The sequence below is a fragment of the uncultured Roseobacter sp. genome, assembly GCF_947496515.1.
Lineage (GTDB): Bacteria > Pseudomonadota > Alphaproteobacteria > Rhodobacterales > Rhodobacteraceae > Roseobacter.
On record NZ_CANMDB010000005.1, the window covers coordinates 92,501 to 147,942 of the forward strand.

54 protein-coding genes and 1 tRNA gene (1 of these 55 cut by a window edge) are annotated in these 55,442 nt (G+C 63.7%); 19 read left to right on the forward strand and 36 right to left on the reverse strand.

Features of this window, described 5'->3' with window-relative positions:
• Positions 1-378: 378 nt before the first annotated feature.
• Positions 379-1,041 (reverse strand): protein-methionine-sulfoxide reductase heme-binding subunit MsrQ, encoded by a 663-nt coding sequence (gene msrQ, locus Q1A53_RS10995; protein WP_299966295.1) that lies wholly within the window; start codon positions 1,039-1,041, stop codon positions 379-381.
• On the opposite strand from msrQ, the gene Q1A53_RS11000 reads away from it, so the two are divergent.
• Complete coding sequence (locus Q1A53_RS11000; protein WP_299966297.1) at positions 1,040-1,438, forward strand: DUF2306 domain-containing protein; 399 nt, start codon at positions 1,040-1,042, stop codon at positions 1,436-1,438. The genes msrQ and Q1A53_RS11000 overlap by 2 nt on opposite strands.
• Here Q1A53_RS11000 and msrP read toward each other — a convergent pair.
• Positions 1,432-2,331 carry a protein-methionine-sulfoxide reductase catalytic subunit MsrP gene (msrP, locus tag Q1A53_RS11005; protein WP_299966299.1) on the reverse strand — a complete coding sequence of 300 codons (900 nt, stop codon included), beginning with the start codon at positions 2,329-2,331 and terminating at the stop codon, positions 1,432-1,434. The two genes, Q1A53_RS11000 and msrP, sit on opposite strands and share 7 nt — an antisense overlap.
• Before the next feature lie 282 nt (positions 2,332-2,613).
• Between msrP and Q1A53_RS11010 the strand changes: the two genes are divergently transcribed.
• The gene (locus tag Q1A53_RS11010) at positions 2,614-3,102 is read left to right on the forward strand and encodes a fasciclin domain-containing protein (RefSeq protein ID WP_299966301.1); all 489 of its coding nucleotides are present in this window, start codon (positions 2,614-2,616) and stop codon (positions 3,100-3,102) included.
• A 177-nt stretch (positions 3,103-3,279) separates the two neighbouring features.
• Here the strand turns inward: Q1A53_RS11010 and clpB are convergent, their stop codons facing one another.
• On the reverse strand, positions 3,280-5,898 hold the full coding sequence (gene clpB, locus Q1A53_RS11015; RefSeq protein WP_299966303.1) for an ATP-dependent chaperone ClpB: 2,619 nt from the start codon (positions 5,896-5,898) through the stop codon (positions 3,280-3,282).
• 177 nt (positions 5,899-6,075) lie between these two features.
• Between clpB and pyrF the strand changes: the two genes are divergently transcribed.
• On the forward strand, positions 6,076-6,771 hold the full coding sequence (gene pyrF, locus Q1A53_RS11020; RefSeq protein ID WP_299966305.1) for an orotidine-5'-phosphate decarboxylase: 696 nt from the start codon (positions 6,076-6,078) through the stop codon (positions 6,769-6,771).
• 209 nt (positions 6,772-6,980) lie between these two features.
• Here the strand turns inward: pyrF and Q1A53_RS11025 are convergent, their stop codons facing one another.
• Positions 6,981-7,460 (reverse strand): NUDIX hydrolase, encoded by a 480-nt coding sequence (locus Q1A53_RS11025; RefSeq protein ID WP_299966307.1) that lies wholly within the window; start codon positions 7,458-7,460, stop codon positions 6,981-6,983.
• Positions 7,461-7,488: 28 nt separating this feature from the next.
• Here Q1A53_RS11025 and Q1A53_RS11030 point away from each other — a divergent pair, with 28 nt between their 5' ends.
• Positions 7,489-8,742 (forward strand): DNA polymerase IV, encoded by a 1,254-nt coding sequence (locus Q1A53_RS11030; RefSeq protein ID WP_299966787.1) that lies wholly within the window; start codon positions 7,489-7,491, stop codon positions 8,740-8,742.
• Positions 8,743-8,925: 183 nt separating this feature from the next.
• Here Q1A53_RS11030 and Q1A53_RS11035 read toward each other — a convergent pair whose 3' ends face one another.
• A complete protein-coding gene (locus tag Q1A53_RS11035; protein WP_299966310.1) occupies positions 8,926-9,786 on the reverse strand; it encodes an N-formylglutamate amidohydrolase in 861 nt (286 codons plus the stop codon).
• Positions 9,787-10,025: 239 nt separating this feature from the next.
• On the opposite strand from Q1A53_RS11035, the gene Q1A53_RS11040 reads away from it, so the two are divergent.
• Together Q1A53_RS11040 and ykgO are read left to right on the forward strand one after the other, a co-directional pair.
• A tRNA-Val gene (locus tag Q1A53_RS11040) sits at positions 10,026-10,100 on the forward strand.
• 95 nt (positions 10,101-10,195) lie between these two features.
• A complete protein-coding gene (gene ykgO / locus Q1A53_RS11045; protein ID WP_005850168.1) occupies positions 10,196-10,321 on the forward strand; it encodes a type B 50S ribosomal protein L36 in 126 nt (41 codons plus the stop codon).
• Between the two features lie 69 nt (positions 10,322-10,390).
• Here ykgO and Q1A53_RS11050 read toward each other — a convergent pair whose 3' ends face one another.
• Positions 10,391-11,269: a LysR family transcriptional regulator gene (locus Q1A53_RS11050; RefSeq protein ID WP_299966789.1), complete on the reverse strand. Its 879-nt coding sequence runs from the start codon at positions 11,267-11,269 to the stop codon at positions 10,391-10,393.
• A 163-nt stretch (positions 11,270-11,432) separates the two neighbouring features.
• On the opposite strand from Q1A53_RS11050, the gene yghU reads away from it, so the two are divergent.
• Positions 11,433-12,287 carry a glutathione-dependent disulfide-bond oxidoreductase gene (yghU, locus tag Q1A53_RS11055; RefSeq protein ID WP_299966313.1) on the forward strand — a complete coding sequence of 285 codons (855 nt, stop codon included), beginning with the start codon at positions 11,433-11,435 and terminating at the stop codon, positions 12,285-12,287.
• A gap of 200 nt (positions 12,288-12,487) precedes the next feature.
• Here yghU and Q1A53_RS11060 read toward each other — a convergent pair whose 3' ends face one another.
• Together Q1A53_RS11060 and Q1A53_RS11065 are read right to left on the reverse strand one after the other, a co-directional pair.
• Positions 12,488-14,158 carry an iron ABC transporter permease gene (locus tag Q1A53_RS11060; protein ID WP_299966315.1) on the reverse strand — a complete coding sequence of 557 codons (1,671 nt, stop codon included), beginning with the start codon at positions 14,156-14,158 and terminating at the stop codon, positions 12,488-12,490.
• Between the two features lie 67 nt (positions 14,159-14,225).
• The gene (locus tag Q1A53_RS11065) at positions 14,226-14,621 is read right to left on the reverse strand and encodes a RidA family protein (protein ID WP_299966318.1); all 396 of its coding nucleotides are present in this window, start codon (positions 14,619-14,621) and stop codon (positions 14,226-14,228) included.
• A gap of 87 nt (positions 14,622-14,708) precedes the next feature.
• Here Q1A53_RS11065 and Q1A53_RS11070 point away from each other — a divergent pair, with 87 nt between their 5' ends.
• Positions 14,709-15,449: a WYL domain-containing protein gene (locus Q1A53_RS11070; RefSeq protein WP_299966321.1), complete on the forward strand. Its 741-nt coding sequence runs from the start codon at positions 14,709-14,711 to the stop codon at positions 15,447-15,449.
• Here Q1A53_RS11070 and Q1A53_RS11075 read toward each other — a convergent pair.
• From Q1A53_RS11075 to Q1A53_RS11110, 8 genes are all read right to left on the reverse strand, one after another.
• Positions 15,425-16,261 (reverse strand): alpha/beta hydrolase, encoded by an 837-nt coding sequence (locus tag Q1A53_RS11075; protein WP_299966323.1) that lies wholly within the window; start codon positions 16,259-16,261, stop codon positions 15,425-15,427. The two genes, Q1A53_RS11070 and Q1A53_RS11075, sit on opposite strands and share 25 nt — an antisense overlap.
• Before the next feature lie 102 nt (positions 16,262-16,363).
• Positions 16,364-17,584 (reverse strand): AMP-binding protein, encoded by a 1,221-nt coding sequence (locus Q1A53_RS11080; RefSeq protein WP_299966325.1) that lies wholly within the window; start codon positions 17,582-17,584, stop codon positions 16,364-16,366.
• A gap of 1 nt (position 17,585) precedes the next feature.
• Positions 17,586-17,966, reverse strand: coding sequence for a cupin domain-containing protein (locus Q1A53_RS11085; protein WP_299966328.1), 381 nt, complete (start codon positions 17,964-17,966; stop codon positions 17,586-17,588).
• Between the two features lie 12 nt (positions 17,967-17,978).
• Positions 17,979-18,812 (reverse strand): ABC transporter ATP-binding protein, encoded by an 834-nt coding sequence (locus Q1A53_RS11090; RefSeq protein WP_299966331.1) that lies wholly within the window; start codon positions 18,810-18,812, stop codon positions 17,979-17,981.
• Positions 18,813-19,595, reverse strand: a complete 783-nt coding sequence (locus tag Q1A53_RS11095) for a VPLPA-CTERM sorting domain-containing protein (RefSeq protein ID WP_299966333.1) — start codon at positions 19,593-19,595, stop codon at positions 18,813-18,815. It lies immediately after the preceding gene.
• Between the two features lie 83 nt (positions 19,596-19,678).
• Positions 19,679-20,962 (reverse strand): ABC transporter substrate-binding protein, encoded by a 1,284-nt coding sequence (locus Q1A53_RS11100; RefSeq protein ID WP_299966335.1) that lies wholly within the window; start codon positions 20,960-20,962, stop codon positions 19,679-19,681.
• Positions 20,963-21,063: 101 nt separating this feature from the next.
• Positions 21,064-22,140: a branched-chain amino acid ABC transporter permease gene (locus tag Q1A53_RS11105; protein ID WP_299966338.1), complete on the reverse strand. Its 1,077-nt coding sequence runs from the start codon at positions 22,138-22,140 to the stop codon at positions 21,064-21,066.
• Complete coding sequence (locus Q1A53_RS11110; RefSeq protein ID WP_299966340.1) at positions 22,140-22,568, reverse strand: hypothetical protein; 429 nt, start codon at positions 22,566-22,568, stop codon at positions 22,140-22,142. The genes Q1A53_RS11105 and Q1A53_RS11110 overlap by 1 nt, the downstream gene beginning before the upstream one ends.
• A gap of 137 nt (positions 22,569-22,705) precedes the next feature.
• Here Q1A53_RS11110 and Q1A53_RS11115 point away from each other — a divergent pair, with 137 nt between their 5' ends.
• Complete coding sequence (locus Q1A53_RS11115; RefSeq protein ID WP_299966342.1) at positions 22,706-23,050, forward strand: SHOCT domain-containing protein; 345 nt, start codon at positions 22,706-22,708, stop codon at positions 23,048-23,050.
• Positions 23,051-23,164: 114 nt separating this feature from the next.
• Here the strand turns inward: Q1A53_RS11115 and Q1A53_RS11120 are convergent, their stop codons facing one another.
• The 4 genes from Q1A53_RS11120 to Q1A53_RS11135 form a co-directional block, all read right to left on the reverse strand.
• Positions 23,165-24,154, reverse strand: coding sequence for a branched-chain amino acid ABC transporter permease (locus Q1A53_RS11120; RefSeq protein ID WP_299966344.1), 990 nt, complete (start codon positions 24,152-24,154; stop codon positions 23,165-23,167).
• Position 24,155: 1 nt separating this feature from the next.
• A complete protein-coding gene (locus tag Q1A53_RS11125) occupies positions 24,156-24,758 on the reverse strand; it encodes a hypothetical protein (protein ID WP_299966346.1) in 603 nt (200 codons plus the stop codon).
• A 268-nt stretch (positions 24,759-25,026) separates the two neighbouring features.
• Positions 25,027-25,650, reverse strand: coding sequence for a hypothetical protein (locus tag Q1A53_RS11130; RefSeq protein ID WP_299966349.1), 624 nt, complete (start codon positions 25,648-25,650; stop codon positions 25,027-25,029).
• Positions 25,643-26,461 (reverse strand): ABC transporter ATP-binding protein, encoded by an 819-nt coding sequence (locus Q1A53_RS11135; RefSeq protein WP_299966352.1) that lies wholly within the window; start codon positions 26,459-26,461, stop codon positions 25,643-25,645. The genes Q1A53_RS11130 and Q1A53_RS11135 overlap by 8 nt, the downstream gene beginning before the upstream one ends.
• Positions 26,462-26,546: 85 nt before the next feature.
• On the opposite strand from Q1A53_RS11135, the gene Q1A53_RS11140 reads away from it, so the two are divergent.
• Positions 26,547-26,726: a hypothetical protein gene (locus Q1A53_RS11140; RefSeq protein WP_299966355.1), complete on the forward strand. Its 180-nt coding sequence runs from the start codon at positions 26,547-26,549 to the stop codon at positions 26,724-26,726.
• A gap of 112 nt (positions 26,727-26,838) precedes the next feature.
• Here the strand turns inward: Q1A53_RS11140 and Q1A53_RS11145 are convergent, their stop codons facing one another.
• The 3 genes from Q1A53_RS11145 to Q1A53_RS11155 all read right to left on the reverse strand — a co-directional run bounded on the left by Q1A53_RS11145 (position 26,839) and on the right by Q1A53_RS11155 (position 30,481).
• Positions 26,839-27,312: a hypothetical protein gene (locus Q1A53_RS11145; RefSeq protein WP_299966358.1), complete on the reverse strand. Its 474-nt coding sequence runs from the start codon at positions 27,310-27,312 to the stop codon at positions 26,839-26,841.
• A gap of 44 nt (positions 27,313-27,356) precedes the next feature.
• A complete protein-coding gene (locus Q1A53_RS11150; RefSeq protein ID WP_299966361.1) occupies positions 27,357-29,327 on the reverse strand; it encodes an AMP-binding protein in 1,971 nt (656 codons plus the stop codon).
• Positions 29,328-29,551: 224 nt separating this feature from the next.
• On the reverse strand, positions 29,552-30,481 hold the full coding sequence (locus Q1A53_RS11155) for a PHP domain-containing protein (RefSeq protein ID WP_299966362.1): 930 nt from the start codon (positions 30,479-30,481) through the stop codon (positions 29,552-29,554).
• A gap of 67 nt (positions 30,482-30,548) precedes the next feature.
• Here Q1A53_RS11155 and Q1A53_RS11160 point away from each other — a divergent pair, with 67 nt between their 5' ends.
• Entirely contained in the window at positions 30,549-31,130 is a 582-nt protein-coding gene (locus Q1A53_RS11160) for a tetratricopeptide repeat protein (protein WP_299966363.1), read from the forward strand.
• 101 nt (positions 31,131-31,231) lie between these two features.
• Here the strand turns inward: Q1A53_RS11160 and Q1A53_RS11165 are convergent, their stop codons facing one another.
• From Q1A53_RS11165 to Q1A53_RS11195, 7 genes are all read right to left on the reverse strand, one after another.
• On the reverse strand, positions 31,232-31,516 hold the full coding sequence (locus tag Q1A53_RS11165) for a hypothetical protein (RefSeq protein WP_299966364.1): 285 nt from the start codon (positions 31,514-31,516) through the stop codon (positions 31,232-31,234).
• 195 nt (positions 31,517-31,711) lie between these two features.
• On the reverse strand, positions 31,712-32,398 hold the full coding sequence (locus tag Q1A53_RS11170) for a hypothetical protein (RefSeq protein WP_299966365.1): 687 nt from the start codon (positions 32,396-32,398) through the stop codon (positions 31,712-31,714).
• 9 nt (positions 32,399-32,407) lie between these two features.
• A complete protein-coding gene (locus tag Q1A53_RS11175) occupies positions 32,408-33,244 on the reverse strand; it encodes an ABC transporter permease subunit (RefSeq protein ID WP_299966366.1) in 837 nt (278 codons plus the stop codon).
• Entirely contained in the window at positions 33,245-34,639 is a 1,395-nt protein-coding gene (locus Q1A53_RS11180; RefSeq protein ID WP_299966367.1) for an ABC transporter permease, read from the reverse strand.
• Positions 34,636-35,739, reverse strand: a complete 1,104-nt coding sequence (locus tag Q1A53_RS11185; RefSeq protein WP_299966368.1) for an ABC transporter ATP-binding protein — start codon at positions 35,737-35,739, stop codon at positions 34,636-34,638. The genes Q1A53_RS11180 and Q1A53_RS11185 overlap by 4 nt, the downstream gene beginning before the upstream one ends.
• Positions 35,740-35,817: 78 nt before the next feature.
• On the reverse strand, positions 35,818-36,936 hold the full coding sequence (locus tag Q1A53_RS11190; RefSeq protein WP_299966369.1) for an extracellular solute-binding protein: 1,119 nt from the start codon (positions 36,934-36,936) through the stop codon (positions 35,818-35,820).
• 238 nt (positions 36,937-37,174) lie between these two features.
• Positions 37,175-37,804 (reverse strand): TetR/AcrR family transcriptional regulator, encoded by a 630-nt coding sequence (locus Q1A53_RS11195; protein WP_299966370.1) that lies wholly within the window; start codon positions 37,802-37,804, stop codon positions 37,175-37,177.
• Between the two features lie 305 nt (positions 37,805-38,109).
• Here Q1A53_RS11195 and Q1A53_RS11200 point away from each other — a divergent pair, with 305 nt between their 5' ends.
• The 6 genes from Q1A53_RS11200 (at position 38,110) to Q1A53_RS11225 (ending at position 42,840) form a co-directional block, all read left to right on the forward strand.
• Entirely contained in the window at positions 38,110-39,039 is a 930-nt protein-coding gene (locus Q1A53_RS11200) for an AEC family transporter (RefSeq protein WP_299966403.1), read from the forward strand.
• 66 nt (positions 39,040-39,105) lie between these two features.
• Positions 39,106-39,936 carry an S-formylglutathione hydrolase gene (gene fghA / locus Q1A53_RS11205; RefSeq protein WP_299966406.1) on the forward strand — a complete coding sequence of 277 codons (831 nt, stop codon included), beginning with the start codon at positions 39,106-39,108 and terminating at the stop codon, positions 39,934-39,936.
• Positions 39,933-40,385 (forward strand): YaiI/YqxD family protein, encoded by a 453-nt coding sequence (locus tag Q1A53_RS11210; RefSeq protein ID WP_299966409.1) that lies wholly within the window; start codon positions 39,933-39,935, stop codon positions 40,383-40,385. The genes fghA and Q1A53_RS11210 overlap by 4 nt, the downstream gene beginning before the upstream one ends.
• 12 nt (positions 40,386-40,397) lie before the next feature.
• The gene (locus Q1A53_RS11215; protein ID WP_299966412.1) at positions 40,398-41,018 is read left to right on the forward strand and encodes an HAD family phosphatase; all 621 of its coding nucleotides are present in this window, start codon (positions 40,398-40,400) and stop codon (positions 41,016-41,018) included.
• On the forward strand, positions 41,015-41,926 hold the full coding sequence (locus Q1A53_RS11220; protein ID WP_299966415.1) for an ornithine cyclodeaminase: 912 nt from the start codon (positions 41,015-41,017) through the stop codon (positions 41,924-41,926). Before Q1A53_RS11215 ends, Q1A53_RS11220 begins: the two co-directional genes overlap by 4 nt.
• On the forward strand, positions 41,923-42,840 hold the full coding sequence (locus Q1A53_RS11225; protein WP_299966418.1) for an alpha/beta hydrolase: 918 nt from the start codon (positions 41,923-41,925) through the stop codon (positions 42,838-42,840). Before Q1A53_RS11220 ends, Q1A53_RS11225 begins: the two co-directional genes overlap by 4 nt.
• Positions 42,841-42,843: 3 nt before the next feature.
• Here Q1A53_RS11225 and Q1A53_RS11230 read toward each other — a convergent pair whose 3' ends face one another.
• The gene (locus Q1A53_RS11230; RefSeq protein ID WP_299966421.1) at positions 42,844-44,085 is read right to left on the reverse strand and encodes an MFS transporter; all 1,242 of its coding nucleotides are present in this window, start codon (positions 44,083-44,085) and stop codon (positions 42,844-42,846) included.
• 133 nt (positions 44,086-44,218) lie between these two features.
• On the opposite strand from Q1A53_RS11230, the gene zapE reads away from it, so the two are divergent.
• Entirely contained in the window at positions 44,219-45,277 is a 1,059-nt protein-coding gene (zapE, locus tag Q1A53_RS11235) for a cell division protein ZapE (protein ID WP_299966423.1), read from the forward strand.
• A 170-nt stretch (positions 45,278-45,447) separates the two neighbouring features.
• On the opposite strand, the gene Q1A53_RS11240 is transcribed toward zapE, so the two are convergent.
• From Q1A53_RS11240 to Q1A53_RS11255, 4 genes are read right to left on the reverse strand one after another with little or no spacing between them, the layout of a single operon-like run.
• Complete coding sequence (locus Q1A53_RS11240; RefSeq protein ID WP_299966425.1) at positions 45,448-46,722, reverse strand: folylpolyglutamate synthase/dihydrofolate synthase family protein; 1,275 nt, start codon at positions 46,720-46,722, stop codon at positions 45,448-45,450.
• Positions 46,719-47,672 carry an acetyl-CoA carboxylase, carboxyltransferase subunit beta gene (accD, locus tag Q1A53_RS11245; RefSeq protein ID WP_299966427.1) on the reverse strand — a complete coding sequence of 318 codons (954 nt, stop codon included), beginning with the start codon at positions 47,670-47,672 and terminating at the stop codon, positions 46,719-46,721. The genes Q1A53_RS11240 and accD overlap by 4 nt, the downstream gene beginning before the upstream one ends.
• A gap of 57 nt (positions 47,673-47,729) precedes the next feature.
• Positions 47,730-48,629: a CPBP family intramembrane glutamic endopeptidase gene (locus Q1A53_RS11250; RefSeq protein WP_299966430.1), complete on the reverse strand. Its 900-nt coding sequence runs from the start codon at positions 48,627-48,629 to the stop codon at positions 47,730-47,732.
• A gap of 2 nt (positions 48,630-48,631) precedes the next feature.
• Positions 48,632-51,742, reverse strand: a complete 3,111-nt coding sequence (locus Q1A53_RS11255) for an ABC transporter transmembrane domain-containing protein (RefSeq protein ID WP_299966432.1) — start codon at positions 51,740-51,742, stop codon at positions 48,632-48,634.
• A 208-nt stretch (positions 51,743-51,950) separates the two neighbouring features.
• On the opposite strand from Q1A53_RS11255, the gene ilvD reads away from it, so the two are divergent.
• On the forward strand, positions 51,951-53,714 hold the full coding sequence (gene ilvD / locus Q1A53_RS11260) for a dihydroxy-acid dehydratase (protein ID WP_299966434.1): 1,764 nt from the start codon (positions 51,951-51,953) through the stop codon (positions 53,712-53,714).
• Positions 53,715-54,151: 437 nt separating this feature from the next.
• Here ilvD and Q1A53_RS11265 read toward each other — a convergent pair whose 3' ends face one another.
• A protein-coding gene (locus tag Q1A53_RS11265) for a S41 family peptidase (protein WP_299966437.1) crosses the window boundary here: on the reverse strand, positions 54,152-55,442 show its 3' portion. The gene runs 47 nt beyond the window's last position; the window shows 1,291 of its 1,338 coding nt (coding positions 48-1,338); its start codon lies beyond the right edge, outside the window; it ends in the stop codon at positions 54,152-54,154.

Here is a 55,442-nt window from a genome sequence, read left to right on the forward strand (position 1 = left end):
TAGTGGGGGGGACCCGCAACCCCTTTTTTCGCTTTCCGTCACTTTTTTTATATATTTCCGATTAAGTCATAAAAAACAATGCACTAGGGACCAGATATCTTCTTGCGATGTACGTCCACAGGGGTTTTCGGCGCTGCGCTCGCCACGGAATCGCAGGTGAAATCTCTATATATTGCGTTATCCCCAGAGCTATCCCCAAGTGAGCGCGAGTCTTCCTCTGTCGCTGGTGCAAATCACCCCTCACAGAAGCAGTGAATCACCCGTGATTCATGCCAACGAGTCGCCAGCGCCCGGGAACACCGCTGCAAAACAGCTGATCAGACCAATCGCGGGCCCTGAGTCGCGTTCACGGACTGCCCGTTTTGCGTGCGTTCCCCGTCAGACCGCTGCTTTCTTGCGCGCCCCGACAAACCGAAGCCCCAGCAAGCCCAGGATCACGGCGAGATAGGCCGCAGGTTCCACAGCCCATGTCTTGGTGAGCATGACATAATGCACGCCCGCCAGTACCGCCGCCACATACGTAAGTTGGTGGAGCCGCCGCCATGCGAGCGGCCCCAGCCGTCGCACCGACCAGTTGTTTGAGGTCAGCGCCAGCGGCAGAAGCAACACGAACGATGCCATGCCTATGGTGATGTAGGGCCGCTTGAGAATATCGCTCCAGATCTGGCTGAGGATGCCCACGTCCAGCACCAGCCACACCAGTAGGTGCAGCGTGACGTATATAAAGGCGAGCAGCCCGAACATGCGGCGAAACTTGATCAGGTTGACCCCGGCAAACCGGCGCAGCGGCGTGATGCATAGGCCAAAGATCAGAAGCTGCAGCGCGATCTCCCCCAACTCATGCTCCAGCGCCTTGATCGGCTCGCGCCCCAGCCCTCCGGTTTGCGCCAGATACAGCAGCCAGGGTACCGGCAACAGATACAGTATATAGAGAGGCCAGGTCGGCACCTTCCGGACAAAGCCGTTGACACGGTCGGCCCAGGCGGGTTTCGCTTCGGCAGCTGTGCGCGTCTGCCGCCCGATTTGCCGGAAACTGCTCATGTCACTCGCCCCCCTCTTTCAGTCGGGCATCGTCATCATCGCACACGCCTTGGGCGCCTTCGTGGCGCTGGCGCTCGGGGTCCTCCAACTGTTGCTGCCCAAGGGCAGCCCGACGCACCGGGTCTGCGGCTATATCTGGGTCAGCCTGATGGCACTGGTCGCACTGTCCAGCTTCTGGATCAACGACATCCGCCATCTCGGTCCCTTCAGTGCCATCCATCTGCTATCGGTCTATACGCTGGCCGGTGTGGTCTCGGGTGTCCTTGCCGCCCGGCGCGGTGACATTATCGCACACCGCAAAACAATGCGTGAAATCTTCTGGATTGCTCTCATCGGTGCCGGAGCCTTCACCCTGCTGCCCGGACGTGTGATGCACCAGGTGATCTTCGGTCAGTAAAAGCGTGTGAGATCCATCCCTTCATAGAGGCTGGCAACCTCTTCTTCATATCCGTTGAACATCAGCGTCGGCTGGCGTGGTGAGAACAGCCCGCCGCCGATCTTGCGCTCCGTGGCCTGGGACCACCGAGGATGGTCTACCTCCGGGTTCACGTTGGCAAAAAACCCGTATTCGCTGGCCTGCAGCTGTTTCCAAGTGTTGACGGGCTGCTCGTCGGTCAGGGTGATCTTCACGATCGACTTGATCGACTTGAAGCCGTATTTCCACGGCACCACCAACCGCAAAGGCGCGCCGTTCTGGTTGGGAATGGGTCGGTCGTAAATGCCCGTCGCCATGATCGTCAGTGGATGCAGAGCCTCGTCCAGCCGCAAGCCCTCCACGTAAGGCCAGTCGATAAAGCTGGAGTTCTGGCCGCGCATCTCCTCGGGACGGTAGAGCGTCTCGAACCGGACATACCGTGCCTGGTTCTGCACACCTGCCATGGCCAGCAGGTCGGCCAGCTCGAACCCGTTCCAGGGGATCACCATCGACCAGGCCTCGACACAGCGGAAGCGGTAGATCCGCTCCTCCACCGTCATCTCCGCCATAATGTCCTTGAAGTCATAGTCGCCGGGCCGGTCCACGAGCCCGTCGATGGTCACGCTCCAGGGCTCCGTGGTCAGCGCGGAGGCATAGGTGGCAGGATCCTCCTTGCCGGTGCCAAACTCGTAGAAGTTGTTGTACTGTGTGATGTCTTCCCAGCTATTGGGCTCCAGCGCTTCCTCCGCCCGCGCGGATGTACCGGTCAGCGCGACCCCTGCCGCAGCGCCCATCATCACCTGACGCCTGTTGAAAAAGGCCGCCTCAGGCGTTGCATCGTTGCGGGTCAGATCGTTTGTCCAGCGATGGGCCATCGCGTGCTCCTCAGGTCAATGTCACTGCATGATGTAGGAAAGAGCTTTCCAAAGACCAAACCAATTTCCCTCACGTTGCAGCGACCTGGCTGAAACCTTTGCCATCCGCCCCGATTTCTCTGACATTATTGTGAGTGGAAAATTTGCACACGCGCCGCTTAGGGCAGCTTCCCCGCACGTCAAACGGATAAAACAGGATTCCGGCCTGATCCAAACAGGGCCCCGCCGCGTTCAATTTCCAATGTCACCAACGACATTCGCAGATAAACAAGGAGAGACTTTATGTTTCGTCGTACTTTTATCAGCCTGACCGCTGGCGCCGCCCTTCTGGGAACAACCGCCTTTGCCGGGGACAGCGCCAAGGACATCGTGGACACCGCGTCTGAAGCGGGCAGCTTCGCAACGCTCCTGACCGCTGCCGAAGCAGCCGGTCTGGTGGACACCCTCAAGAGCGATGGCCCCTTCACCGTCTTTGCCCCGACGGATGAGGCATTTGCCGCTCTGCCAGAAGGCACGGTGGAAAGCCTGCTGGAGCCCGAAAACAAGGAGCAGCTCGCCGCGATCCTGACCTACCACGTCGTACCGGGCAAAGTGATGTCCACGGACCTCAGCGATGGCATGACAGCCACGACAGTGCAGGGCGGGGATCTGACCGTGGACCTCGGTGACGGTGTCAAGATCAACGAGGCGTCGGTGACATCCGCCGATATCGAAGCATCCAACGGTGTGATCCACGTTATCGATCAGGTGATTCTCCCGCCGGAGAGCTGATAGCGATAGAAAAAAGGCCCGGTCATGGTGATGACCGGGCCTTGCCCTGTCTGCGCGAACCTGCGCGCGGGCAGCCTACCTTTCCTGACCGTGACAGCTGCGAAAAGGGGTTTCGAAACCCCTTTCCCGCGCGGAGCATTATCGTCCCGTGAAACGACGGGGCAGTGCTCAGCAGGATCAGTGCACAACCGCATCATCGGGCTTCGGCCGGTTCGTTGCCGCCACCCTGTCACCGATGATCAGCCCCTCGCTCCCCGCAGAGACAGAAAGTGTTTCGCCATCTTTCACATCGCCAGCCAACAGCATTTCGGCCAGAGGATCCTGCAACGCCCGCTGGATCACCCGCTTGAGAGGGCGCGCGCCGAACACAGGGTCATAGCCCTCGTCGGCGAGCCATGTCCGCGCATCCGCGTCCAGATCGAGCGTGATTTTCCGCCCCGCCAGCCGCTTGAGCAGCCGCGCCATCTGGATATCCACGATCCCGTCCATATCCTCGCGCGCCAGCCGGTCGAATATGATGGTCTCATCCAGACGGTTCAGGAACTCGGGGCGGAAATGCGCGCGCACCGCGTCCATGACATCGCGTTTGGCATCAGAGGCATCGGCGCCATCGGGCAGCTGGCTGAGCGCCTGCGCCCCGAGGTTCGACGTCAGGATGATCAGCGTCTGCTTGAAGTCCACGGTGCGGCCCTGACCGTCGGTCAGCATCCCGTCATCGAGCACCTGCAAGAGCACGTTGAACACATCCGGATGCGCTTTCTCCACCTCATCGAAAAGCACGACCTGATAGGGCCTGCGCCGCACGGCTTCGGTCAGCACACCGCCTTCATCATAGCCCACATAGCCGGGAGGCGCCCCGATCAGACGCGCGACAGCATGTTTTTCCATGAACTCCGACATATCAATGCGCACCATCGCGCTGTCATCGTCAAAGAGGAACTCCGCCACCGCCTTGGTCAGCTCGGTCTTACCCACACCGGTCGGCCCGAGAAAGAGGAACGAGCCAAGGGGCCGGTTCTCATCGTTCAGCCCCGCGCGCGCACGGCGCACCGCATTGGCCACCGCTCGCACCGCGGGTGCCTGCCCGATGACGCGCTTGTGCAGCTGATCTTCCATCCTCAGCAGCTTGTCGCGCTCCCCCTCCAGCATGCGGCCCGCGGGGATGCCCGTCCAACGCTCGACGACGCTCGCGATCTGCTCGGGCCGCACGGCTTCCTCGACCAGCACATCGCCTTCGTCGCGGCCCTCGGCCTCGCCCAGCTGTTTTTCCAGCTGCGGGATCACCCCGTAGGACAGCTCACCGGCCTTGGCCAGATTGCCCTCCCGCTTGGCGATCTCCAGATCGGCCCGCGCCCGGTCGAGCAGTTCCTTGATGTCCCGCGCGCTCGACAGCCTGTCGCGCTCCGCCTGCCATTGCGCCGTCAGCGCGTCGCTGCTCTCCTGCAACTCGGCCAGATCCTTTTCCAGCGTCTCCAGCCGGTCCTTGCTGGCCGCGTCATCCTCGACGCGCAGCGCCTCGGCCTCGATCTGCAATTGCAGGATCTGCCGGTCCAGCGCGTCCAGCTCTTCGGGTTTGCTGTCCACTTCCATGCGCAAGCGGCTCGCGGCCTCATCCACAAGGTCGATCGCCTTGTCGGGCAGGAAACGGTCGGTGATATAACGGTGGCTCAGCGTCGAGGCCGCCACGAGCGCACTGTCCGAGATCCGCACCCCGTGGTGCAGCTCGTATTTCTCCTTGATCCCGCGCAAGATGGAAATGGTGTCCTCCACCGTTGGCTCCTGTACCATCACCGGCTGGAACCGCCGGGCGAGTGCCGCGTCCTTTTCTACATACTTGCGGTATTCATCGAGCGTCGTCGCGCCCACACAGTGCAGCTCACCGCGCGCCAAGGCCGGTTTGATCAGGTTGGCAGCATCCATCGCACCATCGGCCTTGCCCGCGCCGACCAGCGTGTGCATCTCGTCGATGAAGAGGATGATCTCGCCCGCGGCCTCGGTCACCTCGGTCAGTACGGCCTTCAGCCGTTCCTCGAACTCGCCGCGATACTTCGCGCCCGCGATGAGCGCGCCCATGTCCAGGGCCAGCAACTTCTTGTTCTTGAGGCTCTCGGGCACGTCCCCGTTGACAATGCGCAGCGCCAATCCTTCGGCAATCGCGGTCTTGCCCACGCCGGGCTCGCCGATCATGACGGGGTTGTTCTTGGTCCGACGGCTCAGCACCTGCATGGCGCGGCGGATTTCCTCGTCGCGGCCGATGATGGGGTCGATCTTGCCCGCTTCGGCACGCTCCGTCAGGTCGAGGCTGTATTTCTTGAGCGCGTCGTACCCGTCTTCGGCACTGGCACTATCTGCCGTGCGCCCTTTGCGCATATCGTTGATGGCTGTGTTCAGGCCCTGTGCCGTCACCTTGCCCGCGTCCAGCGCCGCCTTCGCGCCGGACTTCACCATGCACAGCGCCATGAGTATCCGTTCGACAGGCACAAAACTGTCGCCCGCCTTCTTGGCCAGCGCCTCCGCCTCGGCCAGTACCTTTTGCGTGGCACCATCCAGATAGGTCTGCGCCGCATCACCGCTGACCTTCGGCATCTTGGACATCGCCAGATCCAGCGCCTGCACCACCGGTGCGGCCTGCCCGCCCGCGCGCGCGATCAGGTTGCTCGCAAGCCCCTGATCATCGTCCAGCAATGCCTTGAGGATGTGTTCGGGTGCCAGCCTCTGGTGGCTTTCCCGGGTAGCGATGGTCTGCGCCGCCTGAATGAAACCGCGCGACCGTTCCGTGAACTTGCTCAAGTCCATGGGGATTCTCCTTTTTGACAAGCGTCCCGTTGAATGCTGCGCCCGGCTCGGCGGCACGTCAGCGGTTGAGACCTCGACCTGTATGTGGGTGCCCGGCATGTGCCCTTCAAGAGCGCTGCACGCTAGACAGCCACCCGCCCGCCGCCTAAGACAACCTCGCAGGAAAAAGGGGCCATCATGACCGATGACAGACTGATCGTGGCGCTGGATGTGCCGCATGCGGTGGCGGGCGCGGAGCTCGCCCAGCGGCTGGGCGATAGCGTCGGATTCTACAAGATCGGCCTCGGCATGCTCACGGGGGGCGGGCTGGCGCTGGCCAATGAGCTCAAGCAGGAGCACGGCAAACGCATCTTTCTGGACATGAAGCTCTTTGACATCAGCGCCACGATCGAAGCCGCCGTGCGGGGCCTCGCGCAGTTTGATCTCGATTTCCTGACCGTGCACGGCGATCCGCAGGTGGTTGCAGCCGCCAAGGAGGGGGCGGGCGACAGCGGGCTCAAGATCCTCGCGGTCACGATCCTGACCTCGCTGGACCGTGCCGACCTCGATGCCTGCCAGATCCGGCCCGGCGATCTGCCCGACCTGGTCGGTGCGCGGGCATCGGCTGCCTTCGACGCCGGGGCCGATGGCGTCATCGCCTCCCCACAGGAGGCCGCGATGATCCGGGCCCTGTCGCAAGCCACGGACCGACTGATCGTGACACCGGGCGTGCGCCCCGCTGGCAGCGATCTGGGCGATCAGAAACGGGTGACAACACCGGCAGCCGCCATCGCCAACGGGGCCAATCACGTGGTGATCGGGCGTCCGATCTGGCAAGCGCCTAATCCGCAGGCAGCCGCAGAAGCCATCCTGCAGGAGCTGAGCAGCGCCTGAAGGCTGATCTAACCCTCTTGTTTCACACTATTTTCAGGACCTATCCACAGGGCCATATGGTTAACCCCGCCTGCCCGAGTGTGACATTGACACAACAATATGGCGTTCTCCGGGCACATAAGACCTTTGGCGCGTAGCTCAGTTCGCCTTTAGGTGGTAAGTTGACCTTAGGTGATACTCCCCGACGAACCGTGTCTTCCTGAGGTTCGTTACCTCCCCCCGCTCACGTCGGCGGGGGGTTTTTCTTCTCCCTCAAGGTCCGTCAGACAGATCCGAAGCCTGTCCTTGAAATGCGCGATCACCTTTGGGTGGGCGTAAAAGAGCCGCGGTGTCATTGCGGCCCACCCCTGACCTTCGTCGCCAAAAACAATCTCGCGCAATACGCGCGCCTCGATCCGGGCGGCGAAAAACCAGAACCCCAGACCGTGCCAGACGAACCGTCGCCCCCAGATCACCACCGCAGGATCCAGTTCCAGCCCCAACTCCTCGCGGGTTTCGCGCAAGGCACAGGCCACCGGGCTCTCCGGCCCCTCGCGCCCGCCTCCGGGCAGGTCCCAGCACCCGGGATGCGCCAGCCCCGGGTGCTCATCCCGCAACAGCGTCACCAAATGATGCGGGGTCAGCAGGGCCAGCTTGGCCCCGTGGAAGGGCATGTTCATTTCCGGGCTTCTGGCGTAAGATCTGGTCATGCGTCCCTCATAGCAGATGCCCGCACCAATGCCCGCCCTTTGCCGCGATTGCCTCACTCAATTCGACGCCGGATCCCGCTGCCCGGCCTGCGCCAGCCCCCGCGTCAAATCCCACGCGGAGCTTTTCGATCTGTCCATTGCGCATATGGATTGCGATGCCTTCTACGCCTCGGTTGAAAAGCGCGATAACCCCGGCCTCGACGGCAAACCCGTGATCATCGGCGGCGGGCGGCGCGGTGTCGTCTCCACCGCCTGCTACGTGGCGCGCATCCGCGGTGTGCGCTCTGCGATGCCGATGTTCAAGGCGCTCAAGATCTGCCCCGAGGCGGTAATCATCAAACCGCGCATGGCCGCTTATGTGGAGGCCTCCCGCGCGATCCGCGCCATGATGGAAGAGATGACCCCCGACATCGAACCGCTGTCGCTGGATGAGGCGTTCATGGATCTGTCGGGCACCGCCCGGCTGCACGGCGCGCCGCCCGCGGTGATGCTGGCCCGCCTGATCAAGCGCATGCGCGAGGAGCTTGGGCTGACCGGCTCCATCGGGCTCAGCCACAACAAGTTTCTGGCCAAGGTCGCCTCCGATATCGACAAACCGCATGGCTTCTCGGTCATCGGCAAGGCGGAAACTCACAGCTTCCTGCGCGACAAGCCGGTACGGCTCATTTGGGGCGTCGGCGCCGCCGGTCAGGCAGCGCTCGACAAGGCAGGGATCCGCACTTTCGCCGATCTCTTGCGGTGGGACCGGCGCGATCTGCACGCGCGCTTCGGCTCCATGGGCGATCGGCTCTGGCATCTGGCGCGCGGCGAGGACAGGCGCCGCGTCTCCGCGCACCGTCCGATGAAATCCATCTCGAACGAGACCACCTTTCATGACGATACCAGCGACCCCGACCTGCTCGACGGCCATCTCTGGCGCATGGCCGAGAAAGTCGCCGACCGCGCGAAGGCCAAGGGGGTCGCGGGCCGCGTGGTGACGCTCAAGCTCAAGCGCGCCGATCACAGCCTGATCAGCCGCCGCGTCAGCCTGCGGGACGCCACGCAGATGGCCGACACGATCTACCGCACCGCCCGCGGGCTCTTTGACCAGGTGCCGGGCAAGGGCCCTTACCGGCTGCTGGGCTGTGGCCTTTCGGATATCCACAGCGCCGAGGATGCCGACCGCTCGGGCGATCTGCTCGACCCGCAGGCCGCCCGGCGCGGCCAGGCCGAACGCGCGACCGACAAGATCCGCGCGCGGTTCGGGCCCGATGCCATCTTCAAGGGGCGTGCACTGCGCTGAGCCAGGGACCCTTTGCACCGCTACCGCTGGGCTAAGCGCTTTTCGAAAAGCGCTTCTCGCCGGTACACCCGCTGCGACGGTGAGCACCGGCGATCCGATGCCGAATAAGAGATCGAGGAGCACGATGGGACATCACGCGACCTGAGCCCACCCAACCCGCCAAAGCGCTTTTCGAAAAGCGCTTTACTCCGCCGCCAAGGGCATCCGCGCCTGGCCAATCTGACAGATCTCCGCGATCACGCCTGTCAGGGCCCGGCGGACTTCTTCAAACTGATCTGACGGGCGGATCCGCACCTCGTCCATGTAAAGCGCGCGATCAATCTCCACCTGCACCGCGTGCTGACCGCGGGCGGGTCGCCCGTAGGCCTGCGTCACATAGGCGCCCGCAAAAGGCGCATTCCGCGCCACCGCAAAGCCCGCCGACAGAAATGCCGCCTCCACCCGGTCCACGATCTGCGCGGACGCTGCCGCACCGAACCGGTCCCCCAACACCACATCAGGGCGTGCCCCGCCCGTGCGCGTCACGTTCTGCACCGCCTCATGGGGCATGGAATGGCAGTCGATCAACACCGCCTGCCCGGTCTGACGCATCGCCTCATCCAGCAGCGCCTGCAGCCGCGCGTGATAGGGGTACCAGTAGGTATCAAGCCTGCGCTGCGCCTCCAGCCGGCTGATCTTGCCATTGTAGATCGCCCGCCCGTTGGCCACCACCCGCGGGATCACCCCAAGCCCCGAGGCCACGCGCGGATTGTGCCCGGGTCGTTTGACCCCTTCGATCAGCGCCGGATCCAGCTCATCGGGGCTGCGGTTGAGATCAACAAAAGCCCGAGGCGCGCCCGCCTTGAGAAACGCGGCACCATAGTCAGGCGCCGCCCCGAAAAGTGTATCGACAAAGGCATCCTCCGACGACCGGATCGTGTGCTCATCCAGAACGCTCGCCTGCAACAGCGCCCAAGGATACTCCCGCGCACTGTGCGGCGAGGCAAAGACCACACAGGACCGACCCTGCTCCGGGGCTACGACTTCGAACGGTGACTTTGTCATACCTCTTCCTTCCGGCCCCCGCCGCCTCTACGCTGTGCGCACCGGCTCCGGAGCATCGTGCAAGACCGCAGCGCCCCAAAGCCGCCCGCAGGCACCATGCTTTGAGCAGAGCATAGCGCAGAAAAGCCCCGGGCCAAAAGCCCTTGATCTTGGATGCGACTCCATTTATGGACCCCAACACCGGCGCGGCAACTCGCGCCCCATTTTATTTTGGGGCCGGGGTTTTGGGCTGGTAGCAAGGGTGATTAGCTCAGCGGTAGAGCACTTCGTTGACATCGAAGGGGTCACTGGTTCGATCCCAGTATCGCCCACCATGATATTCGCCCGTCCGGCCCGCCTCCCCGGGGCACCGGATGACCCGTAACCCCCGGCGCTGGCCAGCGCCGACGAGAAGACAAAGGAGAGGACCATGAAGGTTCGCAATTCGCTCCGCTCGCTCAAGAACCGGCACCGCGACTGCCGTGTTGTGCGTCGCAAAGGCCGCGTCTACGTGATCAACAAAACCCAGCGTCGGTTCAAAGCCCGCCAGGGCTGATCAGACGTCTGAAGCGTTTCAAAACCGCCCTCCGACCTTCGGGGGGCGTTTTTTTGTGCGCTGCCCGGATCATAGCGCGCGATCCTCGATCAGCTGCGCGATGATCGGATTGGGGAACCGCCGTTTGACCGTGACCGCGTAAAAAGTCTCGGCGATGCTGTCCAGCTGCGCTACCTCCGCCAGCACCCCGGCCTCCAGTTCATCGCGCACCACGATGGGCGGCAGCACCGCCAGTCCGACGCCCGCACGCGCCAGCAACCGCATCATCGCCATGTCCTCCACCTCTGCCGCGATCCGCGGGCGCTGGCCCAGCCGCTCGGCCCAGGCGTCGAAACCGATGCGCACGCCGGTCTCCGCGATGGGCAAGATAAAGGGCTGCGTGGCCAAACGCGCCTCCAGCGTCAGGTCTCTCGAGACAAGATCAGGCACCCCCACCAGGCTGACCGGCTGATCCGACAACCGGTGCGACACGAAGGCCGTCACCCCGTCCCGCGCGGGCGCCCGGTTGATCAGCACCACGTCGAGGTTCAGCGTCTCCAGCGCCTGCAACAGATCCTCCGTCGTGCCGGAGCGCAGGACAATCTCCAGATCCGGCTGGCCCAGCACGGGCGCCAGAAACGCCAGATGAAAGTTCCTCGACAGCGTGGCCAGCGCCCCCACGCGGACCCGCTGACGGTTACCACCGGCCTGTTGCAACGTCCCCACCAGCTCGCGTCCTGCGGCAAAGATCGCATCCGCATGATCGAGCGCAATGCGCCCGGCTTCCGTCAGGATCAGCTGCCGACCGCGCCGCTCAAAAAGCGCGTGTCCCAGCTGCGCTTCCAGCTGCTTGATCTGGATCGAGACCGCCGATTGCGACAGGTTCAACCGCTCCGCTGTGCGGGTGAGATTGCCGTCATGGGCCACGGCCCAGAAATACCGCAGATGCCGGTAGTTGAACTCACTCATACCCATTCATAAAACAGAAGGCTCGCGGCAAAACAATTCATTTTGCGCATTGCTCTGGGCGGGCCCCCTTGCCCCGCGTGATCGCACAGCCCCTGTGCGCCCCTTGCTCCCCGCGGGTGACGGGCCTAGGTCTTGCGGGCAGTCACAACAAGCGAGAGATCCCATGAGCGAGTATACCCCCCCCGAGGTCTGGACCTGGGAAGCGGAAAGCGGCGGCACCTTTGCCAGCATCAACCGCCCCATCGCCGGACCCACCCACGACAAGGATCTGCCCCGGGGCAAGCATCCCCTGCAGCTCTACTCGCTCGCCACACCCAACGGCCAAAAGGTCACCATCATGCTCGAAGAGCTGCTGGCCGCCGGTCATACCGAGGCGGAGTACGACGCGTGGCTGATCAAGATCGGCGATGGCGATCAGTTCTCCAGCGGTTTCGTGGAGGTGAACCCCAACTCCAAGATCCCCGCGCTCTTTGATACCACCAACGACACCCGCGTGTTCGAATCCGGCGCGATCTGCCTCTATCTGGCCGAGAAGTTCGACAGTGCCTTCCTGCCCACCTCCGGCACCGCACGCACGGAGTGCTTTAACTGGCTTTTCTGGCTGCAGGGCTCGGCGCCTTATCTGGGCGGCGGTTTCGGGCATTTCTACGCCTATGCGCCGGAAAAGATGGAATACCCCATCAACCGCTTTGCGATGGAAACCAAGCGTCAGCTCGACGTGCTCGACCGGCATCTGGCGGACCATGGATATCTGGCAGGCGATGACTATACGATCGCCGATATGGTCACCTGGCCGTGGTACGGGCGCACGGTGCGCGGCGAGAGCTATGACGCGGGAAAATTCCTCAGCGTGCATGAATATGAGAACGTGATCCGCTGGGAGAAACAGATCTCGTCCCGCCCGGCGGTGCAGCGCGGCGTGATGGTCAATAAGACGAACGGCCCGCCCAATCAGCAGCTACACGAGCGCCACGACGCGAGCGATTTTGAGACGAAGACCCAGGATAAGGTGGGCTAAAGCAGCCATTGCAAAGTAAGCTGGTTAGTCAGCTTGTCACCCGGGAAGATCAACAGCCAGCTGGCGAAAGGCACCGTCTGGCCCGGCGGCAACGCCGGGCAGCCCCCGACCGCCCCCCCGGGCGGGGGCTTCACCCCCACCCGCGGTCGTGGACTGCCCTACATAAGCGGCGGCACGCTCCATTCTATGCTGCAGATGTCCTACCGCCGCCCCACCTGACGGCAAATCAGGATCACCGGCAGCAACCCGATGGCCACGATCACGAGGCTCGGCACAGCCGCCCCCTCCAGCCGCTCGTCCGAAGCCAGCCGGTAGGCCTGAACCGCCAGCGTGTCGAAGTTGAAGGGTCGCATGATCAGCGTCGCGGGCAGCTCCTTCATCACATCCACAAAGACGATCAGCAGCGCCGTCAGCAAACTGGGCGCCAGAATGGGCAGATGCACCCGCCGCAGCGTCCCCCCCGGGCTCTGCCCCAGCGAGCGCGCGGCAGCATCCATATTCGCGGGCACCATCGCCTGCCCGCCCTCATACGCGCCCAGAGCCGCCGCCAGAAATCGCACCATGTAGGCCGTCACCAGCAGCCAGATCGACCCGGTGATCAGCAGCCCCGTCGACACATCGAACCGCGCCCGCATGAAGGCATCGAGCGCATTGTCGAAGGCCGCAAAAGGCACCAGCAACCCCACGGCGATCACCCCGCCCGGCACCGCGTAGCCCAGCCGCGCCACATAGCCCGTGGCCGCCGACAGCTGCCCTGGCCGCAACCGCTGGAAAAACCCCAGACAGATCGCAGCCCCCACCGTCACCACCGCCGCCACACTGGCCAGCGTCAGGGAGTTCTGCACAAAGCCCAGATACCGTGGGCTCAGCAGATCCTGCTCGGACCCCAGCCCCATCTCAAAGAGCGCCACCACCGGCACCACAGCCCCCAGCAGCACCGGCACCGCACAAAGCACCACCGCCGCCAGCGCGCGCATGCCGACGAGCTGCGCAGGCTCCATGCGCTGGTGCCTGCGCGAGGCATCCTGATAAGTCGCACGCCCCCGCTGCGCCCGCTCCAGCATCGCCAGAAGCAGCGCAAAGCTCAGCAGACACAAAGCCAACTGCGCCGCCCCGGCCCGGTCCGCCATGGAAAACCAGCTGGTATAGATACCCGTGGCGAAGGTCTGCACGCCAAAATAGGCAACCGTGCCGAAATCGGCGATCGTCTCCATCACCGCCAGCAACACACCGCCCGCAATGGCAGGGCGCGCCAGCGGCAGGCTGACCCGAAAGAAGGCGCCCCAGGCGCTCGACCCGAGCGCGCGGGCCGCCAGAAAGGTCGTCGCACTTTGTTGCAGAAACGCCGCCCGGGCGAGCAGGTAGACATACGGATAAAGCACGAGGATCAGCATCACCGCCGCCCCGCCGATGGAACGCACATCGGGAAACCAGTAATCCCGCGGCCCCCAGCCCGTCGCCGCGCGCAGGCTTGTCTGCACGATGCCGGGATGGTCCAGCAGATGGGTATAGGCGTAGGCCAGCACATAGGCCGGAAAGGCCAGCGGCAGCACAAGCGCGATCTCGAAAAACCGCACGCCCGGAAAGCGGGTCATACTCACCAGCCAGGCCGCCCCCACCCCAAGCGCAAAGGTCCCCGCCGATACCAGCACCACCAGCCAGAGCGTCGTGGCAGCGTAGCGCGGCAGCACCGTCTCCAGCAGATGGGCCACCGTCCCGGTCCCGCCGGTCACCGCCGCCAGCGCAACGGCCAGCATCGGCAGAGCACAGACCGCCGCGCACACCAGCGCCACACCCGCCAGCACGCGCGCACGCTCCCCGCCGCGGCGGCGAGGGCGGGCACTGGGATCAAGGGCGGGCACATCCGTCATGCCCGCCTTTTTCGACAAATTCACTCAGAAAGACCAGAGGCCAGATGACGCGGGCCGGTGCAGCACATCAGGCTGCCGCCGTCGCCTCGATCTCGAACATCAGACCCGGGATCGCCAGACGGGTGACACCGACCAATGTCATGGGCGGCGCGACCCCGGCTGCACCGAACCGCTGGCCGAGCACATCGAAGCTCTTGAGGGCGTCGTCCACATCCGTCGCATAGATGACCAACCGGATCACATCACCGAGGCCTGCCTCCGCGGCCTTCAACACCGCCTCCAGATTGTCGAGCGCCAAGCCGATCTGGCCGCGCATGTCTCCCACATGCTGCGGGGCGCCATTGCCATCCACCGATGTCTGACCGGCACAGATGACCTGCCGCGCGGGCGTCTCGATGACTTCCGCCTGATTGTAGCCCAGCTTAACGGACCAGTCCCAGGGATTGATTGCCGTGCGTTGCATGATGAATTCTCCTTGTTTGCGTTGATGATTCCGTTCTAGACACAAACGGTGCCAAATTTTGTCACCAAAAGATGCCACTGGGAAAAGATGAAACAACGCCTCCGCCATGACGCCATCGTGCGCAGCCTGCGCCGCAACGGAACCCTGCGTGTCGAGGAGCTGGCACAGGACGTGGGCGCCTCGCGCCGGACAATCCTGCGCGATCTCAGCGCCCTGCGGGACGCGGGGTTCGTGATCCATTCGGAATGCGGGCGCGGGGGCGGGCTGCAGCTTGATCCGCAGTCCGTGCAGACCACCGCGCGGCTGTCGGTGGCAGAGGTCTTTGCGCTGGTGATCAGCGTCTCGGCCATGCGCGCCGCGCGCAGCCTGCCATTCGCGGATCTCGCCGACGCAGGCCTCGCCCGCATCGAACGCGCCCTGCCCCGCGACAAGATCCGCGATCTGCGCCGGTTGCTCGATTGTCTGCATATCGGGCAGCTGTCCCCGCACCAGGACATCTCCGACATCGGGCAGATGGACGCGGACCTTCTGCCCGCGGTGGAGGCCGGTTTCCTGCACCAGCACCAGCTGCGCTTCGGCTACCGGGATGCCAAAGGTGTCGTCACACAGCGTCAGGTCGAACCACAGGCCATGCTGATCCTGCCGCCCCTGTGGTATCTGGTGGCCTACGATCCCGCGCGGGAGGGGTTTCGCCATTTCCGCATGGACCGGATCAGCGCGCCTGACGTGATCCCTGAGACATCCTTCCGCCGCCGCCACGTGCCTTTCGAGGATGACGTCTGCCCGTTCCGTGATCTGCCCCTTCAGCCGGGCACCGCCTCGAAATAGGCCAGGATGTCCTCAAAGACACGTGGCGCCGTCAGGAAGAGCAAATGCCCCTGCCCCGCGTAGCTGTGGCGGCGGGGCGCGCCGAACCGGGCGGCTAAAGCTGCCGTCTGTGGGCTGCTGAACACCGGATCCTCCGCACCGACAAAGAACTGCAACCGGTCCTCCGCCAGCCGCGGGCCAGACGGCAACCGCCAGCGGCGCAGATCCTCCGTATGTGCGGCCAGCAGATCACGATCAGGATAGACCATCTCCTCCATCCGGGCCGCCACCAGCGCTGTCGCCCGCGCGTCCAGCGCGCTGTCACGGCGCACCCGCCTGCCAAACAGCAATGTCTTGTAGTATTCCAGCCAGACGGTCCGCCGACGCACGGAGCGCACCCGCGCCGCCGCCGCAAGCAGATCCGCCGTGGTGCGCCGCGCCGTCGCAATCCCGCCCGCCCGTTCGACAGCGCTGGACATGGCTGCCACGCGCACATCCGCATCGCCCATCCGCTCGGCGGCGGAGATCGCGATGGGCCCGCCGGTGGAATAGCCTAGCAGCCGGTAGGGTTTGCCCGGATGCCGCTCCGCGAATTCCGCAATACACGCTGCGGCGGCGTCAATCCGCAATCCGGGTGTCACAGGCCGCCCGTCAAGCCCGGGAAACGGGCAGGACACCAGCGCGTAACCCCGCGCCCGCCAGTGCTGAACAGGGGCAAAGATCTCCAGCCGCGCCAGCGCACCGGGAATGAGGATCACCAGTTTCGCGGCCCGCTCAACCTCCGCCGGATCGTAGATCAGACCGTCCACGGCGCCCGAACCATCCGCTGCCATCGCCCCCTCCGATCCCTTGGTGCCTCAGCACATCCTTGATCGCGGCCCCGCCGGAAAAAGCGGTGGGTGATCCCTCAGATCTCCGCCGGAGCGCCCGAAGCATCAGTCGTAGCTGCGCCGATCCTCGATCACCAGGCCGTCGCGCGGCAGGCTGCCCGGCGCGTGGATCTCCACAGCACCCGACAGCTTCAGCACATCGCGCACCGTCTCCGACAGCGCCTCGGACGCGCCGCCTTCCGCCTCCACCTGCACGGTCATGACGTCCTGCGCGCCGTCGCGCGTGGCGATGACCCGCGCGCGGCTGACCTCCGGGTGGCGCGCGACCAGCGCTGCCACCTGCTCGGGGCGCACGAACATCCCCTTGATCTTGGTGGTCTGATCCGCACGCCCCATCCAGCCCTTGATCCGCATGTTCGTGCGGCCACACGCGCTTTGCCCCGGCAGCACCGCGCTCAGATCGCCGGTTGCGAAGCGGATCAGCGGGTAATCGGGCGTCAGCGCGGTTACGACGACCTCGCCCACCTCACCGTCCGGCACCGGATCACCGGTACCGGGGGTCACGATCTCCACGATCACGCCTTCATCGACGATCATCCCCTCGGGCGGGGTGTCCGTACCACCGGCCGCGGGGCTCTCATAGGCGATGTGACCCACATCCGCCGTGGCGTAGCATTGCAGGCAAGCGATGCCGCGCGCCGCATACCCCTGACGCATCGCGGGAAAGAGCGCGCCACCGCTGACCACCGCCTTGGTGATGCCGAGGCGCAGGCCCAGCTCATCGGCCTTGTCGAGGATCACCTGCAGATAATCCGGCGTGCCAGCATAGGCCGTGCTGCCCGCGGCGACGGCGGCCTGCACCTGCAGTTCCGTCTGACCGGTGCCCGCTGGCAGCACCGTGGCCCCCACGGCCCGCGCACCGTTCTCAAAGATCATTCCAGCAGGCGTCAGATGATAGCCAAAGCAATTCTGCACCGTATCGTCCGGGCCGATCCCCGCGGCATGCAGAAACCGCCCCAACCGCCACCAGTCATGGGTGATGCCGCCGGGCTCATAAATGGGCCCTGGCGATTGAAAGACATGCGCCACATTTTGCACCGGTATCCCGCCGAAGGGCGGGATCTCCGCCTGCCACGTGACCAGATCGGATTTGCGCAAAACCGGCAGCCGCGCCAGATCGCCCAGATCCTGCACCGATCCGTCGGCGATCCGGCACGCCCCCTCGGCACCGGCGACCCGCGCGATATTGGCCTGAAGCGCCTCCAGCTGGCCCGCCGCCCGGGCATCCGCACTGCGGGTCTCCAGATCGTCGAAATACCGGCTCATGTCATTCCGCCGCGACGGAGAAGGGTTCATCCGCGCGCACCACATGGGTGGTCACGATCTCGATGGGTGTCTCGCCAAGGTTCGTCACCCCACCGTGCACCTGACCGGCGGGAAAGAAAATCGGCGTGCCATCGGCAAAGGGCACCTCCTTGCCGTTGGGCATCAGCGCCAGCCCACCCTTGACGATCACCGCGTGCTCATCACCCGGGTGGGTGTGCAGCGGGATCCGCCCGCCCGGCATCACCGTCAGAGTGGACACACGCACCACCATACCCTCCACCCCGCTCAGCGGAGCCTCGTTCAGCACCTTGCGCTGCACCAGATCCTCGGCCCAGACCGGCCCGCACAGCATCAGCGCCACAGCACCCACAATCCATCTCATCTCACGTCCCCCTCAAGACAGCCAGCGCTTGCGCCGGCGATAACTGCGCACGTCGCGAAAGGATTTCCGCCCCTCCTCCGACATGCCCAGATAGAATTCCTTGACGTCCGGGTTCTCGCGCAGCTCGGCAGCCGGGCCGTCCATCACCACGCGACCCGACTCCAGAATATAGCCGTAATGCGCGAACCGCAGCGCCACATTGGTGTTCTGCTCGGCCAGCAGGATCGTCACCCCCTGCTCTTCGTTGATCGACTTCACGATCTCAAAGATCTGCTCCACCAGCTGCGGCGCCAGCCCCATGGAAGGCTCATCCAGCAGGATCGTCTCGGGCTGGCTCATCAGGGCGCGGCCAATGGCCGTCATCTGCTGCTCGCCACCGCTGGTATAGCCCGCCTGGCTTTTCCGCCGCTCCTTCAGCCGCGGAAAATAGCCGTAGACCATCTCCAGATCCGCCTGCACCGCCGCCGCCCCATCGCGCCGGGTATAGGCGCCGGTCAGCAGGTTTTCCTCCACCGTCAGATGCTCAAAGCAATGCCGCCCTTCCATCACCTGCACCACACCACGCTTGACTGTCTCAGCCGGGTCAGCGTGGTGGATCGGATCGCCGTGGTATTTCACCGATCCCTTGGTCACCTCGCCCCGCTCCGAGGCCAGAAGACCCGAGATCGCCTTGAGCGTCGTGGTCTTGCCCGCGCCATTCCCGCCCAGCAGCGCGGTGATCCCGCCCTTTGGCACGTTCAGGCTGACACCCTTGAGCACGAGAATCACGTGGTTGTAGATCACCTCGATATTGTTGACCTCCAGGACCGTCTCGGCCTGTGGTTGCACGGCTTGAGTTAAAGACATCTAAGCGGGTTCTTTCCGTTTGCTGGCGACACCGCCCAAGGCTGCCAGTGAACACAGCAGCATCCATCCCGCCGCAGGCAGCGGCACCGGCGTTACCGGAGCGGGGTCCAGAGGACGCGGCCCGCTGCTCGACCAGTAATCAACGCCGACCGAGGCGACGAACTCATTCGCGCCCGTCCCCGACGCCCCATCCATCCGTTCGCCCAGCGAAATGGCCACGAATAACTTGCGGAACTGCCCCGGGTCCAGGGTATCAAACCGGATAGGACGGCCAAAGAGCCCGGTGCTCACCCCGCCGATCTCGAATTTGGCCGTCGCGCTGGTAAAGTCCCGCTCCACCCCGCCGATGGTGATCGCCACGGGAGCGGGCGCCAAATCATCCGCCTTGAGAGCGTCCGACAGATCGTTGTCCGCCACCGCGATGGTCAGTTCGGAGGCGAAAAGCGCGCCGTTGTTGCTGATGTCAAAGGTGCTGCCCGTGGTTCCCTGGTCGCTGTCAATGCTGGACCATCCAGCAATGGTCCCGTTCAGATCCACCGTGACAGAGCTTTCCACGCCGCGGGCAAAAATGCTTTCGGGCAGCGGGTCAAGATCGTCGAAACCGTCTTCGTAGATCAGGGTTCCGGAAATTCGGTCAAAGTTTCCGATGCCAAAATCCAGCGATCCGCCCTGCCGGGACGGGCCGCCCGCCACCGTGCCGGACCAGAAAATGGTGATCGGGGCCGCCCGAGCTTCGGAGACGACAAAGCTGGCCGCGATCGCAATCATGGCAATGTATTTCATCGGACTGTTCTCCCGTGGATCAAATGCCGCCACCGTAGCACGAAAACCCGGCGGCAGACCGTGCCGCCACCGGGGGTCTCACATCAGTTGCAGTTGCTCTCGATGTTGTTCTCCGCCGCGTATGCCGCGCTGTCCTCGTCAATGAGAGGCTGGATCACCTCCATATCCGTGGGCGCAAAGTCGGAGATCGTAACGAACTCGCCCGCACTCGCGTCCCACTGGGTGACGGCCACAAGCCCTTCACCGCCGTGGTTCTCGCAGGAGACGCTGAAGGTCGGGCCGAAGCCAGGCAGCCCCAGCTCGGTCATCAACTCATCGGTGATCACCAGGTTCTCCATCCCGTCGCGCATCTGACCGGAGGTGATGTCATCCACCCCGTGCATCTTTTGCGCGACTTTCACCGCCTCTGCCGCCAGCATCGCCGCATAGATCCCGCGGTTGTAGGGCACCGTGCCCAGCTGATCGCCAGCCCCCGCGGCCTTGCCCGCCTCGACCACATATTGCCGCAGATCATCGTAAAGCGGGAAGTCGTCGCCCACCGCGGACATGGACAGCGCCTTGTAGCCATCCGCCTTGTCACCCGCTGGTTCCACGTCGATCTCCGCACCGGACCACCAGATGCCGATGAAATTCTCCATCGGGAAGCGGATGTTGGCCGCCTCCTGGATGGCCACCTGGTTCATCACGCCCCAGCCGTACATGATCACATTATCGGGCCGCTCGCGCCGGATCTGCAGCCATTGGCTCTTCTGCTCCTGGCCCGGATGATCGACCGCCAGCAACACCAGCTCGAACCCGTGCTTCTCGGCGAGCTTCTCCAGCGTGCGGATCGGCTCCTTGCCATAGGCGGAGTTGTGATAGACCAGCGCGATCTTCTTGCCCGAGATATCGCCGCCGTTCACCTCCAGGATGTGGTTGATGGCACCCGAGGCGCCATTCCAGTAATTGGCGGGATAGTTGAACACATGGCTGAACACATCGCCATTGGCCGCAGAGGTGCGACCGTAGCCCATGGAGTGGATCGGGATGTCATCCGCCGTGGCCTTGGGGATCAGCTGATAGGTGATGCCGGTGGAAAGCGGCTGGTAGACCAGCGCACCCTCGCCCTTGGTGCTCTCGTAGCACTCGACCCCTTTCTCGGTGTTGTAGCCCGTCTCGCACTCCAGCACCCGCGCCATCACACCGCCGATACCCCCGTCACGCTCATTCAACAGCGTGAAGTAATCCGCATAGCCGTCGGCAAAGGGGATGCCCCCCGCCGCATAAGGTCCCGTGCGGTAGCTCAAGCTTGGAAAGACAAGATCCGCCGCAACGGGGCTTGCCGCCATCAGGCCCGCTATGGCCCATGTTCCCAGTTTCAATGTCATCGGTGATACCTCCCTTGGTTTTTTCCCGATATGCCGATTTTCCGGCGTTTTGGTTTCTCGCGCCCAAGGGGCTTGCAAGCCCCTTGGAGACATCTTCAACGTCAGTGTGGAAAAGGCCAGAGCCGCAGCTTTTCCTTGGCCACACGCCACAGCTGCGCCAGCCCGTGCGGCTCCGCGATCAGAAAGACGACGATCAGACCGCCCACGATCACCAGATTGAGATGCGCCACAATATCCGTGGGCCAGCCCAGCCAGTCCACCCCGATGATCTTGAGCAGGACCGGCAGCAGGACGAGAAACGCCGCCCCCGCAAAGCTGCCAAAGATCGAGCCGAGCCCGCCGATGATGATCATGAAGAGCACGAGAAAGGATTTGGTGATGCCAAAGGCCTCGCCCACCTCCACCGCCCCCAGATAGACCGCAAAGAAGAGCGCGCCGGAGATGCCCACGAAAAACGAACTCACCGCAAAGGCCGTCAGCTTGGCGCGCAGCGGGTTCACCCCGATGATCTCGGCGGCAATGTCCATATCGCGAATGGCCATCCACTGCCGCCCCACGGACCCCCGCGTCAGGTTCCGCGCCACCACGGCAGAGAATATGGTGAAAATGAGGCAAAAGAGGTAAGTCGCCCAGGCTTCGGTATTGGGCCCGGTGATCAGAATGCCAAAGGTATCGCGCTCGGGTGCGTTGATCTGACCGGAGGCGGAGTAGTTATAGAACCAGCTCACCTTGTTGAACATCCACACCAGAAAGAACTGCGCGGCCAGCGTCGCCACCGCCAGATAGAACCCCTTGATCCGCAAGCTGGGCAGCCCAAAGAGCACGCCGACCATGGCCGTGATCCCCCCCGCCAGCAACACATGGATGAACATGCTCACCTCCGGAAAGGCCGTCATCAGCTTGTAGCAGGCATAGGCCCCCACCGCCATGAAACCGCCTGTGCCAAGGCTCACCTGACCGCAATATCCCACTAGGATATTCAGCCCGATCGCCGCGATCGCATAGATCAGAAACGGCATAAAGATGGAGTTGACCCAGTAGTCATTGATCATAAAGGGAATGACAAAGATCGCCACGAACAGCACCGCATAGTACCGCCAACGGTCAAACCGGATCGGAAAGGTCTGACTGTCCTGAGGGTAAGTGGTGCTGAAATCGCCTGCTTCGCGGTAGAACATCAGTAGAGCAGCTCCTTGATGTCATTGAAATCGTCAGTGTAGTTGAAGTTGATCATGCGAAAGCTGTCGCCACGCACTTCGCGCGAGACAGTCCAGTAGAGGATCCGCTGACCATCGTCGGTCGTGAACAGCTCCGAGATGAAACCGGCATTTTGACGGATCCGCCGGATCGTGATGCACGTCATGTCATCGCCCGGCAGCACCGCTTCCAACCCTTCGGCCAGTTGCTGCTTGCTGGCATCCGAAATCTCGAACCCCTCGAACGCGGTGGCGAAATCGCCCGTGCGAATGTGCTCTTTTACCGCCTCCAGCCCGACGCTGGCGGGCGGATCATCAAAGCCTGAGCACGCCGCGGCCACAGCACCGCTCCACAGGGCGAGACCGAATATCCCGGCGGCCCCAAACCGCACAGCGTCAGACGCATCCATGGCGCAGCCCCCCATCCCCCCGACCGACCGGTCCGGACCACAGGCACCCGTTAACCACGCCTGATTGTTTTACCGAATTCCTAATTTTTGCCCCATTTGCCGGGCATTCCTCTTTCCCGGGGGCAGGAGTGGATAATATGACCGCGATCCTGCATGAGTTGCGCAGTCTCGACGAAAAGCTCGCACGTGGTGACATCACCGACGTGGAGTACATGGCCCGCAAGGCCCGGCTCATCGACAGCGTCGATGTGGTCGAGCCTGAGGTGGTGGCGGACGCGGCACCGCGGGAACAGCCCGAACCGCCAGAAGAGTTGCCGGGCGCCATGACCTGGGGCTTTGGCATCGTGCTGTGCCTCGGTGTGCTGGGCATCTGCCTGTGCCTTGCCGTGCTGGTCATCGGCGATGTGAACCTGGCTCTGACCCTTGGCGTCACCGTCCTCGCCGCGCTCTCTGTCGCGCTCTTCCGCAATCTGGAGGAATAGGGCCGCGCGGCACACGCCCACTGCCATCCCCGCACGACCTCGCCGCGGGGCAAAGGCTGTTCAACAGCCTTCCCCGCGCCCGGCGGCACCGAAGCGCCTAACCTCAGAGGCCTGTCACACGCGCTCAATGATCTTCTCCCCAAAGAGCCCCTGTGGCCGGAACACCAGAAAAATCAGCGCCAGCATATAGGCAAACCAGTTCTCCGTCGCCCCGCCCAGATAGGGCTGCCCGATCAGGAACTCGAAAAGCTTCTCCCCCACGCCGATGATCAGCCCGCCGATGATCGCCCCGGGAATGGAAGTGAACCCCCCCAGCATCAGCACCGGCAGCGCCTTGAGCGCGATCAGCGAGAGCGAGAACTGCACCCCCGATTTCGCGCCCCACATGATCCCCGCGACCAGGGCCACGAAGCCGGCGAGCGACCACACGAGGATCCAGATGAAATTCAGCGAGACGCCCACAGACAGCGCCGCCTGATGGTCATCGGCCACCGCCCGCATGGCGCGGCCCTGCTTGGTGTACTGCGAGAACGCCACCAGTGCCGCCACCAGCACGATGGCCACGATGCTCGCCACGATGTCCAGATTGTCGATAAAGAACCCGTAGCCGAACCAGCCGAAGGTGACCTCGTCGATGGTCTCGTTGATCCCCTGCGGCAGCCCCACCTCCAGCGTCTTGATGTCCGACCCCCACATCAGATCGCCGACCCCTTCGAGGAAATAGGCAAGCCCGATGGTGGCCATGAAAAGGATGATGGGCTCCTGCCCCACCAGATGTCGAAAGATGAACCGCTGCACCATCCACGCCAGCAGCACCATCACCACCACCGTCAGCAGAATGGCCGCCAGCGCCGGCACCTCCCAGCCGAAGTAATGGATCTCCGTGCCGAAAATCGCGTTGATCAGATGCGCAAATGGCACCTGACCGTTCATGATCCCGTAAAGGGTCATGGCCGCAAACAGCGCCATGACCCCTTGGGCAAAGTTGAAAATGCCGCTCGCCTTGTAGATCAGCACGAAGCCCAGCGCCACCAGCGCATACAGCACCCCGGCCATCAGCCCGTTGAGAAAGACCTCGATCGTAAAGGCAAGCTGTTCAGGCATCTCAGGGCATCTCCCTTTGGAACATGGCGCGGGTATGCTCGCGCTCGGGCTGGTAGGAAACCTTGAGCCGGGTCAGACCCGCCTCGCTCAGGTTCCAGTTCAACGTGATCTCCGTCACCCGGCCATCCTCGCGCGGGGCAGCCAGGAAAACGGCGGCATAAGCGCGCGACATATCCGCGTGCGACACAGGCTCGAACGGTGCCGTGGCCGCGAACTGCGCGCCCTCACCCTCGCGCCAGTCGCGGTAGGCGATCAGCAGATCCGAATACTGCATGCCCGTCAGCAGCAGTTCGCAGGACGGGTACTCGTCCCCGTAGACCACCGCCACCTTCGGATTGGCCGTCGTGCGGTAACCCAGCGTGACCTGCGTCAGCTCACTGGCCGCAAACCGCGCCCGCGCCCCGCTGGGAATTTCGTGCAAGGTCGAGCGATCCAGCGAGGCCGGATCGTCCAGATATGCCGCACAATAGGATTGATAGACCTCGCAGGTGTCGGCCAGCGCCGCGGTCGGTTCCGCGCAGAAACGCGGCTCCGCCACGGCGCCATGCTGAAAAAACCCAAGACTGGCAAACGCCGCGGCGCCCGCCTTCATCCAACTATTCATATGTACCCTCCAAACGGTAACAAATCCGTCTGCACTCTTAATCCGACCTCGACGGGTCGGTGCTGTAACAGGAGACAGGGCCACCGGCAGACCTAGCATGCGCCAGCCTCCGGCATTGTCCCTAGCATGGAAACAACCGGAAGTTGGTTAACCGATTGTTCAAGTTTTGTAACAGGAGTGGCGTATTCGTGACCGTATGGTCGGGCTGCACATAGACTTGCGCAGACCTCTGAGCACCGTGTTCTGAAGAGAACCAAACGCCGCCACATCACTCGTATGGCCTTGTATCGTAGGCACCAAAGCCGACTTCGCTATCGCTCCAGGCAACACCGTCCAGCATCAAGGTGACTTCCAGCGCCTGATGTCTCCATGTCGTACTATACCATGTACTACCGTCAGCATGATCTGGCGCATAAAGATCCAATGCATACACATCGCGCATCCAGCCCTTTGCCTTGCTGACTGACACTTGGGTCGGCTCGGTGTCGAAAATCGCGCAGTTGCCCTCGGAAAGATACATGTACCATGTGGCATCCGCGGGAACGTATTTCGACAGCCCGCTCACCTCTAGCAACTGCGGGTTTGCGACCTCTACCGTTTGCAAGTTGTCAACAATCGGTGCCTCGAAAGCCTCCAACGGCGCCAAACATCTCGTTTGGAATTCGTCCCAGGCATCTGCAGATAAGGATGAGGCCATCAGTGCCATAAAGACAGCCGAGAGTAATCGCTGCAGTCCAACCGACGTTCGCACAGTAAAGCGGGTCGCCAGTCTCTGTTTCGTCAATTTTGTTCGTAAATCATCCCTGAAAGTACCGACCGCCACGCACCGACGTAATACCGACGCGATACCGACGTGATACCGACAGCGCACCGACGGGGCAAAATCAGTCATGCGCCACCCCCAGATAAGCGTCGATCACCGCCTGATTGCCGCGCACGTCACCGGGAGTGCCGTCGCCGATCTTCTTGCCGTAATCCATCACCACGACCCGGTCCGACAGATCCATCACCACCCCCATGTCATGCTCAATGAGCGCAATGGTCGTGCCGAACTCGTCGTTCACATCGAGGATAAAGCGGCTCATGTCCTCCTTTTCCTCCACGTTCATCCCCGCCATGGGCTCGTCCAGCAGCAACAGCGACGGCTCCGCCGCCAACGCCCGCGCCAGCTCCACACGTTTCTTGAGCCCGTAGGGCAGCCGCGACACCGGCGTCTTGCGAATGGCCTGGATCTCTAGGAAATCGATAATCTTCTCAGCGACTTCACGGTTTTCCGTCTCCTCCGCCTGTGCCTTTCCAGCCCAGATGGACTGCGCGAAAAGCCCAGTCTTCATATGCGTCAGCCGCCCCGTCATCACATTGTCCAGGACGCTCATCCCCTCAAAAAGCGCAATGTTCTGAAAGGTCCGCGCAATCCCCTGCCGCGCCACCTGATAGGGCTTCATGGGCGGGCGCGGGCTGCCCTTGTACCAGACCTCCCCCTCCTGCGGCACATAAAACCCCGAGATCACATTGAGCATCGAGGATTTGCCCGCCCCATTGGGCCCGATGATCGCCCGGATCTCCCCCTCGCGAATGTCAAAGGAGATGTCCTTAATCGCCTCAACCCCGCCAAATCGCAGGGTAATATTGCGCATCTCCATGACCACACCGCCGATCTTGCGACCGTCCTCGGTGGTGTATCCTTCCGCCTGATCAAGCATGCGCGACCTCCCCCGTTCGCGGTCTCCGCGATATGTTAACCATTGTGTGCTTAAGCTGGAGCGAGCAGCAAAAAGGATCCTCCTCATGCGCAGCGACTGGGAACGCACCTGCCTGATCTCCATGGCCGCCAAACGCAAGTCCCGCGGTCTCACCCGGGCCGAAGCCATCCGCGACATCGACGCGGCCCTGCACGGCTTCTCCACGAAATTCCACATCAGCCGCGCGGTAAACGCCGCCTATACAAAGAAAACCACGACCCTCTAGGGCTCTGCCATCCGTTGCCCTACCGACCACAGGCGTCGCTGAAATGCCGATCATCAGCGCCCCTCGCCAATCGCACGCCCGTCAAGGGCCAGGTATGGATCGGTCCGCACCATCACAATGGCATGCCCCCGCCCGCAAAACCGTAAGTGCGCAGCAGTGCCAGACACACATAGCCAACGAAGGGCGCCGCCGCGATACTGACAAGCCCAAGCTGCCGCGTGCCGTCCTTGTCTTCACCGCTTGGCACGTCGAATGGATTAAGGCGTTCCGGTCTACGGATCGCAGATTGCGCCAGGTCCAGCACGCCAAACACCAGAATGAATGAAAATGGCAGCCACGGGGCAGCCTGAAACCACGCCAGAACCGCACCCAACCCAAGACCCACACGCAGGCAAGCTGTCACGCCAAAGCGGCTGACACCCCCGGTGAAAAAGTCATAAGCCGCTGTACATAAACATAAAAAACGCCAAACGACGTAAGAGACCAACCACATCATCACACCGCCATCCCGGATCCGGCGCTCCGGGCCGACCGACAACACCGCCCCCCCGAAGCCCCCGGCACCACCCCGGCAAAGCTCTCTCACTTTGCCCGATAAACTCCCGCCGGAGGCTCCCGCACTCACCACGCTCACTCCGCCGCCATCTTCGCACCAACCGCCCGAACCGCCGCCGCGCGCACCTCCAGCGTCGCTGAAATCGACCCTTTGCGCCCGTCTTCATAGGTCACTTCCGTCACCGTGCTCACCGACGTCGACCCATCGTAAAGCGCCGCAATGATATCGGCGTATTTCTCCTCGATGATCCGGCGGCGCACCTTGCGTGTGCGCGTCAGCTCCCCGTCATCGGCATCGAGCTCCTTGTGCAGCACCACGAAGCGGTGCACCTGACAGCCCGACAGCATCTCGTCCTCGGCCACCGACCGGTTCACCTCCTCCACATGGCTCTGAATGGTGTCCATGACCTGCGGATGCCGCGCCAGCTCCTGATAAGAGGCATAGCCGATGTTGTTGCGCTCTGCCCAATTACCCACCGCGGTGAGGTCAATGTTGATAAAGGCCGTGCATTCCTCGCGCCCGTTGCCAAAGACCACCGCCTCCAGAATGTTCGGGAAAAACTTCAGCTTGTTCTCCACATATTTCGGCGCAAAAAGCGCACCGTCCGCCATCTGACCCACATCCTTGGCCCGGTCGATGATCCGCAGATGCCCGCTCTCCTCTTCAACGAACCCGGCATCCCCGGTGGCCACCCAGCCTTCCGCGTCCTTGGTGTCCGCCGTGCTCTCGGCGTTCTTGTAATACTCCACGAACACACCCGGCGAGCGATAGAAGACCTCGCCATTTTCGGCGATCCGCAACTCGACCCCGGGGCAGCAAACCCCCACGGTATCGCTGCGCACCTCGCCATCGGGCTGTGCCGTGATGAAAACCGTGGCCTCGGTCTGGCCGTAGAGCTGTTTGAGGTTGATCCCCAGAGACCGGTAGAAATCAAAGATTTCCGGCCCGATTGCCTCACCGGCCGTGTAGCCCACCCGCACGCGGCTGAACCCCAGGGTGTTCTTCAACGGGCCATAAATCAGCAATTCGCCCAGGTTATACTTGAAGCGATCCAACTGGCTCACCGGCTGACCGTCCAGAATGGCCGGGCCAACCTTGCGCGCATGGGCCATGCAGCGGTCAAACAGCCATTTCTTGAACCGTCCGGCATCCTCCATCCGGATCATGACGGAGGTCAGCTGCATCTCGAACACCCGGGGCGGGGCAAAGTAATAGGTGGGCCCGATCTCGCGCAGATCCACGTGCATCGTGTCCGCGCTCTCGGGGCAGTTGGTGCAGAACCCGGTCCACATGGCCTGCCCCACGGAGAAGATGAAATCCCCCACCCAGGCCATCGGCAGATAGGCCAGAATGTCATCGGTCTGCCGCAGATCATCGAACTCCGACGAGGACTTCGACGTCTCGATCACATTGCGGTTGCTCAGGACCACGCCTTTCGGCTTACCCGTCGTGCCAGAGGTATAGAGCATCACGCAGGTGCTGTCGTAATCGAGCTTGGCCTGCCGCGCTTCCAGCTCGCCCAGCATCTCGTCCCGCTTGGCCCGGCCCACGTCCTGCACGTGGGCGTATTCATGCAATTTGCTGTGATCGTATTTCCGCAAGCCCCGCGGATCGAGATAGATCATCTGCTCGAACTGGGGCAGCTCGCCCCGGATCTCGATGACCTTATCCACCTGCTCCTGATCGCCGACGATGGCGAAACGCGCACCACAATGCCCCATCACATAGGCCATCTCTTCGGCCACCGCGTCCTGATAGAGCGGCACAGGGACCGCACCGCACATCTGCGCTGCCACCATCGACCAGTAGAGCCGCGGCCGGTTGCGGCCGATAATGGCCACGAAATCACCCTCGGCCACGCCCAGATCCAGGAGCCCGATCGCCAGTGCCTCGATCTCCTCGCGGGTCTCGGCCCAGGTCCAGCTCTGCCAGATACCGTATTCCTTTTCGCGGAACGCGGGCGCGTCAGCGAAGCGGGTCGCGTTGCGATGCAACAGCGCCGGGACGGACCGCAGCCCGTCTGTGCCCTCGATAGAGCGTGTCACGTATTGTCCTCCCAGACCTTGTCTTGCCATAGACAAGCGCGGCTTCCTCGCCGTCTCTCCCTCCACAATGTGGGTTTTGCGCGCGCCGTCAACGCTTTCATCACCATTTTGCCGGGTCAACGACATGTTGCCGAGGGTGGCCCCCAGGATCAGCGGCGCTTTGCATGGCGGCCTGCTGCTGTCAGCCTTCGCGGCAGCGGCGCCGCGGGGGCAGGTGCGGTGCCTCAGCCATCGCCCGGATAGAAGGGGTTCAGCCAAGCACGCCCGCCCGCCCGGTCGATCAGCGTCACCCGCAGCCACTCCGGCGTGCCGAACCGCGCCAGCGGCACCTCCGCCCGGGTCAGGGAGCTGCCATGGACCGCCACCGCCGCCGAACCCGCGCCCTGTACGATCACCGAAACCACGGCGCTGCTCTCCACCACGACGGCGTCGGACGACCAGTGCACCGCGCGAAACTCGGGGCCGGTGGAGGCGTAATACCGACCCGCCTTGAGCGCCTCCAACAGCAATTCGGGCTCATTCGCTGCCGCCTTCACCATCACCCAGCCGCCAAAGTGATCCGGCTCAGAAAAATGCGCATCATCGGTCGCGCAAAGCATCAGCCGCTGCCCCGCGCTGAGCAACTGATCCAGCGTGTAAAACCCGTGCGGTCGGTCGCAGCCCGTGGCACAGCCGTGGTTGTACACCTCCACCGCGTGTGCCGCGTCGATGCTGCGCGCATCCGCCGTTGTCAGCCCGGACCATTCGGGATGCGCAATGGCCACGAAAGCACCCGCTTCTCGCGCCCGGCGCGCGAGGGCGGGCCCGCTCTCCTGTCCGTCCACGGGCCGGAAATCCGGCGCGTGGGCAGGCGCGAAATCTGAGGGCAACCCCACGGCCAGGATATGCCACAGCTCGCCATTCTCCATCGCGCCCGAATGCAGCTCCGCCCCCAGCAGCGTGGTGAACCCCGGCACCCGAAACGGCGTCGTATCGTTGATGGGATAGTCATAGCGCCCGATCATATGGTCTGTCAGCGCGATGAAATCATACCCCTCCGCCCGGTAGCGGCGGCACACCTCGGCAGGGTCAAGCACCCCGTCCGACCGGGTAGAATGGGTGTGCAGGTTGCCGCGGTAGAACCTGCCCGGTGCCGCAAAGATATCTGTTGTCATGGCGCTCTCCTTGCGGTGATCCTTGTCATGCACCCGCCGTGTAACGGCAAGATGAAAGGAGGGGCGCATGGTGGATCTCGCGACATTGCCCGCGCTGCTGGCCGCGCAGGACTGGCCCCGGGCGGAGAAGCTGTTGCGGCGCGCGGCGCAAAAGCGCGATGCCCCGGCGGAGGTTTTCTACAATCTCGCCAAGGTGCTGGAGGCGCTGGACAAGCCTGAGCAATCGCGCCGCTGGCTCAAACGCGCGGTAACACAGCGGCCCGGCTACGCCTCTGCCTGGTTCGAGCTTGGGCGCGCGGCGCTGGCCAGCCGTGATCTGCCCGCGGCGCGGGATGCCTTCGCGCGGGCGGCGAGGCTGGATCCGGCGGATGCCGACGCCCGGCGCAGCCTGGGTCGCGTGGCACTGCGGCTTTGTGACTGGGATCTGGCGGCGCAGTGCTTTGAAGGAGGCGAAGACACCGAGGCGCGGCACGCCCGCTACCGCATCGCGGCGGAAACGGGTCAGGCGCAGGCCGCCGACCGTGCCGCCCTGTGGTCAGACGGCTCCGCGCGGGCGCTGACCCTGCGCACCCTGACCCGCGTTGCCAGAGGCACCCTGCCGTTGCGGCTCAGGGCTTTGGATGGCACCGCGTCGGAACCCCTGCCATAGGGCAGGCTGCGCGCGCGCCAGCCCCAATTCCAACGGTTAGGGCGGCGCGGTGCAACCGCGTTGCAACGCGGTTGGGCACCCGGGCCAACCCGACCGAGCCATTACTGGCGGCGCACCCGGCTGTTGGCGGCTTGGCGCGAGACATCCGCGAGATAGAGCGTGCAGGCCCGGCGCTGCAGGTCGCTGTCATACCCAGTGCGTTGGGCGCGGATGCATTTGAACAGGAATGGCGAGGGCAGCGCGAACTGCGCGGTGCAGGCGGTCTCCTCCAGCCCGGAAGGGTAGCCCCCCAACATCCAGCCCAGACAGATATTGCGGCGCGTGTCCTCCGCGTCAGCCAGCGCCGACACAGGCCAGAGCAGCATTGCCAGCACGAGGAATTTCATGGTTAGCGCCATCGTTAACCATTATCACGCACCGCTTACGAAATCCCTAACGCTTTGGCGCAGGAAGAGGATGCAAGAAACAAGCTCAACGATCACGGGGGAAATGGTGGATAGAACGAACGGCACCGCAGACCCTGCGCCGATCCCAGCACCGCGTGACTGGCCTCCGCGGCCTCATCCACCGGCGGCACACGCTCAGCGGCGATACTCCTTGCGGTAGGTGCCCGGTGCCGCGGCCAGCGTCTCCTGCAGATCGGTGCTGGCGGAGACTTCCGCCGCCGACATCTCTCCCACCTCCAGCGCCACGTCCTTTTGGACCGGGATCACCTGCGCCACCGGCGTACCGCGCTCAATGACACCCTCGAAAGCCGCGTCCAACTGGCTGGGAAAGTGGATGTAGCCATCGCCGAAAAGATCCGTATCCACCACGCCCGGCAGCGTCCGGAAGGGCAAGTCCGGATGGCCGACAGGGTGCATCACCAGCAGGGACCACCCCGGCTCGGTCCGCAACGTCCAGTAGTTGATGAACTTGACGATCAGCGTCTCGGCGGCAAAGGGGCTGCCCTCTGCCTGCTCTGGCACATGCACGCCCACCGGCGCGCGGCTGATCAATGTCTCCGGCGCCGGGGGTGGGTCCCACTCCCAATGCACCTCGCCATCCGAGACCACCAGATCCACTGGATTGAGGATCAGCACCCCGAGCCGCAGCGCGTCGATCATCGGCGCGCAATGCTTCAACGTGCGGATCTGCTCACCCCCCAGAACCTCCGACACCGCCGCCTCCGGCATCTCGCGCAGCCAGCCGGGCAACCCCCGCGCCGCGGGCACGGGATCCGGCAGCAAGGGCCGCAGGGCGGGATGGCAACGGGCGGTGATCTTCATCCGCGCAGCCTAGCGCATCTCGCGCCGGGTGAGCAGCGAATGTGTGACCGCTGCCGCCACCGTCAGCAGAATGATCACTGTCCCCACCGCGTTGATCACCGGCGGGTGGCCATTGGGGTTGCGGCTCATGGCGCCGATCTCGGTGGCGAAGGTGCAGGCCCCGCCTTTGGCAAACATCGTGGTATTGTAATTCTCCATCGACGCCAGAAAGGCGATCACCGCAGCCGAGGCCAGCGCGGGCAAGAGGTACGGCAAGGTGATCCGCCGGAACACCCGGAACGGCGACGCCCCGAGGTCGAGCGCTGCCTCTTCCAGCTCCACTGGCTGGCGCTGCAACCGCGCCATGAGGATCAGCAGCGGATAGCCCGCAATGAAGGTCACCTGCGCCATCATGATGGTGAACATCCCAGCACCGATGCCCAGACGCCCCCAGAAGACCAGCGCCGACAGCCCCAGAATGACCCCGGGTGCCAGCATCGGGCTGAGCAGCACCCACCATAGGATGCCGTTGGCCCGGCTGCGCCAGCGGGTCAGAAACACCGCCCCCGCGAGCCCCAGCAGCAGCGACAGCGGCACCACCACCACCGAGACCTGAAGCGAGTTGCCGAAACAATTGATGAACCGGTCCCGGTCCAGCGTGCGCAGCACCGCATCGGCCCGGATCTGCGCCTCCGGCATCCAGAAGAAACTGTACCACTTGGTGGTGAACCCGCCCCATTCGGTCACTGAGGGCGGCGAGGTGTCATTGACGCTGGAGATGATCATCAGCACCAGCGGCGCGAACATGAAGATCAAAAAACCCCAGGTATAAGCGCTCAGCACACCGTTGGCCGTCACACGCCGCATCTACCTGACCCTCGCAAAGTCTTTGAGCCGGGTGCGCATGATCCACATGAACACCGCAACGATCAGGAAGCACACCAGCGTGTAGGCAAAGGAATAGGCCGCCCCGATGTTGGAATTCTCCGATTCAAAGAACTTGTTGTAGATCGTCTGGCTGAACCATTCCGCCTGCAGACCCCGGCTGATGATCCGCGGCACCGAAAACGCGCCCGCCGCCAGCATGAAGGTGGCGATGCAGCCCACCGCGATGCCCGGTTTGGAATGCGGAATGATCACCCGCCAGTGCAGCCGCGGCGTGCTCGCCCCCAGATCCCGCGCCGCCTCGATCTGGTTGCGGTCGAGCGTGCTCATCACGTTGAAAATCGGGAAAACCATGAACAGCACGTAGGTATAGACGATCACCACAAAGACTGTCAGGGCGGAGCGTTTGAACTGCACCGGCGCATCGATCACGCCCGCCCAGAGCATCAGCTGATTGAGCAGCCCCCGGTTGTCGATGATCGACGTCCAGGCGTAGATGCGCATCAACTCCACGATGGCGTAGGGGATGATCAGCCCCAGAAACAGCCACACGGCCCGTTCGGGCGGGGTGGCCAGTGCCACCTTGTAGGCAATGGGATAGCACACGACCAGGGCCAGCGCCGTTGCCGCCACCGCAAAGACCAGCGTGCGCATCAGCGTGATCATCCCGATCCGCTCGAAGACCCCGTCTTCGGTCTCGAACCGAAGACCTATCAGCCCCAGGATCTGGTTGGACAGCTGGGCGTTCTCCGCCGCCTTCCCGGCCTCCGACAGCGGGATCAGCACAGGCTGTGTCAGCGCCGCGAAGTTCCCCAGACTCAATTGTGAGGCCCGCGCCTCGGTGGCGAGCAGCTCCTGCGTCAGAACGCCTGCCATGGTTGCAATCGCCCGCGCAGTTTCGATCTGGGCCTCGATGGGGTCGTCTTCGCTGACCGACAATAGCGGCAGGTCATAGAGATCGTTGAGCCAGACCTCCTCGCCCGCGCCGCGCACCATGCGCAGGCGGGTCGTGGCCCGGTCACACTGCAGGATATAGGGGCGCGCCTGCGTCCCCCCGCCCCCCGAAATCGACGGGACCGCCATGCCCGAAGCGGACGGCACCGACATGCCCGAGATGGACGGGACCGCCATCCCACCGCTCTGCGGCGCGGGCGCCTCGGCGCGGCTCAGATGCCCTTCGAGGATGTTGATGCAGGTAAAGGCGTCGCGCTCAAGCTGGGCGGTTATGGAACTGTCCAGCTGCCGTTTCGGCGTGGTCAGCGCCCGCTCCAGCATCGCCAGCTGCGGCAGGATGATCAGCACCAGCCCCCATGCCAGCACCGCCGCCGCGAAAAGCGCCACGAGCCCGCGACCGTATCCCCGGATAAGATCCGTCATTGCGCCGCGATGTCCGCACCGGTGCGCGCCACCGGTCCTGCGGGCAGAACCACCGCCTGCTCGGGCTCGAACCCAACGGACACATCGCCCTCCGCCCCGATATCCACCGCGCCGGTGTTGGGCACATGCAGCGCGATCTGCGCACCGCTCCGGGTGGCCAGATAGAGGTTCACGAACGGCCCCTCCAGGTCGCGCCGCTGCAGGCGTGCCGTCAGGCTGTTGCGCCCGGCACCCGCGCCTGTGTGTTCCGGGCGCACGAAAAGGATCGCCTCGCTGCCCACCTCCAGCCCCGTGGGGTTACGGCCCAGAAACGATCCATGCGCCGTCTCGATCTGGGCAAGCGCACCGTCCTGCGCCGTGACGCGACCCGCAAACTGGTTGGCCTCGCCCACAAAGGACGCGGCAAAGGCCGACACCGGGTTGGAGTAGACATCATCCGCGCTGCCGATCTGCTCGATCCGCCCGGCGTTCATCACCGCGATGCGGTCCGACATGGTCAGCGCCTCGCCCTGATCGTGGGTGATGTAGATGAAGGTGACGCCGGTCTTGCGCTGGATCGCCCGCAATTCCGCCCGCATGTGCTGGCGCAGCTTCAGATCCAGCGCCGACAGCGGCTCGTCCAGCAGCAGCACCGCCGGATCCACCGCCAGCGCGCGCGCAATAGCGACCCGCTGACGTTGCCCGCCCGACAGCTCACCGGGCAGTTTATCGGCCTGATCGGCCAGCGCCACGAGTGCGAGCAGCTCCTCGGCCCGCGCCCGGCGCGCGCGCTTTGCCACGCCCCGCGCCTCCAGCCCGAAGGCCACATTCTCCCACACCGGCATCAGCGGAAAGAGCGCGAGGTTCTGAAAGATCAGCGCCGTGGGCCGCGCGTTGGGGCCAAGCCCCGTCTGATCCTCTCCACCGATGCGCACCGCCCCGCGCGATGGCGCCACAAAGCCCGACACCGCCCGCAGGATCGTCGTCTTGCCACAGCCCGACGGCCCCAGGATGGAGAAGAACTCCCCCGCCTCGACGGTCAGATCGGTCTGGTGAACGGCGGTAAACCCATTGGGATAGGTGATCTCCACCCCGTCGAGGACAACGTCCTTGCCACGCATGATGATGTTCCCCGCCTCGCGTCAAAAGGGCAGCCCCCCGCCGGGGGGACCGCCGTATCTCATACCAGTCCCGAAGGATCAGGCGTTGGTGATGATTTCCGAGAACTCGTTCTGCAACGGTCCAAAGAATGGCGTATCGGCCTGCCACCACCACATGTTGCCCAGCACCTCCGCGGTGTAGACCTCATTGAACTGCGCCTTGAACTCGTCGGAGGCGTAATCGGCAGCACCCAGAACAGCGGAGTTGTAGCCGGTGTTGTTGGAGAACATCCCGCCCGTTTCAGGCTTGAGCATGAAGTTCATGAAGGCCACGGCCTGATCCACATTCTCCGCCCCTTTCAGGATGCCGAAGCTGTCGAGCCAGGTGATGATGCCTTCGGAGGGCGCCCGGTAGAGGAAATCACCGTTCTCCCGGTTCAGCAGCAGCCCGGTCGTGTCCCAGGTCTGGCCGATGATGGCACCTGCGTCCTTGAACGCCGATGTCGCCTCTGTCGCGTTGTTCCAGAAGGCGCCAAAGTTGTCCTTGCGCTCCAGGATCCACTTGGTGATCTCGCCGAACACCCGGCGGGCGTCCTGCTCGGATTTGTAGACATCCAGCATACGGTTCGATGGCACGTCGCCGATGGCGTCGAGGTAGAGGCCCGTGCCCATCAGCACCGACTTTTGCCGGAACGCGGCCTTGCCATCCGCTGCATCGGCCCAGAGGTCGCCATAGGAAACCTGCCCGTCGATGGGCATCGCCGCGGCGTTATAGGTTACACCTTCTGTGCCCCAGTCGAATGGCAGCACGATCTGCTCGCCCTTGAACACACCGCCCAAAGCCGCGCTGTCGCGCACGAAGGAGGGGATGATCGCATCGACGTTCACGCCCGCCGGGATCGGTGCAAAAAAGCTCTCGCCATTGTCGTCGATATAGCCGGGTGTGTTGGTGATCGACGGGAACACCACGTCAAATCCCTTGCCGCCCGCAGCGCTCACGGTGGATTCCGCCTCGTCGTTGGAGCCGAAGGTGGTCAGGTCTAGCGTGATGCCGGTTTCTGCCTCGAAGGCCTCGGCGATATTGGGCTGGATGTAGTCCTGCCAGGCAAAGACCTTGACCGTGCCCGAGGACGCCAGCGCGTCGTTGGCTTTCAAAAGCGCGGGTGCGGCAACCGCTGCCCCGGTGACTTGCAATGCGGAACGTCGTGTGAATTTCATGTGTATCCCCTTGGTGTTTGTGTCGCGTGGCGCCTGCCTCCAAAGGCTGCGCCACCGCTCCCTGTCCGCATAGAAATGCTCGGAGACACCTTTGTAAACAATTTATGAAGATTATGTGACAGCGCTGCGGACCCGGGCGTAACCGTTCCGTCAATCCACCGCGCGCGACGCACCGACGTTATACCGACGTGATACCGACAGGATAACGACGTCGCACCGACGGTGTTTAAGGGGTGGATCAGGGGGCCCGCCGCACCCCGTAGCGCGCTATGAAAGTGGTCACCGCACCGGTCACCACCCGCTCGATCTCCGCCGGTTCCACACTCTGGATCATGCCAAAAATGAGCCGGGGCCAGATGTCTGCTTTGCACAGCTCACCGAACTGATCGGCGGCCAGCGGATAGTCATCCATGACCAGCTCGCCCCGGGCCACGGCCTGCTCGAAATAGGCCACCATTTCCGCCCGCATCACCGCCGGGCCGGAGTTGTAGAACTGCCGCCCAAGCTCGGGAAAGCGCTCCTTTTCGGCCACGCAGATGCGAAAGATCTGCTGCCCGAACTGCGAGGTGATAAAGCCCAGAAAATGCCGCCCTGTCTGCATCAGAACCTCTTCGGGCGCGGCCTGCATGTCGATGCTGTCAAGCGCATCGCGCGCCTGCCGCTGACACTCGGTGCTGGCCACTTCCATAAAGAGCAGCCGCTTGTCCGGGAAATAGCTGTAGAGCGTCGCCTTGGAGACAGCCGCCACCCGCGCGATCTCATCCACACTGGCACCTTCGAACCCGTCAGCCATAAAGACGCGCCGCGCACCATCGAGCACTTGGTCATATTTGCGCCCTTTGCGGATCATCTCGGCTGTGCTGGTCATCAAAGTCCCCCGGGGTTGACCGGCACAACCCTATAAACCGGGCGGTTCACTTCCAAGCGAAATCCCCGCAGACTTTACGTAACCTTCGGCAGAAACATGCGCAATCTCACGAGCAGGCAGGATTTTTTACACTTCATATCAACGATCTATCGGGACACCCCGACCATCCAGACCTGTTGTGACGCATAGACCAAGCCGGCTGAGGATTCATCGCGACATCACCCGGCAGCCTCAGCGTGAAAGTGATTCCACCCACCCGGCGCGGCGGTTGCAGCAGTGCAAGACAGCGGCTATGACCCTGCCATATGATTGAGATTTTCCTCAAGACCCTGCCCTTTTTCGCGCTGATCGGTCTGGGGTACTGGGCAGGTTACACGCGGTTTTTCAGTGAAGAGGCCACGGCCTACCTGACCAAATTCGTCTTCTACTTCGCGTTGACGGCCATGCTGTTTCGCTTCTCCGCGAACCTGTCGCTGCAGGATGTCTGGGACACCAACCTCGTCGCAGGTTATCTGGCAGGCACCATGGCGGTTTATCTGATCGCGACCCTGGTGGGCTATCTGCGCAAACTGGACGTCGCCACAACGGCCGTCGAGGCGCAATGCGCCGCCATCGGCAACGTGGGGTTTCTGGGCGTGCCCATGCTTACCCTCCTGCTGGGAGAGGCGGCCATCGGCCCCATCATGATGGCACTGGCCGTTGATCTGATCGTGTTTTCGAGCCTGATCGTCATCCTGATCACCGGCTCCCGTGACGGGCGCGTCAGCTGGGGGGTCTTTCGCACCGTGGGGCTGGGGCTGGTGCGCAACCCGATGATCGTGGCGATTGTGGTGGGTCTGGCCTGGTCGTTCTTCGATCTGCCCATTCCCGCGCCCGCCAATGAATTCCTCGCCATCCTCGGTGGTGCCGCGACGCCCGGCGCGCTTTTTGCCATCGGCGCGTCGCTGGCCACGAAATCCGCCGAAAAGCTGCGCATCGCGGGCTGGCTGAGCTTTTGCAAGCTGGGGCTGCATCCGCTCTTTGTTGCCATCGGGGTGCTCTACCTCTTCCCCGCCGATCCCTATATGGCGGCCGTGATCATCGCCGCCTCCGCCCTGCCGGTGGCGGGCAACGTCTATATCCTCGCACAGCACTACGGCGTTGCACCGCATCGCGTCTCGGCGGCCATCCTCGTCTCCACGGCCATCAGCATCGTCACCGTCAGCGGCATCATCGCCGTGCTGGCCCCGGGCTGAGCGCACCCTTGCCCGGCGGCCCACGGCACGGTAGCCATGGTCAACCAAACGTCAGGGAGAGACGCCATGCAGACCATTTCAGAGAACGCCTGTTTCGGCGGCACCCAAGGCGTCTACAGCCATACATCCGAGGTGTGCGCCTGCGACATGACCTTTGCCGTCTTCCTCCCGCACGAGGCGCGTGACGGCCCGGTGCCCGTACTCTGGTATCTGTCGGGGCTGACCTGCACCCATGAGAACGCCATGACCAAGGCCGGTGCGCAGGCCTGGGCCGCCGAGCACGGCATCGCACTGATCTTTCCCGACACCTCTCCCCGCGGGGACGATGTGGCAGACGACGACGCCTATGATCTGGGCAAAGGGGCGGGTTTCTACATCAACGCCACTCAGGACCCCTGGGCCAAACACTTTCGAATGTGGGACTACGTCAGCGCGGAACTGCCCGCGCTGGTCGCGGAGAATTTCGCGCTCGACATGGACCGGCAGGCCATCACCGGCCATTCCATGGGCGGGCACGGTGCGCTGACACTGGCGATGTCCCTGCCGGGGCGGTTTCGCTCGGTCTCTGCCTTCTCGCCCATCTGCAATCCGACGGGAGGCGACTGGGGGCGCAAGCAGTTCTCGGCCTATCTGGGCGAGGCCGAAGACAGCTGGGCCGCCCATGACGCCAGCCTGCTGATGGCGGAACGCGGATTTGACGGCCCGCTGCTGGTGGACACCGGCACGGCGGATCAGTTCATCGACCTTCTGCGCCCCGAAGCACTGGCCGAAGCCGTGGCCAGGCGTCGCCAGCCCGCCACCATCCGGCTGCAACCGGGCTATGATCACAGCTATTTCTTCGTTTCCAGCTTCATGGAAGAACACGTGGCCTTTCACGCCGACGCGCTCTACGGATGACAGCGCTCTACGTCGATGCAGATGCCTGTCCGGTAAAGGCAGAAGCGGAGCGCGTCGCCACCCGGCACGGCGCGCGGATGTTCGTGGTGTCCAACGGCGGGCTGCGGCCCTCGCAAAATCCACTGGTGGAGACGATCATCGTCCCCGACGGCCCGGACGTGGCCGATATGTGGATCGCGGAGCGATGCGGCATGGGCGATGTGGTGGTGACCGGGGACATCCCGCTGGCCGCAAAATGCGTCGCGGCAGGGGCGCAGGTGCTCAAGCACAATGGCGAAGCGCTCACCGCGGCGAACATCGGCAACGTCCTGGCAACCCGCGACCTGATGACCGATCTGCGCGCGGCAGACCCCTTTCGGCAAGGCGGCGGCCCGGGGTTCACCAAGGCGGATAGATCCCGGTTTCTCGACGCGCTGGAACGGGCGATGCGCACGGCACAGCGCCCGTAAGGAGAGCAAGACGTGCAGCCCAAAGCGGTGATTTTCGACATCGGCAATGTGTTGATCGAATGGAACCCGGAGCGGTTCTACGATGCCGAGATAGGGGCCGCTCGGCGGCGCAGGCTCTTTGCCGACGTGGATCTGCACGCGATGAACGAGCGGATCGACCTGGGCGCGGATTTCCGCGATACCATCTACGCCGAGGCCGAGAGGCATCCGGGCTGGCGCGATGAGATCCGCCTGTGGCACGACCGCTGGATCGAGATGACGCAACCGGCGATCGCTCATTCGGTCCGGCTCATGCAAGCGTTGCGGGCGGTGGGCGTGCCGGTGTTCTCGCTGACCAATTTCGGGGTGGGCAGCTACGATCACGCCGCGACCCACTACCCCTTTCTGCGTCAGTTCGACCGCGATTTTATCTCCGGCCATCTGCGGATGATGAAACCCGATCCGAGGATCTATGAGACGCTGGAGGAGGCAAGCGGTCTGTCGGGCGCCGAGTTGATCTTTACCGATGACCGGACCGACAATGTCGCGGCGGCCGCGGCCCTTGGCTGGCGGACGCATCTTTTCGACGGGCCCAGCGGCTGGGCGGAAAGGCTGGTCTCCGAGGGTCTGCTGAGCGCGGAGCAGGCGCGATGAGCCCCCGCGTCATTCCCTTTGCCGAGTGTGACGCGCTGCTTGACTGGATCGCGCTGACCGATGCGCTGGCCGCCGGGCACCTGCTGCCCCGTGCCGAGATCGCCGATACGTTTCTCTACCGTGATCCCGATACGCTGCTGAACCGCGCCGCCTGGATCGACGGTCTGGGCCTCGCGGTCAAATCCGCCACGATCTTTCCCGGTAATGCGGCGGCAGGCGCGCCGACAGTCAACGGCGGCGTCATGCTCTTTTCCGACCGTGGCGGCACGCTGGAGGCGATTGTCGATTTCCACCTTGTGACCAAATGGAAGACCGCCGGGGATAGCCTGCTTGCCGCGCGGCGCCTCGCCCGGCCCGACAGCCGCCGAATCCTCATCGTCGGCGCAGGCACCCAGGCGCGGGGGCTGCACGCCGCCTACAGCGCTGCCTTTCCGGGCGCTCAGTTCACCGTCTGGAACCGCAGCCCCGCGGCGGCGGAGACCTTTGCCGCCAGCCATCCCGGCACGCATGTGGCGACCGATCTGGAGGCCGCCGTGCGCGCCGCAGAGATCATCACCTGTGCCACCATGGCGACAGCACCGCTGATCCGGGGCGCGTGGTTGCAACCGGGCCAGCACGTGGATCTGGTAGGCGCCTACCGCCCCGACATGCGCGAGGCGGATGACGCGGCACTCTCCCGCGCCCGGGTCTTCGTGGACAGTCTGGAAACCACCGTCGCGCATATCGGCGAGCTGAAGATCCCCATCGCGGCGGGCGCCTTCCGCGCCGATGACATCGTGGCGGACTACTATGCACCGGACGCCTTCACCCGGCAGAGCGCCGAGGAGATAACGCTTTTCAAGAATGGCGGTGGTGCGCATCTCGACCTGATGACGGGCCGCTACATCCTCGACCGTTGGACGGCGTGATCTGGCTGGCACTGCTGGCGGCGCTGATCACCGCGCCGCTGCTGGTGGAGGCCATGCGCAAACCCATGGGCTGCACGGCGCGCGCCAGCGCCCCGGGGCAATGCGTCGCGCTATCGCAGGGTACCACGCATTTTCGGTGGGTCGGGCCGCCGCAGGGTCCAGTGATCCTGTGCATCCACGGGCTGACAACGCCGTCTTTTGTCTGGGGCGCGCTGGCCGCGGGCCTGTCGCAGGCGGGGTTTCGCGTGCTGACATATGACCTCTACGGGCGCGGCTTCTCCGACCGTCCGGCCGGGCCGCAGGACGCCGCTTTCTTCCTGCGCCAAGTGGACGATTTGCTGGTGGATCAGGACATCACGGCGCCCGTCACGCTCATCGGCTACTCCATGGGCGGCGCCATCGCCGCCGCCTTCGCGGCCCGGCACCCGGCGCGCGTGCGCCGCCTCTTGCTGCTTGCCCCCGCGGGGATGCTGCCGGTTACGGGCGGCGCGCTCGAGCGTCTGGCGCGGCTGCCGCTTTTCGGCGGCTGGCTCATGCTGGCGCTTTACCCCGCCATCCTGCGCCGAGGCCTTGCAGCCGAGCGAGGGCAACCTGACAGCGTGCCGGAGATCAACCGGCAGCAACGGCGGGAGCTGCGCTGGCGCGGCTTTGTCCCCGCCGTCCGCGCGAGCCTGCTGGGGCTTTTGTCGGAGGTTCTGAGAAACACGCATGGGATCCTTGCGCAATCAGAGCTGCCGGTGCTGGCGCTCTGGGGGCAGGAAGATGCGGTGATCCCGCTACGGGCCGCCGACACGCTGCAGCGCTGGAACCCGGCCTCGCAGTCGGTCGTGGTGCCCGGCGCGGGGCACGGCCTGCCCTACACGCACAGCGACGCGGTGCTCGCCCACATCCTGCGGTTTTTGCGCGGCGACTGACGGTCAGGCGATCCGCAGCCCCTCCAGCCGCCGCTCCCGGATCGGCAGGTGGATGATCGCGCTGAACGCACCCACGGCAACGCCGATCCACCACACCAGCGTGTAATCACCGTAGACATCGTACATCCGCCCGCCGAGCCACGCACCCATGAAGCTGCCGAGCTGGTGGCTGAAAAACACGATACCGTAGAGCGTGCCCATGTAGCGCAACCCGTAGATATGCGCGATGAGCCCCGACGTCAGCGGGATCGTCGCGAGCCACAGGCTGCCCATGACGATGGAAAACACGATGACGCTGGTCGGGGTGATCGGCACCAGGATAAAGGCGGCAGAGGCCACCGTGCGCCCGACATAGATCGCCGCCAGCAGGTATTTCTTGGTATAGCGCTTGCCGAGCCAGCCCGCCAAGAGGGTACCGCCGATGTTGGCCACGCCGATCAGGGACAGCGCCAGTGCTCCAAGGGCAGAGGTCGTGCTGACACCCACGCTGTCCAGCATGCCGCCCGGCGCAATGGGGCCGCACAGCTCTACGATAAAGGCAGGGAAATGCGCGGTGATGAATGCAAGCTGATAGCCGCAGGAGAAAAAGCCCAGAAAGATGAAAGTGTAGGAGGGATCGCGGAACGCCTTCACCAGGATCTCGCCCATGCTTTCATCCAGCTCTGACCGGGTCGCCATCTGTGGCGCGCGCATCATGGGCAAAAGCAATAGCACCAACATGATGGTGAGCGCGAAGAGCAGAAAGATGCTCTGCCATGGCATGAAACCCAGCAGCCATTCGGCCACGGGCGGGCCGAAAATCTGCCCCCCGCTGCCCGCCGCCGAGACGACGGCCAGGGCCATGGAGCGGTTTTCATCCGACGCGGCACGGCCCACCACGGCCAGGATGACACCAAAGCCGGTACCGGCAATGCCGAAACCCACCAGCCAGGCATAAAGCTGGTGCCCCAGCGGCGTCGTGGCCTGCGCCGACAGCACGAGCCCGAGGGCATAGATGATCGCGCCAAGGATGATGGATTTCCGGTCCCCGATCTTTTCGGCCAGCGCGCCAAAAAAGGGCTGACCAATCCCCCAGGCCAGGTTCTGGATTGCAATGGCCAGCGAGAACTCCGCCCTCAGCCAGCCGAACTCCTCCGCAATGGGGATCTGGAAGATCCCGAAGGTGGAGCGGATGGCAAAGCTGACCACAATGATCACGCAGCCAACGATCAGAACAGGGGTAAATAGGGGCGCGCGTGCTGGCATCTGAGCTTCTCCGGTCAGATCACCCTACCCCACGCACCATGGCGGTCAATTCAGCATTTTTTGCCAACGCTTCACATATTCTGATGTGACCGCCCACTTCCGTTGAACCGCCCCGCGCGCTATTGCGAACGGGATGCGGAGCTTTGACGCCATATACCGCGGGCTGATCGAAGAGGGCGGCCTGCGCCCGGATCCGGCCCAGCAAGCGCTGTTGCCGGAGTTTGAACGCCTGCGCGAGGCGCTGGCAGAGCCCGTGCGCAAAAAGCTCTTTCGCAAGACCCCTGAGCCGCCCAAGGGTCTCTATCTCTGGGGCGGGGTCGGGCGCGGGAAATCCATGCTGATGGATTTGCTCGTGGAGCATCTGGGCGACATCCCGGCGCGACGCGTCCATTTCCATGCCTTCATGCAGGAGATCCACGCAAAGATGCACGCCGTCCGCAAGACGGGGGCGGAGGATGCCATCGCACCGGTCGCGGCAGAGGTCGCAGCTTCCGTCCGGCTGCTCGCCTTTGACGAGATGCAGATCACCGACATCACCGACGCCATGATCGTGGGTCGGCTCTTTCAAGGGCTCTTCGAGGATGGCGTGAGCGTGGTGGCGACCTCGAACAGGGTGCCGCAGGATCTTTACAAGGACGGGCTCAACCGCGATCTTTTTCTGCCGTTCATCGCGCTGATCGAGGACCGGATGAAGGTCATCGAACTGGCCAGCCCCACCGACTACCGGCAGGACCGGCTGGGCGGACAGCAAGTCTATTTCACCCCGGCCAATGCCCAGGCCCGCCGCGAGATGAACGCCGTCTGGGAGGATCTCGCTGGCGGTCCCGGCGCGCCGCTGGTGCTGCGTGTCAAGGGCCGCGATGTGGAATTGCCCGCCTTCCGCAACGGCGTGGCGCGGACGAGCTTTCACGACCTTTGCGGCAAACCCTTGGGCGCCGGTGACTATCTGGCGCTGGCCGAAGCGGTCAAGGTGCTGCTGCTGGACGACATCCCCAGCCTGTCACGCGATAATTTCAATCAGGCGAAACGCTTCGTGACGCTCATCGACGCGCTTTACGAAGCGCGCGTGCGGCTGATCTGCTCGGCGGCTGCCAAGCCCGAGATGCTTTATCTCGAAGGCGAAGGCAGTTTCGAGTTCGAGCGCACCGCCTCGCGCCTGCGCGAAATGCAGTCGGACGGTTGGGGGCAGTGAGGAGGCCGTAGATCATGCAGAACCGCGCCTCGCAGTCTGTTACGCTGGCATCCCGGACTTGATCCGGGATCTCGTGGCCGGGAGATCCTCGGGTCAAGCCCGAGGATGACATCGCGAGAGGTGGCAGGTCGGCCAAAGACCACAGGCCGGGTAACCCGCGGCGTTGGCCGCTAGCCGTTCTCCCGCAAAACCGTCCCTGCCAGATAGAGCGATCCGCAAATCAGGATCCGGGCCTGCGGCGCCTCCGCGATGACGTCGCGCACGGCCTCCGCCACGCTCTCCGCTTGTCCGTCCGCCATGCCGACCGCACGCGCCGCCTCCGCGGTATCAGCCGCGGGCAGCGTGTTGGCCTCCCCGGGGATCGACACGGCTGTGAGACCCTGCACAGCCTGCGACAGCGGACGCAGGTAGCCCGCGATATCCTTGGTGTTGAGCATCCCGCAGATCAGATAGGTGGGCCGTACCGGCAAAGAACCCAGATGCGCGGCCAGCGCCTCGCCTGCAGCCGGATTGTGCCCGCCGTCGAGCCACAGCTCGGCCAGCGGTGCGGCCTCAACCAGCGGTCCGCTGCGCAGCCTCTGCATCCGGGCAGGCCAGTCGGCGCGGGTCACCGCTGCCTCGCAACCCGCTTCGCCGACGCGCAGATGGCGCAGCGCGGCCAAGGCCGTGCCTGCATTCATCACCTGGTGATCGCCCGGCAGGTTCGGGCGTGGCAGGTCGAGCAGACCCGCCTCATCCTGATAAATCATGCCATCACGCTCCCGCGCCACGTGCCAGTGCTGACCGTTGGCCAACAAAGGCGCGCCCAGTCGCTCGGCCCGCGCCTCAATCACCTCTTGCCCCGCAGGCTCCTGACGCGCCACCACACAGGGTACACCCCGCTTGAGGATACCCGCCTTTTCACCAGCAATCTCCGCCAGCGTCTCGCCCAGAAACTGCTGGTGGTCGAGCGAGACCGGCGTGATTGCGGTCAGCACCGGCTTGGCGATGACATTGGTGGCATCCAACCGACCGCCAAGGCCCACCTCCAGCAGCGTGTAGTCCGCAGGCATCCGCGCAAAGGCCAGCAATGCCGCACACGTGGTGATCTCGAAATATGTGATGGGTATGTCGCCGTTGGCCTGCGCACATTCATCCAGCACCGAGGTCAGATCCGCCTCCGAGATGAGCGTGCCCGCAACCCGGATGCGCTCGTGAAACCGTGCCAGATGCGGGCTGGTATAGACATGAACCGATTTGCCCTCTGCCTCCAGCCCCGCGCGGATCATGGCTAGGGTCGAGCCCTTTCCGTTGGTGCCTGCCACATGGATCACCGGCGGCAGCGTCTCCTGCGGGTTGCCCAGGGCGCCCAGCAGCCGCCACATGCGGTCCAAGGTCAGATCAATGATCTTGGGGTGCAACGCCATCATCCGCGCCAGGATGGCGTCCGATGTGGGCTGGCTCATGTCGTCTTGGTCTTGGCCGGCGGCTCGGGCGCGTCACCGGACAGCGCATGGGGCAGATCGGCGGGCGGTTCCGGCGGGGGCAGATCGCCCCGAACGGCGGGCGGCAATCCCAACAGCATCCGCGTGATGGTGATCAACTCATCCCGCATCTGACCGCGCGGCGTCACCCGGTCAAGCATCCCGTGATCGAGCAGATACTCCGCCCGCTGGAACCCTTCGGGCAACTTTTCCCGAATGGTCTGCTCAATCACGCGCGGTCCGGCAAAGCAGATAAGCGCGTTGGGCTCGGCAATATGCACATCGCCCAGCATCGCGTAGCTCGCCGTCACACCACCCGTCGTCGGATGGGTCAGCACGACGATATAGGGCAGCCCGGCCTCCTTCAGCATCTGCACGGCCACGGTGGTGCGCGGCATTTGCATCAGGCTCAGGATCCCTTCCTGCATGCGCGCGCCACCGGCGGCGGAAAAGAGGATCAGCGGACGCTTGAGCTTCACCGCTTCCTGTGCTGCAGCAATGATGGCGTTGCCCACATACATGCCCATGGACCCGGCCATAAAGGAAAAATCCTGTGCCGCTGCAACGATGGGGGTCCGCCCGATCTCACCATGGGCGACCAGCATCGCCTCCGGCTCAGCGGTCTGACGCTGGGCAGCGCGCAGCCGGTCCGGGTACCGTTTCTGGTCCCGGAAGTGCAGCGGGTCGGGTTTGGGCGCATCGACCTCCACGCGGGTAAATACGCCGCCATCAAAGAGGGCTGTAAACCGGTCGCGCGGGCTGATGTACATATGGTGGTTGCAGTTGGTGCAGACATTCAGGTTGTCCGACACCTCGCGATGAAACAGCATGGTCCCGCATTCGGGGCACTTGGTCCACAGATTGTCCGGCGTCTCGCGGCGCGAGAAGATCGAGTTGATCCGGGGGCGGACATAGTTGGTGATCCAGTTCATCGTGCATCCTTTGGCATGGCTGCTCAACTAGGTAATGGGACCGTGCCGAAAGTGCAATCAGCGGCGGATCGCAAGCCGTGCGGCAAGCCAGCTGACCAGCATGAAGCCGAAATCCACCGGCAGCCATGCGCGCACCGCCGCTTCATCGCCGAGCGCAAAGGGGCTGTGGTAGAGCGCCAGCCCAGAGAGCTGGTCCGGCACAGAGATCAGGACGATGGCGGTGACATTGTTGGCAAAATGCACCGCGATGGCCGGTCCGATCGTGCCAGACCGCGCCGTCAGATCGGCCATCAGCAACCCGAAAACCGTGGCCCAGAGCGCAATGAGGCCTGCGTTGCTGCCGACCTCGGCGGGCATGTAGTGCCCCGCGCCAAAAAGCGCGGCAGGCACGATCATCCAGATCAGGGGCGAGCGGAACCGCGCGGCCAGTTGCTGCTGGATGTAGCCGCGAAAGAGCACTTCCTCGGTCGAGACCTGCACCAGAACCGCCAGCAACGAGAGCGGCAGCAGCAAGGCCCACAGACCCGGCGCGAGGTTCGGCTCCAACGGCGCGCCCATGCCCCAGGGCGGCAGCGCGAAAATCACCAGATTGACGACCACGAGGACGATCAGCACATCGCGGAACTGCGACACGCAGAGCGACAGGTCACCGAACACGCCGCCCAGCCCCCGGTGATGCGCCACCCGCAAGGCCACCGCAACGCCGACCACCATGAACCCGAAGCTGAACAGCAAAAGATACATCGCCACCGGCGTGTCACCGCGCAGCAGAGCACCGGCCAGATCCGCCGCGCCATCGCCCTGCCAGCTCAGCAGCGTCTCGTAAAACACCTGGTTGCACAGCAACGCCACACCCGCGACCAGAACAAGCCCGATGAGCAGGCGCCATATCTCCGCCTTCTCCCGGGCCGGGTCACTCAGGGCGCGGTGCGCCCGGTAGGCAGGTGGTGGCCACATGGTCAGGACGCGCGCGCGCTGTCGGAGGGCTCGGGCGGCCCGTTTTCAACCGCTTCCTCGGGCACATCCACCCGCGCCTCGCGCAGCAATTCGGCGGCGCCAGTCAAATGGCCCGCCACCGTACGCAGCAGGATCTGAAGCGCATTGAGATCGGTCTCGATCACGGAGCGGAATTCCTCCGCACCGATCCGCAGGAACTTGGTGTCCTCTTCGGCCACCAGATCAAGCTGCCGCGGCTCGTCGAGAATGACCGCCAGATCCCCGATCAGGCGCCCGGGCTCCACCGCGGTGATGTTGTGCCAGTGATTGTCATCGTCGAAATAGCCCATCATAGCGCGGCCCTTGAGACAGAGATACGCCGCATCGGGCCGGTCATGCTGGGCAAAGATGCGCGTGCCCTTCTTCGCAGTGTACCACTGCGCCGAGAATGCCAGCAGCCGCTGGGAACGCTGGTCCAGCTTCTCGAAAAGATCGGTGCGCGAGATGGCCCGGATCTTGCGGCGCAGATCATCGGAACCGCTGTCGCCGGTATCAATGGTCTCCGGCTGCTCGTCGCCTTTGATTCGCCCGTTCTCGATCTCCACGAACATATCGTAGGCCTGCGGGTTCTCGAACTTGTCTTCCAGAAAAATCATCGTCGCCTTGGGCAAGAGATCCTGCAGCTTGGCCCGGGCGCGCTTGCGGCGTTCGGCATCGTGACTTTCCAGCACCGTATCCAGGATCAGCACGTCGGGCCGCTTGATGCCCGCGCGGCTGAAGGCGACGCGTTCCTGATAGATATCGGCGATATTCGCCCCGCCCAGTCCCAGCTTGTTGTCCATGATGGTCTCGGCCACGGCGCGTTTGAGCCCGTGTTTGGTGACGATATCCGCGACCAGATCCTCGATCACCTCCTTGCGCGCGCCCGCAAAAGCGGAGATCCGGCCATAAAGCGCATTCTCCAGCAAGGTCAGCCGCGGTAGATAGTTCTCGGGCGCGATCGGCACGAAAAGATCGCTCATCCGTTCGCGCATCTCCTTGCCCTTTTCGGCACGGATCTTGACGATCTCGGTCTTGAAGCTCTCGGGGAACCCGGGCCCGATCTGCTCTGCCGTAAAGGCGAAGGGCACCGTCAGCAGCAACGTGAACTCCTCCTGCGTCAGGGCCTGATCGCCTTTTTCGCTGCGGCGCAGGGCAATATCCACGAGCCGCTCGTAAAGCTCCTCCTCAATCTCCAAGGCAGTAAAAAGAGGATGGTTTGTCCCGTCGCGGCCAAAGGTCTGGTTGAGTGTCTCTATCAGCGTCTGCGAGATGGCAATCGCCTGTTCGGTGACGCCAAGCTCGTTGATCAGGGCCACCAGCCCGCTGCCCGCCGCCAGCCCGCGCTGCGAGATCTGGCGCTTGGGCGCGGCGAACATCAGGTTACCACCCAGCGGGATTGATGGATTGAAGGCCTCAGGGTCAAAGCGATTGACGTAGTCTTCCAGCTCCGCCTCCTTCAGCGCCTCGTAGACCTCGTCGCGCAGGGACACGATGGCATCGGCAAGCTGCATGTTGCCTTCCATATAGGTGCCAGAGCGCAACATCCCGCGGAACATCAACTCGTCCAGACCCATGGCTTCGACCAGCTGGAACCACCAGCCATTGATCTCTTCGACCGAATTCAGCCCGGCAAGTTCGGGATCCATCCAGTCCGCGGCGATACTGTCGGGGCTGTTGCCCGCCCGGCGTGCCTCCCAGTTCTTGCGGTCCTTGCGCGACGGATCCCACAGGACCGTCTTGGGGCTGGTCCGCAGCGGCATCAGCAGATTGTCCCGCAAGGTCCCTTCAAAGAGATGGGGCCGAGAATGGGCATACCCGATCCGCGCGGCAATCACCGCCTGATGCAACTCTGACAGATCATGACCCGCGATTGTCACGCTGCCGCGGGCGGCCAGCACCTCGCGGGTCAGTAATTCGGCCAAGGCAGTGCGCTCTGTCTGGCTGGTGGACTGGACGGCCACCCGGGCACCTGCAGGGATCTCAAGATTGATATTCTCCAGAAGCGCGTTGCCATCGGCGTTGCGCACTGTGACATCCTTGATGGAGATCACGCCGTCCAGACGTGGCACCGTCTCAGGCTCGCCTTCAAAAAGGCTCTCATCGATCATGCCCTTGGGCGCAAAACGCTCTGTCACGATCTCCCACCGCAAAGACATGTCCTGAACCTGATTGTAGTAGGTCAGCAGTTCCTTCCACGGCGAGCTGAGATCCTTGTAGGCCGCCAGTGCAGCCACCAGCGCGCCGACCGTGATCTCCCCCTTGATCGCCAGATAGCCCCCGACCGCGTAAAAGAAAAACGGCGTCAGCTGGGTGATGAAGTTGTTGAGAAACTTCATGAAGAATTTCTTCTGGTAGATCTGGAAGCGGATGTCGAAGAGCCGCCCCAGCCGGTCCGTGAACACAGCCAGCCGGTACCGCAGCCCGCCGTTGGTGCGCAGATCGCCGATGCCTGCCGCGGTCTCGCCAATCTCGGAAGCGAAACCGCGCACCTCCACGATGCGTTTTTTGTTCAGCTGGTTGATCTGGCGCTGCAACATCGGGATGAGCCACGCTTGTAGCGGAATGAGCGCGACGCCGGCCAGCCCGAACCAGACGCTCTGCATGAACAGAAAGATCACGATGATCAGCATCTGCCCTGCCTGAAATACCGGTTGTGCCACGGCATCGCCCATCAGACCACCCATGGGCTCGGCCTCCGAGGTCACCATGGAGACAAGCTCGCCCTGGCTGGTCTTGCGGAAGTAGGCACTGGGAAACCGGGTCATCCGGTTGATCAGCGTGTAGCGAAAGCGCCGCAGCATGCGTTCGGCCAACACACCTTTCATGGTGTTGAGCCGCATTTTCATCAGCCCGTGGACCAGGACCGCACCGAGATAGCCGAAACACAGCACCATCAGGAACTGTGTTTGCGTCATGGTTTGGCCGAACACGGTCACCGTGCTGGAGGCCGCGCCGATCGCATCGTTGATGATGCGCTTGGGCAGTTCCAGCGTGGCGTAGAGGAACGGGAAGGTGAACACCGTAAAGAACAGCAAGAACAGCTGATCCCGTTTGGAATGCTTCCAAATGAAGGCGAAGAGTGAGCGATCCATGCAGTGGCTTTCGATCATGGGCTGTGGAAGCAGCCGCGGCGTGCAACCGCAGGTATACACGCATGTCAGTCTTAGCAAAATAAGACCATCCAGCCTCAATGCAAGGACCGATAAAGCGCAAAAGCTGTGCGCAGACAAACCCATCTGCCTTGCAGGGGCAGAAGCTGCCCGCTATGCGTTGGCGACGTTTTTGAAGGGGAGACAGCCCATGACCAGCCAGCGCTTCGACAAATCCAGACTGCCCAGCCGTCACGTGACCGAAGGGCCCGCGCGCGCGCCACACCGGTCCTACTACTACGCCATGGGCATGACGGAGGAGGAGATTCACCAGCCGCTCGTGGGTGTGGCCACCTGCTGGAACGAGGCCGCCCCCTGTAACATCGCGCTGAACAGGCAGGCGCAGGCGGTCAAGATGGGGGTCAAGCGCGAGGACGGCACACCGCGCGAATTCACCACCATCACCGTCACCGACGGCATCGCCATGGGGCATGAGGGCATGCGCTCCTCGCTGGCCTCGCGCGAGGCCATCGCCGACACCGTCGAGCTGACCATGCGCGGGCACTGCTATGATGCGCTGGTGGGGCTTGCGGGCTGCGACAAGAGCCTGCCGGGCATGATGATGGCGATGATCCGGCTGAACGTGCCGTCGGTGTTCCTCTATGGCGGGTCGATCCTGCCGGGCCGCGCGACCGCCGGGGCGCAGGTGCCGGAGGACTTTGCAAACCGCGATCTGACCGTACAGGATATGTTCGAAGCCGTGGGCCGCCAGCAAAGCGGTACCTTGACGGAGGCAGAGCTTGAGGTTCTGGAACGCGTGGCCTGCCCCTCTGCCGGGGCGTGCGGGGGTCAGTTCACGGCCAATACCATGGCCTGTGTCTCCGAGGCGATTGGTCTGGCCCTGCCCAACTCCGCCGGGGCGCCAGCACCTTACGAGAGCCGCGATGCCTACGCGGAAGCCTCCGGTGCCGCGGTCATGACCCTGATTGAGAAGAACATCCGCGCCCGCGACATCTGCACCCGGCAGGCCTTTGAGAATGCAGCGCGCATCGTCGCCTGTACAGGTGGCTCCACCAACGCAGGTCTGCACCTGCCTGCCATGGCGCATGAGGCCGGGATCGATTTCTTCCTCGAAGATGTCTGTGAGATCTTCCGCGATACGCCCTATTTCGTCGATCTGAAACCGGGTGGGCAATATGTGGCCAAGGATCTCTACGAGGTCGGCGGCGTGCCCGTGGTGATGAAAGAGCTGCGCAAGGCCGGGCTGATCCACGAAGACTGCATGACCGTGACGGGTTATTCCATCGGAGAGGAGCTCGACAAGGTCAGCCTCAACGCGGACGGTCGCGTGATCTATCCGGTGGAGACACCGCTGAGCAAGACCGGCGGTGTCGTCGGGCTCAAGGGAAACCTCGCCCCAGAAGGGGCCATCGTCAAGATCGCCGGGATGGAGCCTCAGCACCTGCTCTTCACCGGGCCCGCGCGCGTCTTTGAGTGTGAGCAGGACGCCTTTGAGGCCGTGCAGACCCGCGCCTACAATGAAGGCGACGTCTTCGTGATCCGCAACGAAGGCCCGTCGGGTGGGCCGGGTATGCGCGAGATGCTAGCCACGACGGCGGCGCTTTCCGGTCAGGGCATGGGCAAGAAGGTGGCGCTGATCACCGACGGTCGGTTCTCCGGCGCGACCCGCGGTTTCTGCGTGGGCCATGTGGGGCCGGAGGCGGCACACGGCGGCCCCATCGCCCTGCTGAAAGACGGTGACATGATCACGCTGAACGCCATCGAAGGCACGATCTCGGTTGCCATCACGGACGAGGAGATGGCCGAACGCAGGGCCAGTTGGACCGGACCACGCCAGACGATCTACGGTGCAGGTGCGCTTTGGAAATACGCCAAGCTGGTCGGACCAACCTATCTCGGCGCCGTAACGCACCCCGGTGCGAAGGACGAAGGCCACGAATACATGGCCCTATGACCTCGCGACACATGCGCTTTGTGAACGGTATGCTCGGCGGCACAGTCTGATCCGGTCAAAACCCACCCGCTGAGCGGTGAAAGGGGTTTCGAAACCCCTTTCCAGCGACGCACCACCGGAGCGCTGACTGTTTGACAGTGGGCGCAGGGCCACGAGTGCCCGAAGGCGGCATTATCCGGCTTCGGCAGGGTCGGGCCACTCCGCATCGGATGCCGCCGCGACAGCCGTGAGATGACAAGCCAGTCGGTAGCAGCGATCCCGTCCGGCCCCTTGGGGCTGGACAGCCCCGGATCCTCCTCGATGGAGGTGACGGGGCTCCCCGCTACCCGATCTTGATACGTCCGTGATCGCTGGATTTTCGATGATGTGTCATCACCGCCAAGAAAAACCCCGCTACCGGCTATCCGGAGCGGGGTTTGACAACGGTGTGGGAGCGATTACTCCGCTGGCACCAGCGCGCTGAGACCTTTGAGGATGTCGATGGCATAGGCCAGCTGATAGTCCTCTTCACGCAGCGCAGCGGCCGCTTCGGCCTTTGCGCGGTCCGCCTCGATCTGCTCGATTTCATCGTCGCTGAGGCTGTCATTGTTCAGGCTGCCGCGCAGGTCGGCTTCCGAACGAGAGGTTCGGGAGGGTGTCTCGTCCTCTTCCTCGGCATTCGGATCGCGCCGCGGCTGTTCGACCACGATATCGGGCGACACGCCCAGCGACTGGATAGACCGGCCCGATGGCGTGTAGTACCGCGCCGTGGTCAGCCGCATGGCCCCCTCGCCGCGCAATGGCATCACCGTCTGAACCGATCCCTTGCCAAAGCTCTTGGTGCCCACGACAATCGCCCGGCGGTGATCCTGCAGCGCGCCCGCGACAATCTCGGACGCCGAGGCAGAGCCGCCGTTGATCAGCACGACGATGGGCTTGCCCTCGACCAGATCGCCTTCGGTGGCGTTGAACCGCTCACCATCCTGCACCTGACGGCCGCGCGTGCTGACGATCTCTCCGCCGTCCAGAAACGCATCCGACACCCGGATCGCCTGGTTGAGCAGCCCGCCGGGGTTGTTGCGCAGATCAATCACCAGACCGTTGATATTATCCATCCCGCCCGCTTCCTCTATCTGCTCGGCGAGGCCGGATTCGAGGTTGGTATAGGTTTGATCGTTGAAGGTCGTGACCCGCAGAACCACCGTGTCGCCCTCGGTGCGCGTCCGGACCGCTGTGAGCTTGATGGTGTCCCGGATGATCGACACATCGAATGGTTCCACCTCTCCCTCGCGCACCACCGTGATCAGGATCTCCGACCCGACCGGGCCGCGCATCATGTCCACCGCCTCGTCCAGCGTCAGCCCCAGCACCGATTCGCCGTCCACATGGGTAATGAAATCACCCGCCTCGACGCCGGCCTCATCCGCAGGGGTCCCGTCGATGGGCGAGACGACCTTGACGAAGCCCTCTTCCTGCGTGACCTCAATGCCCAATCCGCCGAACTCGCCCCGCGTCTGCACGCGCATGGCCGCCGCATCATCGGGCGAAAGGTAGCTCGAATGGGGATCCAGCGAGGTCAGCATGCCGTTGATCGCCGCCTCGATCAGCTCCTTGCTTTCCACATCCTCGACATACTGGGCGCGGATGCGCTCGAAGATGTCCCCGAACAGATCCAACTGTTCGTAGACGTCGGCGGAGCGTTCACTGTCCTGGGCCAGAAGAGGCCCGACCACTTGCGTCGTGGCGATG

Bases quoted from the DNA above. Each gene is read 5' to 3' on its own strand.
- Q1A53_RS11000 (WP_299966297.1), top strand. From the start codon at position 1,040: ATGTCACTCGCCCCCCTCTTTCAGTCGGGCATCGTCATCATCGCACAC.
- msrQ (WP_299966295.1), bottom strand. From the start codon at position 1,041: ATGAGCAGTTTCCGGCAAATCGGGCGGCAGACGCGCACAGCTGCCGAA.
- msrP (WP_299966299.1), bottom strand. From the start codon at position 2,331: ATGGCCCATCGCTGGACAAACGATCTGACCCGCAACGATGCAACGCCT.
- Q1A53_RS11010 (WP_299966301.1), top strand. From the start codon at position 2,614: ATGTTTCGTCGTACTTTTATCAGCCTGACCGCTGGCGCCGCCCTTCTG.
- clpB (WP_299966303.1), bottom strand. From the start codon at position 5,898: ATGGACTTGAGCAAGTTCACGGAACGGTCGCGCGGTTTCATTCAGGCG.
- pyrF (WP_299966305.1), top strand. From the start codon at position 6,076: ATGACCGATGACAGACTGATCGTGGCGCTGGATGTGCCGCATGCGGTG.
- Q1A53_RS11025 (WP_299966307.1), bottom strand. From the start codon at position 7,460: ATGACCAGATCTTACGCCAGAAGCCCGGAAATGAACATGCCCTTCCAC.
- Q1A53_RS11030 (WP_299966787.1), top strand. From the start codon at position 7,489: ATGCCCGCCCTTTGCCGCGATTGCCTCACTCAATTCGACGCCGGATCC.
- Q1A53_RS11035 (WP_299966310.1), bottom strand. From the start codon at position 9,786: ATGACAAAGTCACCGTTCGAAGTCGTAGCCCCGGAGCAGGGTCGGTCC.
- ykgO (WP_005850168.1), top strand. From the start codon at position 10,196: ATGAAGGTTCGCAATTCGCTCCGCTCGCTCAAGAACCGGCACCGCGAC.
- Q1A53_RS11050 (WP_299966789.1), bottom strand. From the start codon at position 11,269: ATGAGTGAGTTCAACTACCGGCATCTGCGGTATTTCTGGGCCGTGGCC.
- yghU (WP_299966313.1), top strand. From the start codon at position 11,433: ATGAGCGAGTATACCCCCCCCGAGGTCTGGACCTGGGAAGCGGAAAGC.
- Q1A53_RS11060 (WP_299966315.1), bottom strand. From the start codon at position 14,158: ATGACGGATGTGCCCGCCCTTGATCCCAGTGCCCGCCCTCGCCGCCGC.
- Q1A53_RS11065 (WP_299966318.1), bottom strand. From the start codon at position 14,621: ATGCAACGCACGGCAATCAATCCCTGGGACTGGTCCGTTAAGCTGGGC.
- Q1A53_RS11070 (WP_299966321.1), top strand. From the start codon at position 14,709: ATGAAACAACGCCTCCGCCATGACGCCATCGTGCGCAGCCTGCGCCGC.
- Q1A53_RS11075 (WP_299966323.1), bottom strand. From the start codon at position 16,261: ATGGCAGCGGATGGTTCGGGCGCCGTGGACGGTCTGATCTACGATCCG.
- Q1A53_RS11080 (WP_299966325.1), bottom strand. From the start codon at position 17,584: ATGAGCCGGTATTTCGACGATCTGGAGACCCGCAGTGCGGATGCCCGG.
- Q1A53_RS11085 (WP_299966328.1), bottom strand. From the start codon at position 17,966: ATGAGATGGATTGTGGGTGCTGTGGCGCTGATGCTGTGCGGGCCGGTC.
- Q1A53_RS11090 (WP_299966331.1), bottom strand. From the start codon at position 18,812: ATGTCTTTAACTCAAGCCGTGCAACCACAGGCCGAGACGGTCCTGGAG.
- Q1A53_RS11095 (WP_299966333.1), bottom strand. From the start codon at position 19,595: ATGAAATACATTGCCATGATTGCGATCGCGGCCAGCTTTGTCGTCTCC.
- Q1A53_RS11100 (WP_299966335.1), bottom strand. From the start codon at position 20,962: ATGACATTGAAACTGGGAACATGGGCCATAGCGGGCCTGATGGCGGCA.
- Q1A53_RS11105 (WP_299966338.1), bottom strand. From the start codon at position 22,140: ATGTTCTACCGCGAAGCAGGCGATTTCAGCACCACTTACCCTCAGGAC.
- Q1A53_RS11110 (WP_299966340.1), bottom strand. From the start codon at position 22,568: ATGGATGCGTCTGACGCTGTGCGGTTTGGGGCCGCCGGGATATTCGGT.
- Q1A53_RS11115 (WP_299966342.1), top strand. From the start codon at position 22,706: ATGACCGCGATCCTGCATGAGTTGCGCAGTCTCGACGAAAAGCTCGCA.
- Q1A53_RS11120 (WP_299966344.1), bottom strand. From the start codon at position 24,154: ATGCCTGAACAGCTTGCCTTTACGATCGAGGTCTTTCTCAACGGGCTG.
- Q1A53_RS11125 (WP_299966346.1), bottom strand. From the start codon at position 24,758: ATGAATAGTTGGATGAAGGCGGGCGCCGCGGCGTTTGCCAGTCTTGGG.
- Q1A53_RS11130 (WP_299966349.1), bottom strand. From the start codon at position 25,650: ATGACTGATTTTGCCCCGTCGGTGCGCTGTCGGTATCACGTCGGTATC.
- Q1A53_RS11135 (WP_299966352.1), bottom strand. From the start codon at position 26,461: ATGCTTGATCAGGCGGAAGGATACACCACCGAGGACGGTCGCAAGATC.
- Q1A53_RS11140 (WP_299966355.1), top strand. From the start codon at position 26,547: ATGCGCAGCGACTGGGAACGCACCTGCCTGATCTCCATGGCCGCCAAA.
- Q1A53_RS11155 (WP_299966362.1), bottom strand. From the start codon at position 30,481: ATGACAACAGATATCTTTGCGGCACCGGGCAGGTTCTACCGCGGCAAC.
- Q1A53_RS11160 (WP_299966363.1), top strand. From the start codon at position 30,549: ATGGTGGATCTCGCGACATTGCCCGCGCTGCTGGCCGCGCAGGACTGG.
- Q1A53_RS11165 (WP_299966364.1), bottom strand. From the start codon at position 31,516: ATGAAATTCCTCGTGCTGGCAATGCTGCTCTGGCCTGTGTCGGCGCTG.
- Q1A53_RS11170 (WP_299966365.1), bottom strand. From the start codon at position 32,398: ATGAAGATCACCGCCCGTTGCCATCCCGCCCTGCGGCCCTTGCTGCCG.
- Q1A53_RS11175 (WP_299966366.1), bottom strand. From the start codon at position 33,244: ATGCGGCGTGTGACGGCCAACGGTGTGCTGAGCGCTTATACCTGGGGT.
- Q1A53_RS11180 (WP_299966367.1), bottom strand. From the start codon at position 34,639: ATGACGGATCTTATCCGGGGATACGGTCGCGGGCTCGTGGCGCTTTTC.
- Q1A53_RS11185 (WP_299966368.1), bottom strand. From the start codon at position 35,739: ATGCGTGGCAAGGACGTTGTCCTCGACGGGGTGGAGATCACCTATCCC.
- Q1A53_RS11190 (WP_299966369.1), bottom strand. From the start codon at position 36,936: ATGAAATTCACACGACGTTCCGCATTGCAAGTCACCGGGGCAGCGGTT.
- Q1A53_RS11195 (WP_299966370.1), bottom strand. From the start codon at position 37,804: ATGACCAGCACAGCCGAGATGATCCGCAAAGGGCGCAAATATGACCAA.
- Q1A53_RS11200 (WP_299966403.1), top strand. From the start codon at position 38,110: ATGATTGAGATTTTCCTCAAGACCCTGCCCTTTTTCGCGCTGATCGGT.
- fghA (WP_299966406.1), top strand. From the start codon at position 39,106: ATGCAGACCATTTCAGAGAACGCCTGTTTCGGCGGCACCCAAGGCGTC.
- Q1A53_RS11210 (WP_299966409.1), top strand. From the start codon at position 39,933: ATGACAGCGCTCTACGTCGATGCAGATGCCTGTCCGGTAAAGGCAGAA.
- Q1A53_RS11220 (WP_299966415.1), top strand. From the start codon at position 41,015: ATGAGCCCCCGCGTCATTCCCTTTGCCGAGTGTGACGCGCTGCTTGAC.
- Q1A53_RS11230 (WP_299966421.1), bottom strand. From the start codon at position 44,085: ATGCCAGCACGCGCGCCCCTATTTACCCCTGTTCTGATCGTTGGCTGC.
- zapE (WP_299966423.1), top strand. From the start codon at position 44,219: ATGCGGAGCTTTGACGCCATATACCGCGGGCTGATCGAAGAGGGCGGC.
- Q1A53_RS11240 (WP_299966425.1), bottom strand. From the start codon at position 46,722: ATGAGCCAGCCCACATCGGACGCCATCCTGGCGCGGATGATGGCGTTG.
- accD (WP_299966427.1), bottom strand. From the start codon at position 47,672: ATGAACTGGATCACCAACTATGTCCGCCCCCGGATCAACTCGATCTTC.
- Q1A53_RS11250 (WP_299966430.1), bottom strand. From the start codon at position 48,629: ATGTGGCCACCACCTGCCTACCGGGCGCACCGCGCCCTGAGTGACCCG.
- Q1A53_RS11255 (WP_299966432.1), bottom strand. From the start codon at position 51,742: ATGGATCGCTCACTCTTCGCCTTCATTTGGAAGCATTCCAAACGGGAT.
- ilvD (WP_299966434.1), top strand. From the start codon at position 51,951: ATGACCAGCCAGCGCTTCGACAAATCCAGACTGCCCAGCCGTCACGTG.